This is a genomic window from Stenotrophomonas sp. 610A2 (assembly GCF_030549615.1).
Classification (GTDB): domain Bacteria; phylum Pseudomonadota; class Gammaproteobacteria; order Xanthomonadales; family Xanthomonadaceae; genus Stenotrophomonas; species Stenotrophomonas pigmentata.
On the sequence record NZ_CP130832.1, the window covers coordinates 2,902,735 to 2,959,887 of the forward strand.

General features: G+C 62.4%; 49 protein-coding genes and 6 tRNA genes (2 of these 55 cut by a window edge). 14 read left to right on the forward strand and 41 right to left on the reverse strand.

Features of this window, described 5'->3' with window-relative positions; genetic code table 11:
• Positions 1 to 312, forward strand: partial view of an exodeoxyribonuclease VII large subunit gene (gene xseA, locus Q5Z11_RS13035; RefSeq protein ID WP_405051598.1) — the 3' end only. 1,056 nt of this gene lie to the left of the window's left edge; 312 of the gene's 1,368 nt are visible here — the last part of the coding sequence; the start codon falls outside the window, past its left edge; the stop codon is at positions 310 to 312.
• Here the strand turns inward: xseA and Q5Z11_RS13040 are convergent.
• The 3 genes from Q5Z11_RS13040 to Q5Z11_RS13050 form a co-directional block, all read right to left on the reverse strand.
• Positions 303 to 1,517: an AcvB/VirJ family lysyl-phosphatidylglycerol hydrolase gene (locus Q5Z11_RS13040; protein WP_303746813.1), complete on the reverse strand. Its 1,215-nt coding sequence runs from the start codon at positions 1,515 to 1,517 to the stop codon at positions 303 to 305. The two genes, xseA and Q5Z11_RS13040, sit on opposite strands and share 10 nt — an antisense overlap.
• Before the next feature lie 85 nt (positions 1,518 to 1,602).
• A complete protein-coding gene (locus Q5Z11_RS13045; protein ID WP_303746814.1) occupies positions 1,603 to 2,517 on the reverse strand; it encodes a M48 family metallopeptidase in 915 nt (304 codons plus the stop codon).
• Between the two features lie 66 nt (positions 2,518 to 2,583).
• A complete protein-coding gene (locus Q5Z11_RS13050) occupies positions 2,584 to 4,398 on the reverse strand; it encodes a formylglycine-generating enzyme family protein (protein WP_405051697.1) in 1,815 nt (604 codons plus the stop codon).
• Positions 4,399 to 4,617: 219 nt separating this feature from the next.
• On the opposite strand from Q5Z11_RS13050, the gene rnd reads away from it, so the two are divergent.
• Positions 4,618 to 5,700: a ribonuclease D gene (gene rnd / locus Q5Z11_RS13055; protein ID WP_303746815.1), complete on the forward strand. Its 1,083-nt coding sequence runs from the start codon at positions 4,618 to 4,620 to the stop codon at positions 5,698 to 5,700.
• A gap of 290 nt (positions 5,701 to 5,990) precedes the next feature.
• On the opposite strand, the gene Q5Z11_RS13060 is transcribed toward rnd, so the two are convergent.
• Positions 5,991 to 6,066: transfer RNA gene (locus tag Q5Z11_RS13060), tRNA-Phe, on the reverse strand.
• Between the two features lie 248 nt (positions 6,067 to 6,314).
• Positions 6,315 to 6,390 (reverse strand) — tRNA-Ala (locus Q5Z11_RS13065).
• 1,413 nt (positions 6,391 to 7,803) lie between these two features.
• Here Q5Z11_RS13065 and Q5Z11_RS13070 point away from each other — a divergent pair.
• A complete protein-coding gene (locus tag Q5Z11_RS13070) occupies positions 7,804 to 8,112 on the forward strand; it encodes a hypothetical protein (protein ID WP_303746816.1) in 309 nt (102 codons plus the stop codon).
• Positions 8,113 to 8,386: 274 nt separating this feature from the next.
• Here Q5Z11_RS13070 and Q5Z11_RS13075 read toward each other — a convergent pair whose 3' ends face one another.
• The 5 genes from Q5Z11_RS13075 to Q5Z11_RS13095 are packed head-to-tail and all read right to left on the reverse strand — an operon-like array spanning position 8,387 to position 16,666.
• On the reverse strand, positions 8,387 to 9,829 hold the full coding sequence (locus tag Q5Z11_RS13075; RefSeq protein WP_303746817.1) for an amidohydrolase: 1,443 nt from the start codon (positions 9,827 to 9,829) through the stop codon (positions 8,387 to 8,389).
• 17 nt (positions 9,830 to 9,846) lie between these two features.
• Complete coding sequence (locus tag Q5Z11_RS13080; protein WP_303746818.1) at positions 9,847 to 11,658, reverse strand: amidohydrolase family protein; 1,812 nt, start codon at positions 11,656 to 11,658, stop codon at positions 9,847 to 9,849.
• A gap of 14 nt (positions 11,659 to 11,672) precedes the next feature.
• Positions 11,673 to 12,677 (reverse strand): FecR family protein, encoded by a 1,005-nt coding sequence (locus Q5Z11_RS13085; protein WP_303746819.1) that lies wholly within the window; start codon positions 12,675 to 12,677, stop codon positions 11,673 to 11,675.
• Positions 12,661 to 13,248 (reverse strand): RNA polymerase sigma factor, encoded by a 588-nt coding sequence (locus Q5Z11_RS13090; RefSeq protein WP_296253322.1) that lies wholly within the window; start codon positions 13,246 to 13,248, stop codon positions 12,661 to 12,663. Before Q5Z11_RS13090 ends, Q5Z11_RS13085 begins: the two co-directional genes overlap by 17 nt.
• Before the next feature lie 52 nt (positions 13,249 to 13,300).
• Positions 13,301 to 16,666 carry a TonB-dependent receptor gene (locus Q5Z11_RS13095; protein WP_303746820.1) on the reverse strand — a complete coding sequence of 1,122 codons (3,366 nt, stop codon included), beginning with the start codon at positions 16,664 to 16,666 and terminating at the stop codon, positions 13,301 to 13,303.
• A gap of 185 nt (positions 16,667 to 16,851) precedes the next feature.
• Here Q5Z11_RS13095 and Q5Z11_RS13100 point away from each other — a divergent pair, with 185 nt between their 5' ends.
• From Q5Z11_RS13100 to dxs, 4 genes are all read left to right on the forward strand, one after another.
• Positions 16,852 to 17,328, forward strand: coding sequence for an NDR1/HIN1-like protein (locus Q5Z11_RS13100; RefSeq protein ID WP_303746821.1), 477 nt, complete (start codon positions 16,852 to 16,854; stop codon positions 17,326 to 17,328).
• 37 nt (positions 17,329 to 17,365) lie between these two features.
• Positions 17,366 to 19,156, forward strand: a complete 1,791-nt coding sequence (locus Q5Z11_RS13105; RefSeq protein ID WP_303746822.1) for an acyl-CoA dehydrogenase C-terminal domain-containing protein — start codon at positions 17,366 to 17,368, stop codon at positions 19,154 to 19,156.
• 229 nt (positions 19,157 to 19,385) lie between these two features.
• Positions 19,386 to 20,051: an HNH endonuclease gene (locus Q5Z11_RS13110; protein ID WP_303746823.1), complete on the forward strand. Its 666-nt coding sequence runs from the start codon at positions 19,386 to 19,388 to the stop codon at positions 20,049 to 20,051.
• 166 nt (positions 20,052 to 20,217) lie between these two features.
• Positions 20,218 to 22,128: a 1-deoxy-D-xylulose-5-phosphate synthase gene (gene dxs, locus Q5Z11_RS13115; RefSeq protein WP_303746824.1), complete on the forward strand. Its 1,911-nt coding sequence runs from the start codon at positions 20,218 to 20,220 to the stop codon at positions 22,126 to 22,128.
• A gap of 226 nt (positions 22,129 to 22,354) precedes the next feature.
• On the opposite strand, the gene Q5Z11_RS13120 is transcribed toward dxs, so the two are convergent.
• The 3 genes from Q5Z11_RS13120 to Q5Z11_RS13130 all read right to left on the reverse strand — a co-directional run bounded on the left by Q5Z11_RS13120 (position 22,355) and on the right by Q5Z11_RS13130 (position 24,134).
• Positions 22,355 to 23,338: a TraB/GumN family protein gene (locus Q5Z11_RS13120; protein WP_303750037.1), complete on the reverse strand. Its 984-nt coding sequence runs from the start codon at positions 23,336 to 23,338 to the stop codon at positions 22,355 to 22,357.
• A gap of 248 nt (positions 23,339 to 23,586) precedes the next feature.
• Entirely contained in the window at positions 23,587 to 23,934 is a 348-nt protein-coding gene (locus tag Q5Z11_RS13125; RefSeq protein ID WP_303746825.1) for a low molecular weight protein tyrosine phosphatase family protein, read from the reverse strand.
• On the reverse strand, positions 23,931 to 24,134 hold the full coding sequence (locus Q5Z11_RS13130) for a hypothetical protein (RefSeq protein ID WP_303746826.1): 204 nt from the start codon (positions 24,132 to 24,134) through the stop codon (positions 23,931 to 23,933). The genes Q5Z11_RS13125 and Q5Z11_RS13130 overlap by 4 nt, the downstream gene beginning before the upstream one ends.
• Positions 24,135 to 24,409: 275 nt before the next feature.
• Here Q5Z11_RS13130 and Q5Z11_RS13135 point away from each other — a divergent pair, with 275 nt between their 5' ends.
• Positions 24,410 to 24,925: a lipocalin family protein gene (locus tag Q5Z11_RS13135; protein ID WP_303746827.1), complete on the forward strand. Its 516-nt coding sequence runs from the start codon at positions 24,410 to 24,412 to the stop codon at positions 24,923 to 24,925.
• Positions 24,926 to 25,003: 78 nt separating this feature from the next.
• Here Q5Z11_RS13135 and Q5Z11_RS13140 read toward each other — a convergent pair whose 3' ends face one another.
• Positions 25,004 to 25,273 carry a putative hemolysin gene (locus Q5Z11_RS13140; protein ID WP_303746828.1) on the reverse strand — a complete coding sequence of 90 codons (270 nt, stop codon included), beginning with the start codon at positions 25,271 to 25,273 and terminating at the stop codon, positions 25,004 to 25,006.
• A gap of 293 nt (positions 25,274 to 25,566) precedes the next feature.
• Here Q5Z11_RS13140 and Q5Z11_RS13145 point away from each other — a divergent pair, with 293 nt between their 5' ends.
• On the forward strand, positions 25,567 to 25,875 hold the full coding sequence (locus tag Q5Z11_RS13145; RefSeq protein WP_303746829.1) for a hypothetical protein: 309 nt from the start codon (positions 25,567 to 25,569) through the stop codon (positions 25,873 to 25,875).
• Between the two features lie 243 nt (positions 25,876 to 26,118).
• The gene (locus Q5Z11_RS13150) at positions 26,119 to 26,349 is read left to right on the forward strand and encodes a DUF1653 domain-containing protein (protein WP_303746830.1); all 231 of its coding nucleotides are present in this window, start codon (positions 26,119 to 26,121) and stop codon (positions 26,347 to 26,349) included.
• 655 nt (positions 26,350 to 27,004) lie between these two features.
• On the opposite strand, the gene Q5Z11_RS13155 is transcribed toward Q5Z11_RS13150, so the two are convergent.
• The 14 genes from Q5Z11_RS13155 to uvrB all read right to left on the reverse strand — a co-directional run bounded on the left by Q5Z11_RS13155 (position 27,005) and on the right by uvrB (position 40,115).
• Positions 27,005 to 27,553, reverse strand: coding sequence for a DUF805 domain-containing protein (locus tag Q5Z11_RS13155; RefSeq protein WP_303746831.1), 549 nt, complete (start codon positions 27,551 to 27,553; stop codon positions 27,005 to 27,007).
• Positions 27,554 to 27,898: 345 nt separating this feature from the next.
• Positions 27,899 to 27,975, reverse strand: a tRNA-Pro gene (locus tag Q5Z11_RS13160).
• Positions 27,976 to 28,036: 61 nt separating this feature from the next.
• Positions 28,037 to 28,393 carry a MerR family transcriptional regulator gene (locus tag Q5Z11_RS13165; RefSeq protein WP_303746832.1) on the reverse strand — a complete coding sequence of 119 codons (357 nt, stop codon included), beginning with the start codon at positions 28,391 to 28,393 and terminating at the stop codon, positions 28,037 to 28,039.
• On the reverse strand, positions 28,374 to 28,673 hold the full coding sequence (locus Q5Z11_RS13170; RefSeq protein ID WP_054657702.1) for an integration host factor subunit alpha: 300 nt from the start codon (positions 28,671 to 28,673) through the stop codon (positions 28,374 to 28,376). The genes Q5Z11_RS13165 and Q5Z11_RS13170 overlap by 20 nt, the downstream gene beginning before the upstream one ends.
• 21 nt (positions 28,674 to 28,694) lie before the next feature.
• On the reverse strand, positions 28,695 to 31,076 hold the full coding sequence (gene pheT / locus Q5Z11_RS13175; RefSeq protein ID WP_303746833.1) for a phenylalanine--tRNA ligase subunit beta: 2,382 nt from the start codon (positions 31,074 to 31,076) through the stop codon (positions 28,695 to 28,697).
• A gap of 125 nt (positions 31,077 to 31,201) precedes the next feature.
• Complete coding sequence (gene pheS, locus Q5Z11_RS13180) at positions 31,202 to 32,197, reverse strand: phenylalanine--tRNA ligase subunit alpha (RefSeq protein WP_296253773.1); 996 nt, start codon at positions 32,195 to 32,197, stop codon at positions 31,202 to 31,204.
• 200 nt (positions 32,198 to 32,397) lie between these two features.
• On the reverse strand, positions 32,398 to 32,757 hold the full coding sequence (gene rplT, locus Q5Z11_RS13185; protein WP_054657697.1) for a 50S ribosomal protein L20: 360 nt from the start codon (positions 32,755 to 32,757) through the stop codon (positions 32,398 to 32,400).
• A 10-nt stretch (positions 32,758 to 32,767) separates the two neighbouring features.
• Entirely contained in the window at positions 32,768 to 32,965 is a 198-nt protein-coding gene (gene rpmI, locus Q5Z11_RS13190) for a 50S ribosomal protein L35 (RefSeq protein ID WP_002811096.1), read from the reverse strand.
• Between the two features lie 286 nt (positions 32,966 to 33,251).
• Positions 33,252 to 33,776, reverse strand: coding sequence for a translation initiation factor IF-3 (gene infC, locus Q5Z11_RS13195; protein ID WP_282265677.1), 525 nt, complete (start codon positions 33,774 to 33,776; stop codon positions 33,252 to 33,254).
• 74 nt (positions 33,777 to 33,850) lie between these two features.
• On the reverse strand, positions 33,851 to 35,755 hold the full coding sequence (gene thrS / locus Q5Z11_RS13200) for a threonine--tRNA ligase (RefSeq protein WP_282265644.1): 1,905 nt from the start codon (positions 35,753 to 35,755) through the stop codon (positions 33,851 to 33,853).
• Between the two features lie 528 nt (positions 35,756 to 36,283).
• Complete coding sequence (locus Q5Z11_RS13205) at positions 36,284 to 37,411, reverse strand: agmatine deiminase family protein (protein ID WP_303746834.1); 1,128 nt, start codon at positions 37,409 to 37,411, stop codon at positions 36,284 to 36,286.
• Between the two features lie 326 nt (positions 37,412 to 37,737).
• Positions 37,738 to 37,812, reverse strand: a tRNA-Val gene (locus tag Q5Z11_RS13210).
• A 116-nt stretch (positions 37,813 to 37,928) separates the two neighbouring features.
• Positions 37,929 to 38,003, reverse strand: a tRNA-Val gene (locus tag Q5Z11_RS13215).
• Between the two features lie 96 nt (positions 38,004 to 38,099).
• On the reverse strand, positions 38,100 to 40,115 hold the full coding sequence (gene uvrB / locus Q5Z11_RS13220) for an excinuclease ABC subunit UvrB (RefSeq protein ID WP_303746835.1): 2,016 nt from the start codon (positions 40,113 to 40,115) through the stop codon (positions 38,100 to 38,102).
• A 208-nt stretch (positions 40,116 to 40,323) separates the two neighbouring features.
• Between uvrB and Q5Z11_RS13225 the strand changes: the two genes are divergently transcribed.
• Positions 40,324 to 40,845, forward strand: coding sequence for a GspH/FimT family pseudopilin (locus Q5Z11_RS13225; protein WP_303746836.1), 522 nt, complete (start codon positions 40,324 to 40,326; stop codon positions 40,843 to 40,845).
• Between the two features lie 61 nt (positions 40,846 to 40,906).
• Positions 40,907 to 40,983: transfer RNA gene (locus Q5Z11_RS13230), tRNA-Asn, on the forward strand.
• A gap of 339 nt (positions 40,984 to 41,322) precedes the next feature.
• Here the strand turns inward: Q5Z11_RS13230 and Q5Z11_RS13235 are convergent.
• Genes Q5Z11_RS13235 through Q5Z11_RS13260 form a run of 6 tightly spaced genes read right to left on the reverse strand, consistent with a single transcriptional unit; the run spans position 41,323 to position 47,866 of the window.
• Complete coding sequence (locus Q5Z11_RS13235; protein WP_303746837.1) at positions 41,323 to 41,727, reverse strand: type IV pilin protein; 405 nt, start codon at positions 41,725 to 41,727, stop codon at positions 41,323 to 41,325.
• A gap of 4 nt (positions 41,728 to 41,731) precedes the next feature.
• On the reverse strand, positions 41,732 to 45,448 hold the full coding sequence (locus Q5Z11_RS13240; protein WP_303746838.1) for a PilC/PilY family type IV pilus protein: 3,717 nt from the start codon (positions 45,446 to 45,448) through the stop codon (positions 41,732 to 41,734).
• Between the two features lie 3 nt (positions 45,449 to 45,451).
• Positions 45,452 to 46,000 carry a pilus assembly PilX family protein gene (locus Q5Z11_RS13245; protein ID WP_303746839.1) on the reverse strand — a complete coding sequence of 183 codons (549 nt, stop codon included), beginning with the start codon at positions 45,998 to 46,000 and terminating at the stop codon, positions 45,452 to 45,454.
• Positions 45,997 to 46,863, reverse strand: coding sequence for a PilW family protein (locus Q5Z11_RS13250; RefSeq protein WP_303746840.1), 867 nt, complete (start codon positions 46,861 to 46,863; stop codon positions 45,997 to 45,999). Before Q5Z11_RS13250 ends, Q5Z11_RS13245 begins: the two co-directional genes overlap by 4 nt.
• Entirely contained in the window at positions 46,860 to 47,339 is a 480-nt protein-coding gene (gene pilV, locus Q5Z11_RS13255) for a type IV pilus modification protein PilV (protein ID WP_303746841.1), read from the reverse strand. Before pilV ends, Q5Z11_RS13250 begins: the two co-directional genes overlap by 4 nt.
• Positions 47,336 to 47,866: a GspH/FimT family pseudopilin gene (locus Q5Z11_RS13260; RefSeq protein WP_303746842.1), complete on the reverse strand. Its 531-nt coding sequence runs from the start codon at positions 47,864 to 47,866 to the stop codon at positions 47,336 to 47,338. The genes pilV and Q5Z11_RS13260 overlap by 4 nt, the downstream gene beginning before the upstream one ends.
• Before the next feature lie 107 nt (positions 47,867 to 47,973).
• Here Q5Z11_RS13260 and Q5Z11_RS13265 point away from each other — a divergent pair, with 107 nt between their 5' ends.
• Positions 47,974 to 48,984, forward strand: a complete 1,011-nt coding sequence (locus Q5Z11_RS13265) for a sensor histidine kinase (RefSeq protein WP_303746843.1) — start codon at positions 47,974 to 47,976, stop codon at positions 48,982 to 48,984.
• Positions 48,985 to 48,993: 9 nt separating this feature from the next.
• Here the strand turns inward: Q5Z11_RS13265 and ppnN are convergent, their stop codons facing one another.
• The 5 genes from ppnN to grxD all read right to left on the reverse strand — a co-directional run bounded on the left by ppnN (position 48,994) and on the right by grxD (position 55,670).
• A complete protein-coding gene (gene ppnN, locus Q5Z11_RS13270; RefSeq protein ID WP_303746844.1) occupies positions 48,994 to 50,382 on the reverse strand; it encodes a nucleotide 5'-monophosphate nucleosidase PpnN in 1,389 nt (462 codons plus the stop codon).
• Between the two features lie 112 nt (positions 50,383 to 50,494).
• On the reverse strand, positions 50,495 to 53,800 hold the full coding sequence (locus Q5Z11_RS13275) for a TonB-dependent receptor (RefSeq protein WP_303746845.1): 3,306 nt from the start codon (positions 53,798 to 53,800) through the stop codon (positions 50,495 to 50,497).
• Between the two features lie 219 nt (positions 53,801 to 54,019).
• Positions 54,020 to 54,613, reverse strand: a complete 594-nt coding sequence (locus tag Q5Z11_RS13280) for a YhgN family NAAT transporter (RefSeq protein ID WP_303746846.1) — start codon at positions 54,611 to 54,613, stop codon at positions 54,020 to 54,022.
• Positions 54,610 to 55,353, reverse strand: a complete 744-nt coding sequence (locus tag Q5Z11_RS13285; RefSeq protein WP_303746847.1) for an SDR family NAD(P)-dependent oxidoreductase — start codon at positions 55,351 to 55,353, stop codon at positions 54,610 to 54,612. Before Q5Z11_RS13285 ends, Q5Z11_RS13280 begins: the two co-directional genes overlap by 4 nt.
• A complete protein-coding gene (grxD, locus tag Q5Z11_RS13290; protein WP_303750038.1) occupies positions 55,350 to 55,670 on the reverse strand; it encodes a Grx4 family monothiol glutaredoxin in 321 nt (106 codons plus the stop codon). Before grxD ends, Q5Z11_RS13285 begins: the two co-directional genes overlap by 4 nt.
• 117 nt (positions 55,671 to 55,787) lie before the next feature.
• On the opposite strand from grxD, the gene Q5Z11_RS13295 reads away from it, so the two are divergent.
• The gene (locus Q5Z11_RS13295) at positions 55,788 to 56,366 is read left to right on the forward strand and encodes a superoxide dismutase (RefSeq protein ID WP_303746848.1); all 579 of its coding nucleotides are present in this window, start codon (positions 55,788 to 55,790) and stop codon (positions 56,364 to 56,366) included.
• A gap of 138 nt (positions 56,367 to 56,504) precedes the next feature.
• On the opposite strand, the gene Q5Z11_RS13300 is transcribed toward Q5Z11_RS13295, so the two are convergent.
• Entirely contained in the window at positions 56,505 to 56,840 is a 336-nt protein-coding gene (locus tag Q5Z11_RS13300) for a carboxymuconolactone decarboxylase family protein (protein WP_303746849.1), read from the reverse strand.
• Positions 56,841 to 56,885: 45 nt separating this feature from the next.
• Positions 56,886 to 57,153: the 3' portion of a 5-(carboxyamino)imidazole ribonucleotide synthase gene (locus tag Q5Z11_RS13305; protein ID WP_303746850.1), read on the reverse strand. 890 nt of this gene lie beyond the right edge of the window; the window shows 268 of its 1,158 coding nt (coding positions 891-1,158); its start codon lies beyond the right edge, outside the window — the gene reads right to left on this strand; the stop codon is at positions 56,886 to 56,888.

The window sequence follows — 57,153 nt, forward strand, 5'->3', positions numbered from 1 at the left end:
CGCCGCCTGGATGCCTTGGCGGCGAAGCTGGCAGCGCTGGCCCCGCGTGCAAACGTGGCGATGGGACGGCAACTGCAGCGCGACACCCTGCGCCTGCAAGGCCTGGCCCGCTCACTGGAAGCGGTCAGCCCACTGGCGACGGTGGCACGCGGCTATTCGATCCTTACCCGCGCGGAGGATGGCGCGCTGGTGCGATCAGCCGATCAGGTCCAGCCCGGCGAACCGCTGCGCGCACGTTTGGCCGAAGGCGAACTGGAAGTGCGGGTCGAACGGATCAACCGCGCCACGACAGGCGACGCCACTCAGGGCTGAGCCTGCGCCGCATCCCAGCGTTCCACGATGATCTGCGCCAACATGGCCGGATCACGATCGAAGTGATGCCCACCGGGACGCGCAACCACCTGCATGTGTGCATCGCCCTGCAGGTCACGGCACAGGCTGTCTTTCTCGTCGACGCCGTAGATGCATTGATGCGCGACTGTCTGCAGCCCTGCCAACGCAGGTTGCACCGGGACTTCCTGCGCCCGGAACCAACCCAGCCAACCGCCCACCCGCACTTCGAAGTCCGCACCATGTGCCAGCCCCAACAGCGACACCAGTCGCACCGGGCGGCGCTGCTCTTCGCTGAGCAGTGGATAGGCGAATGGCAGCACGTCCGCACCAAACGAGTAACCGACCAAGGCCACGTCATCTGCCTGCCATCGCTGCCGATAGCTGTGCAATACGCCATCCAGGTCGCCCGCCACCTGCGCCGCGGTCCGCTGCTTCCAGAAGTAACGCAGGCTGTTCCAGCCAACGACTGAAATACCCCGCTGGTTGAGCGCATGCGCCATGCCCTTGTCCAGATCGCGCCAGCCGCCATCACCCGACATCAGCACCACCAGCCGCTTGCTGCCCGCAACCGGCATCTCGACCAACGGCAGCGTGGCCACGCCTTGCACAGGCGTCGCACTCAAGGCCGCCTGCACGGTAGCGGGCAATGCCGAATCCGCGACATCCACGACCTGCACGGCCGTCGAGCCTCCACTGCAGAGGCTGGCAGCAGCGGGCACATCAATACCCGTTACCAGCGCTGCAGCAAACTCGCCCGGCGCAGCGCCTGCAGCACTGTCGCGAACCAGACCCGCGCTACTCCCCTGCCCGAGCAATACCGGCAGGAAGAACTGCTCGGCGTGTGCACGTTTGAGCAGTTTCTGCGCAAGCAAGGCAGCGTCATCGGCCATCGCCCGGCAGCTGCCATTGCCGTTCTGCAGTTGCTGCCGGTAGCGCGCAGCGTCCACCACCGCCACCCAAGCACCGGCCTGCGCCAACTGCGCGGCCAGCTGCTTACGCTCTGCCTGCGGTACCGCTGGGTCCGCAAAATAGATCACCAGCCCGCGCGCCTCGGCAGGCGGCTGAACCACCTGCACGCGGCCATAGCGGCCAGCAGACAGGTGCTTGGCTTGTGCCGTCCAGGCACAAGCGGCCAGCACCACGATCAGCAGCGCGCCTAATCCAAATCCTGTACCACGTCGCATCAGTTACCTCTGAACCACCACGGAAAACGCCGGCGAGCATCCGCCGGCGTTGGTTATGTCCATGTGCATGCCGTTGCCGCGCAGGTCAGCGCGCTGCCGCGCCCGCCGTGCAATAGCGCTGCCGGTACTCCATCGCCTTCGGCATCAGCGCCTGCAGGTTCTGGATGCGGGTACCTGGATTGGGGTGGGTGGAGGAGAACTCCGGCGGCGCTTGCCCACCGCTGGCCTCGCTCATGCGCTGCCACAGCGGCACTGCCTCTTCCGGGTTGAAACAGGCTGCGGCAGCCAGCATCAGCCCGACTTCGTCCGCCTGGGTTTCGTGCGAGCGCGCGTAGGGCAGCAGATAGCCGTAGCCCATCGCCGACATCATCATCTGTTGCTGCTGCACATCCATGCCACTGGCGGCGCCGGCCATCTGCCCGATCTGGGTCAGCTTCTGCTGGGCCATGCGCTGGGCACCGTGGCGAAGCAAAGCGTGGGCGATTTCGTGCCCCATCACCACTGCCAGCGCATCGGCGTTCTGTGCGACCGGAATCAAACCGGTATACACCGCCATCTTGCCGCCGGGCAGGCAGAACGCATTGGCCTCATCGGACTGCAGCACGTTCACGTCCCACTCGAAATCCTTGGCGAAGTGCTGTGGCTGCAGACCATGTTCCTGCGCCAAGGAGGTCTCCACCACGTCGACCTTGGCGATCAGGCGGCTGGCGATCTCGCGCACCTGGCGGGCAATCTGCGAATTGGGGTCGACCGGCCGCTCCTGCGCCAGGATCTCCTGGTAAGCCTGCAGGCCCATCGCCTTCTCTTCACTGGCATTGAGCGAGCTGTCGATCAGCACCTTCTCGCCGGTATACGGGTCCACCGAGCGGTTGCCGAAGTAATAGCAGCCGCCATAGACCGCAAAGCCCAGCAGGATCACCCAGCGGATATTGCCAAACAGGCCACCACCACGCCGACGTTGACCGCCATTGCCCTGGTTACCGAAAGGATCTTGTCGCATGGTTGGATTCCGTCTGGGCCGGGCTGGCCCTCGCCGATGGTACCGCCAGCGCACGCCGCTGCAACGTCAAATTCCGCGCACCAGGCGGAAGCCGATGCGTGCCGAGGTCACGTCCGAGTCCTGTGACTGCCGCCAGGCCGCGCGGGTCTGCTCCGGCGCGTTGGCCCAGTTGCCGCCACGGATCACCCGCTGCCGGCAACCCGGGTTGTACCAGGCTGCGCCATCGCCCGGCGCACGCCGGTAACTTGCATGCCAGCAATCGGCCACCCACTCGCTGACGTTGCCGCTGATGTCGTGCAGGCCCCAGGCATTGGCGCGGAACATGGCCACCGGCGCCGTGCCCCAGAAGCCATCGCCATAGCCGATGAAGGCGTTGTTCCAATGCCGGCCGCTGGGCGACACATCCAGGCTGCCGGTGAAGTTGCCGGCGTTTTCCGGCGGCGTCATCGAGCGCCCCCACGGATAGCGCCCCTCGCTGCCAGCACGTAGCGCATATTCGAACTCGGACTCACTGGGCAGCCGGTAATAGCGCCCGGTCTGCTCGGACAGCCAGGCCGCATAGGCTTCGGCATCACGCACGCTGACATGCATCACCGGGCTGTTGGGCGCGGCCTTCACCCCGTTGTAATCGGACTGCCAGTCCACGCCGCTGCGGCGGATGAAGTTGCCGCTGCGCTCGTCGTAGACGATGGAATGGCCACGACGAGTGGCGCGCGGCCGCGCCTTGGCCGCTTCCACGAAGCGACGGAACTCGGCCACGGTGACCTCGGTGATCGACATCGCAAAGCCGCGCTCGAACCGCACCAGATGCTGCGGACGTTCGGCATCGCTGCTGCCGATCTCGCCTTCAGCGGCCCCCATCTGGAAGCTGCCATACGGCACCACCACCATCTGCGGCCCGCGGCTGCCATCGGCCAGCGCATCACTGAACACCTGGCCCGGGCGGAAGCTGCCGTAGTGGGTAACCAGTTCGATGCGCTCGCGCAGCAACGCCACGGTGCGGTCATCGGGCAAGGCAATCCGCTCTGCCTGTGCCAGTTTCAGGCGCGCATCCTTCAAACCCTTGGAGGACACCAGGTCACGCAGACCGCCTTCACGCAAGGCATCGAGCTGGGCGGTGCGAATGCCTTCGATGCGCGCGCGGGCATCCTTCAAGGTCACCGCCTCGCCACGGATGGTGGTGGCCTTGTCCAGCCAGCGCGCCGCCGCCTCGAAGTCCGAATCCATTGCCGCGGCATGCTCGGCGCGGCGGATCAGGCCACTCTCAACCGCAGCCAGGCCCTGCCGTGCACGGCCGTTGAGCGGATCGGTGGCCAGCACTTCGCGGAACGCCGCCTGCGCGCCACCGCCATCCTCGCCGAACTGGTGCTGGCGCAGCGCCTGCTCACCGGCACGGTTCAGCGCCAACAAGCGCCGGGCGACCGCAATGCGTTGTTGCAGCTCCTGCTCGGCCTTGCCTTCCGGTGCCAGCGCCACCGCCACGCCGGCGATCTCGGCAGCCTGCGCCAGCGCCAGCCGCTGGTTCTCAGGTTGCGCCATCAGGGCCGTGGCCTGCGCACGCAGGCGTTGCCGGGCCTTGTCCAGGCCGCGCTGCGCGGCGCGGTCCCCGGGCTGCCGGGCCAGGATTGCCAGATACAGCGGAATGGCGTCCTCGGCGTCGCGGTACAGCCGGTCTTCGGCCAGCGCCTTGTCGGCCGCCTTGCGCGCATCGGCCAGCTGCTCGGGCTGCAGGCTGACTTCCGGCGCATTCCAGACCGGCAGAGCGGTGCTCTCGACCTCCACCGCAGGATCCGGCGTTGCCGCCTCGGCCTTGGCAGCCGCTGCCGCTTCGGCCTTGGCTTCGGCGCGCGCCTCGGCCCGCGCTTCCAGCCGCTCGACCAGGCTTGGATTCTTCGAAGGCTCGGCGTTTGGCGCAGCCGAAGGCGGCTGCGGCGCACTGCCGCTACACCCCGACAGCGCCAGCAACAGCGCCGTCAAACCCAACAATTGGCCGGTTTTACCCAAAAACACCTCCATTACCTTGCACACTTTCCCGGGAGCGGCCCGACGTTAGGCTATTCTCGCCTGCCTGAGCAAACCCTGCAGTTGACGGAACCCCACGTGGCTTACTGGATCAAACACCCGGCGGAGTTGGAAGAACGCTACCGCCAGCGCCCGAGCCGGATCGGGCTGGACACCGAATTCATCCGTGAACGCACCTATTGGCCGCAGCTGGCCCTGGTGCAGATGGCCGTTGGCGATGAAATCCTGCTGATCGACCCGCTGATACCGGGCATGTGCGAAGCCTTGAAGCCCTGGTTGACCGACACTTCGATCACCAAGGTCATGCACAGCGCCAGCGAAGACCTGGTCGCCTTCAAGTGCGCCTGCGACGCGTTGCCACGCCCACTGTTCGATACCCAGATCGGTGCCGCACTGGCCGGCATTGGCGGCGGCATGGGCTACCAGAAGCTGGTGGCCGAAATTACCGGCGTCACCCTGCCCAAGGGCGAGACCCGCTCGGACTGGCTCAAGCGCCCGCTCAGCGATGCGCAGCTGGAATACGCCGCCGACGATGTCGAATACCTGTTTGCCATGCACGACACCATCAGCGCCAAGCTGCAGGCCGCTGATCGCATGCAATGGCTGCAGGACGATGGCGAGCGCCTGCTGGCCAGCGTCGAGGGTGACCAAGGCGAGCACTGGCCGCACCTGTCCATGCGCTCCTCACAGGTGCTGGAGCGCGACGCCCAGCTGCGCCTGTTGCGCCTGTTGCGCTGGCGCGACCAGCAGGCCCGCAGCAGCGACAAGCCGCGCAGCTGGATCCTGGACAATGAACTTGCCAACGTGCTGGCGCGCACCCCGCCAGCCGACTACGACGCCATGCTGAAGGTATTCGGCCGCTTCCCCAAGGCCCCGCGCAAGTTGGCCCAGCAGGTATGGGAAGCACTTAACACCCCGCTTGCCGACGAAGCCGACGCACCGATGGCTCTGCCGGCCACCGACAGCAACAAGAGCGCACTCAAGCGCCTGCAGGACGCCGTCAGCAAGCGCACCGCCGAGCTGGGACTGCCGGACGGCCTGCTCGCCTCGCGCAAGCATCTGGAGGCCCTGCTGGAAAGCGGCAACTGGCCAACCGCCCTTGCCGGCTGGCGCCGCGAACAGCTGGAACCCGTACTGCGCCCATTGCTCCCAAGCAACTGAGCATCACAGCCTCGACCAAATCGGGGCCGCATCAGCTGTAGTGCCGAGCCATGCTCGGCAGAACCACCAAAGAACCCGCATATCCGCTCTTGTAGGAGCGGCGTAAGCCGCGAAGCAAACGATCCATCAGATCGCAAGCTCGCACTGCAAACTCGGCAACCCCAGCTTCGCGGCTCAAGCCGCTCCCACAAACCGCAAACCCAAAGCACCAACACAACCGCAATCGGTGCAAATCCGGTGCAAAACAAACAACAAAAAAGGGCTCGCATTTCTGCGAACCCTTGAAATTTTGGTGGCCGAGGACGGAATCGAACCGCCGACACGGGGATTTTCAATCCCCTGCTCTACCAACTGAGCTACTCGGCCACTTTGTTTTGTTTTCGTCGGCGTTGCTGCCGTCGAGGAGGCGTATATTACGGAGCTATTTCGGTTTCGGCAAGCCAATTTCACAAAAATTTTCACATCCGCCGAAAATTCCTCGAAATGCCTTGTGCAGCGAGACTTCCGCCGCTGCAGCCATCTCGCCACATGGCGAAAATTTCACCAGAACGCCCACTTCCAGCGCAAAAACGCAAAGAAGCCGCATCATCCGATGCGGCTTCTTTGCTAAGACTTGGTGGAGCGGAGGAGGATCGAACTCCCGACCTTCGCATTGCGAACGCGACGCTCTCCCAGCTGAGCTACCGCCCCACACGGTGAACCGAGCATAGCGCTGTTGCCCGCGTCACGCAAAACGCCCAGCCCGGCCCGAACACGAGGGGCGATAGACCCGCCGCTGCACAGAAGAAGGACCCTGGCCCCAGTGCTTTTGTAGGCTACAAAAATGGACAACACTGAGGAAGTGCTCGATTACACCGGACAACCGCTGAAAGGCTTCCAATGATTCTTGTCCACCACCCCGCGGTAAGAACCAGCCTGGTTCTCCTACTGCTTGCAGGCTGCGGCGATGTAGACCGCAAGTATCAAGTGGGTCAACCTGCCCACGTGTATTGCCCTCCATCCGCTTCCGACATCACTCCAACGCGGCTGGCAGGTGGTGAACTGGAGAATGGCAGCTTCGCCTTCAGGGGCTGCTCGCGTGCAACGTCGGCCTGTGAGAAGCGACTGAAGGATGTGCTGGCCGCCTGGGTCGACACGGCTGATGGTCCAGAGGGCACCCCTCTAGGCGGACATATCCAGGCCTTGGCGAGTTCCGGCCGACGAGAGCCATCGTCGGACCCAGCTCTAAACCGCTTTCTGGTTCGCGACGGGACCAAACAACGCTACATTTTCAACGCTGATGACAACACCTTGATCGCAATTTGCGATGGTCAAGTGTGCACCCGAGATTTTCGCCACGCTGGAATACAGTACGGGTACACATTCCAGACCCCAGAGAAATTTGCTGGAGAGGTAACCCCCTTGGATCACTTGCTCGTGGAGGTTGTTCGTAGCTGGCAGTGCGATGAATCACGCAAAGCTCCCTAGCCAGTTCTGGTCATGCCCGCGTTCAACGAACAACGAACACGAGCGGCGAGCCGATGGAGGAGATCGGATCGCCGCCCGAGGGCGCGTTGGGCTATCCGACAACTTCGCCACGGGCGTAGCACGCCGGTGGGTACATAGATCAGGAACAAGTGCGAGAGGGACCACCGCAGGTCCGTCACCGCTTTACCCTGTGCCAGTGTTCGCAACTGATCCATATCCACTCGCCGCCCACACCAGCAACCTATCGTGTCGGCAAGTCAACTCACGGAAGTCGGTTCTATACATGCCCAACTGACCAAACACTGCAGAACTTGACCGAATCGGATCGACGCAATTCAATAAGAACCTAATTGAGCCAAAGAACCCAGATGGCTCACGCGGAATTCCCTGGAGGAAACTAGAGCCATATCCGTAGGGCGAAAGACCGGGAAAGAGTTCAGCGCGCCAACGCACCAAGGCTGCACAGACACAGAACGAGGAAGAGTGAAATGCGACGGCACTATCTACTGGCTTTATTGGTTGCATTTTCCTGCACAGTGCTTGGCTGCGACGGCGCCGCCCCCCCGCCTTGATCTGAGCTCAGCTTCTACGGCGCCAAAACAGCTCCCAAAAACTGAGCTGGAAGGGAGCGAGAGCGTGGATTTCTATACATTGACCCGCACTGAAGATTACGACTTCGGACCCGCAGAGTTCCGCAAAGAAGCCACCTTCCACATATACGCTTATTGCGGCAAAGGGTGTGCAGAATATTTAAATAGCTTTACTGACCACCTCAACGCAGCGCACCTTAGTAATTGCATGAAGGGGCAGCAGAACCTACTTGTCGAATTCGGCGACAGTGAGATTTTTTACAGTTACTCAGGAAGGCAAGCTCTGTACAAGGGCAATTGCTACTGGAATGACGCAGGCATCCCAAGCCCTCGAGTTGTTCTGGATGAAGAATAGAGTAGATGCCAGAACCAGAACGTTGATGCACATCGTCCAAGGCTGTGCTGGCTCTCAAGTACATATGCAGCCCCACCTGAAAGCTCAAAAGATGATTTCAGAAGGAAAGTCGAGATCCTACTGACTCAAACACGAGCGACGACCCGATGGAGGGGATCGGGCCGCCGCCCGAGGGCGCGATGGGCTACCCAGCAACATCACTCCGGACGCAACAGTGCCCACGCCGCGGTGAAGCCCGCGTAGAACCAAGATTGCAATCGCGCGACAGCGTGCTTCAGTCCTTGGTCTTGCGCCGATAGTCCAGCGGCGGTGCTTCCCGCTGCAGAAGCGGCACGTAGCGGAACCCTGCGCCGCGGCGTTCATCGAACTCCTGCTTGGCCTTGGCCACCAGCTCCGGCGACTGCAGCAGCTGCACGCCGGCCAGGGCCATTACCTTGGCTGCGTTCAACGCACCTTTGTTACCGATCGACATGCCCGATGCGGCAACTGCCTGCCAGCTGTGCGCCGGGGTTCCGGGCACCCAGGTTGCGGTGCTGACGCCAACCGTGGGGACGTTCCAGCTGACGTCGCCAACGTCGGTGGATGCGCTGCCTGCTTGGTCTGCCCGGTAGGGCTGCACCTGTGTTGCCACCTGCAGGTCCGGGCGCTTTTCCAGGCTCTCCTGCAGCTTCTTCGCGAATGCCTGCTCGGCCGGGTCGTATTGCACGCCGCCAACCTGCTGCAGCGCTTTCTGCATCACCTGCCCAAGCGTGTCATTGGGCAACAGCGAGTACACACCACCGGTCGGCTCGAATTCGACCGTGGTACCCGTGCCCATTGCTGCGCCTTCGGCTGCCTTCTGCAGGCGCTCGATTACATCGCGCACCACCGCGGGGTCGGTATGGCGCACGTAGTAGTAGGCCTCAGCGGCATCCGGGACCACGTTGGGAGCGGCGCCGCCGTTGCTGATCACGTAATGGATGCGAGTGCCATCGGGCACGTGCTCGCGCATCAGGTTGGCCATGTAATTGAAGGCTTCCACGCCGTCCAGCGCGGAGCGGCCGCGCTCTGGGGCGATGGCGGCATGGGCGGCGCGCCCGTGGAAACGGAACTTGCCGCTGATGTTGGCCAGTGTCGTGCCTTGTGCAGCGGAATTCTCGGCGGACGGATGCCAATGCAGCACCACATCCACATCATCGAACAGCCCCGCCTTGGCCATGTACACCTTGCCGGAGCCACCCTCCTCCGCCGGCGTTCCGTACAGCCGCACTTCGCCGGGTGTGCCAGTCCGCTGCATCCACTGCGCCAAGGCGCGGGCTGCGCCCACCGATGCCGCACCAAACAGATTGTGGCCGCAGGCCTGGCCGGCATCCTGGCCGGCGATGACGCTGCGCACCGGCTCCGCCGCCTGGGCCATGCCGGGCAGCGCATCCATTTCTGCCAGCAGCCCGATCACCGGCCCCTTGCTGCCATTGCGGAAGCTTGCGACGAAGGCCGTCGGCATGCCGGCAACATTGGCCTGGATATGGAAGCCCGCCTGCTGTAGTTCCTTCTGCAGCAAGGCCGAGGATGCATGTTCCAGATAGCCGAGCTCAGGCTGCTGCCACAACTGCTGCCCAAGCTCAGCCTGCCGCTGCGCATAGCTGTCCAACGTACTGATCACGTCCGCGGCAAGTGTGGTTCCTGCAAGTGGAAGCAACGCTGCCAGCAGAGCGGCACGCAGATAACGGGTCTTCATCCAGCCAGCCTCACGCATCAATAGAAACTGACGTTGTCGATCTCGAACCACAGCTTGCTGCCGGGCTCGCCGCTGCCGGAGACAACCAGTTGCTGCAGGTCATCGCCCTTCCACACCGCTACAGGTGCCTTGGCGCGATACGGCGGCTGGCCCTGCAGTGCGGCGAAGGGAATCTCCACCGTCTGCCATTGCGCGCCGGCCTGCAGAGGCGCAATGAAGCGGCGATTGCCCAAGGCCCGCACTTCCAGCTGCAATTCCGGTGCGCTGCCGCGCAGCTCCAAGCGGATGCCGCGATAGGCACGCGCATCCACCGGCGCCACGGAACCACGGCTCAGCGGCAGGATCGTCGCAGCGAAGGCGGTGTCCTTGCTGGACAGCTTGGCCTGGGTCGCCAGTGCGTTGCCGCCAGTTTCGCGTGCCACGATCTCGGTCACCTGCGCGGTACGATCGTTACCGCCATCGGCCTCGTCCACGCGCAGCGTGTCCAGGGTGGTACGGCCATCGCTACGCTCGAAGTCATCAACCAGGGCCTGCACCGGCTGCGCTGGCAAGGCCAAGGCCTTGTTGCCGGCCGGCAACACCGCGCCCTTGCCTTGCACCTGGCGACCGGCCACGTATACCTGCTGCGTATTGCGAACGTCGCCGATGCGCTCCCACGGGCGACCGCTTACCAGCAACAGATCCGCACGCTTGCCAACTTCGATGCTGCCGCGGTCATTCACGCCCAGCGCCTTGGCGCTGGCCGAGGTACCAGCCAACAGCGCCTCGCTCGGGGTCAGCCCAGCCTGCACCAGCAGCTCCAGTTCGCGCAGGGTCGATGTGCCATGCGGCGTACCGGTCATGCCGGCATCGGTGCCCACCACGACCGGAATACCGGCATCGTGCAGCGTCTTGACGTTATGCAAGGCGTTGGCGAAGTTCTGCTCGCGCTGGGCCAGTACATCCGGCTTGCCGTTGTTGCGTCCGCTGCCATCGACGCGCTCGGGCAGATATACCGCCAACGAAGGTGCATAGGCGGTACCGTGCTCGCGCATCAACGCGATCAGCTCGTCGTCAACCGCACCGTCCTGCACGCTGTGCGCGATCACGTCCACGCCCGCACGTGCGGCGGCCTTGCCGCGCTTGACCATTACAGTATGAGTGAACACCTTGAGGCCGTTCTTGTGCGCCTCGTCGACCAGCGCGGTGAGAGTTTCCTCGTCCATGCTGCTGTTGTCAGCAGCGTTGGAATAGCGCCAGCCATCGGTGAAGGCCTTGATGAAGTCGGGCTTGTAGGCGGCAACCGCACGCACGCCAGCACGCGCGGCCTCGGGTGAGTTCACCCAGCGCGTGGTGTTCTCGTCACCCCAATCCGCGCCATGGCCGAGCGGCGTGCTCATGCGCGCGGCGAACTTGACGTCGGGTGCGGCGATCGAGGCCAGCCATGCGCGGCGTGGCGCGTAGGCTTCCGGCGGCTCGTGGAAATCGCTGACCGTGGTGACGCCGGCCGCCATGTAGAGGTTCGCTACCTGCGGCAGTTCCGACGGTGTGGCGTTCGGCGTCCAGTGCGTGTGGAGATCGAACAGACCCGGCAGCAAGGCCTGGCCACGCGCATTGACCACGCGTGCGCCCTTGGGGGCTGCCAGCTCGGCGCCGATGGCGGCGATACGACCGTCCTCGACCAGCACGCTGCCCGCATAAGGCGCGCGGCCGGTGCCATCGAAGACCATGGCGTCGCGGATCAACACGGCCTTGTCGCCGGCAGTAGCGGCCACACTGGCCTGCCCTGCCCCCAATAATGCAGCGGTAAGCACCGCCAAGGCGAAACCACGCTTGCTGTTGTAGTGCATGTTTTTATCCGGATTCATTGCATGGACCGCGCCGCCTGCGGCGCGGCATCAGGGGAGCTCAGCCGCACCACGTCTCCGCGCTGCTGCACCACCAGGCCAAGGCTCAAGGCGACGCTGTTGGCGAATCCGCGCGGGTCACTGGCCGAATACAGGCCAACGATGCGGCGACTGCCAACCAGCGGGTCATCGATGACGATGCGGGTATCGCTGTAGCGCAGGAACTGCGCCGCCGCCACCGACAAGGTGTCGCCGTTGAAGGACAACATGCCTTCGCGCCAGGCCAGCTGCTGATCCACATCATCCGTAGGCACCGCCTCGATGCGGATGCCATGGCTGCGGTTGGCCAGCGCGCGGTAGTTGGCCACCAGCCGCGCAGGGGCGACCGCGCCCTGGGTATCGGTCACATCGACGATGCCTTCGCGCACCAGCACTTCCACACCGCCGCTGCGGCGCTCGGTGAGGCTGACCGCAAAACTGGTGCCTACCGCGGTGACATCGGTTTCCTCCGCGCGCACCACGAACGGGCGTTGCGGATTCTTGGCTACGTCGAACAAGGCTTCGCCCTGCAGCAGGTGGATATCACGGCGGGTAGCGCTGAACTGCACCCGCACCTGCGAGTCCGAATCCAGTGTGATCGCCGAGCCATCCTGCAGTGGCACGCGCAGGATCTCGCCCTTGCGGGTGGCGAAGTACTCGGCCCCATCGTCCTGGCGTTGCACGCCGATGGCGAGCACGCCAACCACGGCGGCCAGGCCCATTGCCCAGCGCAGCGCACGCCGCGCCCGTCGTGGCGCACGTGCGGTGAATGCACGATCCATTTCGCCGGCCGACAGCGCGCGTGCACGGTCGGTACGTGCCAGCACTGCATGGGCGCGGGCATATGCGCCGAAATGGCGCGTATCGGCTTCCAGCCAGGCATCACGTTGCGCACGTTCCTCCACCGTGAGTTGCGCGCGGTCCTCGCGCGCCACCCAATTGGCGGCTACATCATCAATACTCGCATCAGCGCCGACGCGCATGCCTTGCTCCTTCCGCGGCGAACCGCTCACTACTCTTCTGCATTACGTCGTCATCACGCTTCATCGAATCCATCAATACCCGGATTCCCTTGCAGATGTGCTTCTCCACGGTGTTCTCGCTGATCTGCATGCGTTCGGCTATCTCGCGCTGCGAGTAGCCTTCCACACGCCGCAGCACGAAGGCCTGCCGACACTTGTCCGGCAGGCTCTCGATCAAGGCGCCGATGCGCGCCAGCTCCTGTCGTGACGACGCCATCCGTTCCGGGCTGACTTCGTCGCCAACAATGGCAACGCGGTCGATCTCGGCCACCGCCTCGATCGACACCACCTGCGCGCGCCGCAACTGCTGCAGCACCACCGAGTGGGCAACCGAGTACACATAGGCCTTGGGCTGCAGAATGTGCGATACATCCGCCATCCCGGCGAGGATGGCGTAGGTCTCCTGGATCACGTCATCCACGTCCTGGCGCAGCGACAGGCGCCGCCGCAGCCAGTCCCGCAGCGCGGGCTCGCAAGGCAATATGTGCTCGGCCAACCAGCCGGCACGCTCCCGCGCAAGCGCCGCGTTCATCGCGGCACCTGCCCGGCTCCCGCCACATGGCGGAATGGAACGTTTTTCTGCATCAGAACGCCTTGCTCACGTTGACGTACCAGTAGCGTGGGTTGGCCTGGTAGACACCCGACGGGTAACCGAACACATCGTCGGAGATCGGCGGGCGCTTGTTGGCGATGTTGTTGGCACCAACCTTGACCGCCACGTTGTTGAGCCAGCCTTCGCGCGCGAAGTCGTATTTGACGAAAGCGTTAGCCAGCGTCTGCGACTTCACCGTCCACGGCGTGCCATCGGCCAAGGTCAGGCCGTTCTCGACGTAGGAGCTGGCATAACGCGCGCTCGCGCCCACCGAAAGCTGCTGGTAGCGCCAAGTCAGCGTGCCGGACCACTTCCATTCCGGGTTGCCACCATTGCCGATCAGGTCACCACCACCGGTGATGCGGATCGACGGATCCACCAGCCCAGCGGACTTGGCATCTTCCAGCGCCTGCAGTGCCGGCGAACGCTGGCGGTAGAACTCGATCAGGTGGGTACCGGTGACCGAGAGATCGAAACGACCGATCGCGGTTTCCGGCGAGTTCCAGCTGAAGTTGTAGTCAACGCCACGCAGGGTCTGCGGCTCCAGGTTGACGTACTGGTCGGTGACGTACAGCACCTTGCCGGCAGCAGCCAGACCGGTGCCGGCGAAGCGGGCGATGTCGTCAGCGGTCGCATCTGCACGCACCACCGCCGAGTTGCTGCCGCCCTGCTGGCGCAGCATGTAGTCCAGGATCAGCGCATTGCCTTCGCCGAACAGGCCGATGATGCCCTCCTGCTCGTACTTGTAGTAATCGACGGCGAAGGTGAAGCGACCGTAGTTTTCCGGGATGAAGCGCGGCTGGAAGACCAGGCCGGCGCTGGTATTGGTCGAGGTTTCCGGCTTCAGGTCCGGGTTGCCCGAGCGACGCGCGGTGGTGGAATAGCTGTAGCCGCCGCAGTTGGCGAACGCCGGCTGTGCACCGCTGCGCTTGTCCGCCTCGCACTGGATATAGTCGGTACGGGTGTTGGAACGGCTGACCACCGTGGCGTTGATCTGCTCCAGGTTGGGCGCACGGAAGCCCTTGGCCCAGGACGAACGCAGGGTCAGGCCGTCAAACACCTGCCAGCCCAGCGCCAGCTTCGGCTTGGCGACATTGCCGAAATCGTTGTAGCGCTCGGCGCGGCCGGCCACCTGCAGGTCCAGCGAACGCACCAGCGGGATGTTCATTTCCGGCGACACCAGCGGCACCGAGAACTCGGCGAACAGACCGGCGACAGTGCGCGAGCCATAGGTATCCGGGGTCGGGCTGACGCCGTACATGTCGCTGGGATAGGCAACGCCGGTGATCGCATCGGTGAAGGTCACCGAGCCATCGACGCGTGCATCGCGGTCATCGCGCTGGGTTTCGTGGCGCACTTCCAGGCCCGCGGCCATGCCGACATCGCCGGCCCAGGTCTTGAACAGGTCTGCGCGCGAGGCCTTGAAGTCCCACAGGAACAGCTCGGTCTTGCTCTGGCGCTGCGCCTTGTAGAAGAACTGGTCCAGCTTGTCCCAATCGTTGCAGCCGCCGCAGAACGGGTTGTAGGCAGAGGCGGTGGGGTTGGCCAGGGCCTGCTGGAACAGCGACATGCTCACTGCATCCTGGGTGTCCTTGACCCTGGCCGCCGAGTACAGCGCGGCACTTTCCCAATCGAAACCGTAGTGGAAGCCACGCAGGCCGGCCAATGCACGCACCTGGGTGTTGTTGACCTCGATGCGGGTCGGCCGCTCGAAGCGATAGCTGGTGATGGTCACCGGCACGCCGTTGGCGCCGATGTTCAAACCCTGCAGGCGATTCGGGTTGAGCGTGCCGTCGGGCAGGTACATCGCACCGAACGGGTTCCAGTAATTGCTGGCAGCCACCGTCATCGGCAAGGCGGTGATGGTGTTGACGCCGTTCTGCAGGCTATAGGCGCGCGAGTTGTAGATGCCCGCCTCGCTGAAGAACGACAGGCCGTTGTCGAAATCATGCTTGCCGGTGACGAACAGGTTCAGACGACGCACGTCCGGACTGATCGACAGCGGATATTGGCCCTGCTGGTTGTCGCGCAGATTGGCGTCGGCGCCGGAGGTGGCTTTGCTACCGGACTGCACACACAGGCCATCGGCAATGGTCGCCGCACAGCCGCTGTTGCTGGTCGGCTGCACATGGAAGGCACCGGCGGTGGTGGTCAACCAGGTGCCGTTCTGCGACACGCGCGGGCCAACCACGGTGAAGTTGCCCCACGGGCTGTTGGTATTGCGATTGTCGGTGCCGGCCAGGCCTTCAAACGGGGTGCCGAGGAAGTCGGCCGCACGGTTGCCGTTCTTGGTCCAGTCCTGGTCCAGCGAGTTCAAGCCGGTGGTGTTGTAGTAATTGAAGGCGATGGTGATGTTGGAGCGCAGATCTTCGGAGTTCTTGCCCCACATGCCGTTGACGCCGATATCGCGCAGGTCGGTGCCTTCACCGAAGCCCTTCTGCACGCTGATGGTGCCGCCGTCCATGTCGTCGCGCAGCACGTTGTTGACCACGCCGGCCACCGCGTCGGTGCCGTAGATGGCCGCTGCGCCGTCCAGCAGCACTTCAACGCGACGCAGGTTGGACACCGGCACTGCATTGGCGTTGTAGGTCAGCACCGGCACCAGGTTGCCGTCGGCCTGGCTGGTGGGATGGACCACAGTGCGGCGGCCGTTGATCAGCAGCAAGGTATTGCCGACACCGAGGCCGCGCAGATTGACCGAGGCGATGTCGCCGCGGGCGTAGTTGGAGCTGTTGCCACCATTGGTGCCACTGAACGAGACATCGCCCATCTGCGGGATGGAGCGGTACAACTCGTCGCCGGACACAGCGCCAGTTGCTTCGATCTGCTCGGCCTGCAAGGTCGCGACCGGCAGGATCGCGGCGGTCTTGGCGCCCTTGATCTGGCTGCCGACCACGGTGATCTGGTCCAGCGTGCTGACGCTGGGGCTGGCCGCTGCTGGCGCGGGTTCAGCGGCTTCCTGCGGCGCAGCCGGAGCTGCTGCCTGCCCTGCGGCCAGACCACCCAATCCACCGAGCGAGGCCAACATTGGCGTGGCCGCGCGCAAGGTGATGGTGCGGCCATCGTCCGAGGCCACGCTCAGGCCGGTGCCGGTGAGCAGACGGGCCAGCGCCTGGCGCGGCTCCATCTGCCCCTTCAGCTCGGCCACTTCGATGCGCTGGGCGCCGCCTGAATGCGCCGGGGCGATGATCTGCACGCCGGCCTGGCGGGCAAATTCAGGCAGTACCTCCTCGATGCTGCCTGCTTGAAGATCGAACTGCGGTGGCGCTGCCAGCGCCGGAACGGAGGCGCACAGCGCCACAACTGCCAGACCGCCGCGGATAGCGCTTGCAAGCGGCAACAACTTGAATGAACGCATTGATGAATCCCCAGAAAATGACGCGAATGACGGCAACCTCTGCCCCCTGCATGACTCGATGCATGACCGCGCCGGTTCCGCCATCCCTCCGTCATATTGGCTGATCTGGCAGCCCTGTACCCAACAGGCCGCCATACGCCGTAGTATTCTTGGGAGATAAGCTCAGGACCCGAGGACCACGCCCCATGCGTTTTCGCCCCCAGTACGCCTTGATGGCCGTACTCGCACTTGTACTTACCGCCTGCGGCAATGGCCCGGTGAAGCGCGTCTCCGAACCTGCGGCCAGCATCCAGCAGCTGAGCGTTGGCAACGACGGCAACTGGGAAGTGGAATTGCGCCTGCGCAACTACAGCTCCATGCCGATGCGTTTCGACAACGTGTCGCTGGCGGTGAAGGTTGGCGATGAAGCAGCCGGCACGCTCAGCGCCAACCCGGCGCTGTCGATCGGCCCGGAATCGGCCGACGTCATCAAGGTGCGCCTGCAGCCCTCGTCCTCGGCGCGCATTGTCGTGGCCGATGCCCTGGCCGGTGGCCGCTCGCTGTTCTACGAACTGGAAGGCAGCGTCAGCGCCACCCCGGAAGAAAAGAAGCAACGCAGTTTCGACATCAAATCGCGCAACAGCCTCAACCAGGCCCCCGGCCTGCCCGGCGTGCTGCGCTGATCCCCCATCCGTTCCCGCATCGTTCGAGAGCCGTCTGATGAGCAACTACAAAGCCCCTGTTACCGATCTCCGTTTCGCCCTGCACGACGTATTGAAGGCCGAGTCCCTGTTTGCATCGTTGGGTTTCGAAGACGCCACCGCCGACCTGATCGACGCAGTGCTTGAAGAAGCCGGCCGCTTCAGTACCAGCGTGCTTGCCCCGCTCAATGCGGTGGGCGACCAGACCGGTTGCAAGCTCGACAAGGCCACCAACGAAGTCACCACCGCGCCGGGCTTCAAGGAAGCCTATGCGCAGTTCGTCGAAGGTGGCTGGACCGGACTGACCGCATCGCCGGACTTCGGCGGCCAGGGCATGCCGGAAACCATGGGCATGGCATTGAGCGAAATGGTGTCCTCGGCCAACCTGGCCTGGAGCCTGTTCCCGATGCTTTCGCACGGCGCGGTTGAAGCGCTCAAGCATTACGGCGAAGACTGGCAGAAGGAAGCCTTCCTCAAGCCGCTGGTGGCCGGCAACTGGACCGGCACCATGTGCCTGACCGAGCCGCACGCCGGTACCGACCTCGGCCTGCTCAAGACCCGCGCCGAGCCGAACGCCGACGGCAGCTATTCGATCACCGGCACCAAGATCTTCATCACCGCCGGCGAGCACGACCTCGCCGACAACATCGTGCACCTGGTGCTGGCCAAGCTGCCCGACGCCCCGGCCGGCCCGAAGGGCATCTCGCTGTTCGTCACCCCGAAGTACAAGGTCGACCGCGACGGCAAGCAGGGCGAGCGCAATGAACTGCATTGCGGCGCGCTGGAACACAAGATGGGCATCCACGGTTCGTCCACCTGCGTGATGAACTTCGACGGCGCCCAGGGCTACCTCGTCGGCCAGCCCCACAAGGGCTTGCAGGCGATGTTCGTGATGATGAACTCCGCCCGCCTCGGCGTTGGCGTGCAGGGCCTGGCGCAGTCCGAGCGTGCCTACCAGGGCGCATTGGCCTATGCCCGCGAGCGCCTGCAGTCGCGCGCACCCAAGGGTGCCGTGCAGCCGGACAAGCCGGCCGACCCGATCATCGCCCAGCCCGATGTACGCCGCATGCTGCTGACCACCAAGGCACTGACCGAAGGTGGCCGCCTGCTCGCCGCACACGCTTACACCCAGCTCGATGCCGCACACAGCAGCGCCGATGCACAGGCGCGCGCCGACGCCGACACGCTGGTCAGCTTCCTCACCCCCATCGTCAAGGCCTGCCTGACCGAGTGGAGCATCGAGGCGACTTACAACGGCCAGCAGGTGTTCGGCGGCCACGGCTACATCGCCGAGCACGGCATGGAGCAGTACGCCCGCGATGCCCGTATCACCACCTTGTATGAAGGCACCACCGGCATCCAGGCGCTGGACCTGATCGGTCGCAAGACCGCCGCCTCGCAGGGCGCCGGTTTGAAGCTGTTCCTGGCCGAGATCGAGCAGTTCATCGCCGCCAATGCCAGCAACCCGGCCGTGGCCGAGTTCCTGCCGGTGCTGGGCGGCAAGGCCAAGGAATGGGGCAAGCTGACCATCGACGTGCTGCAGCGTGCCGCCGCCAACCCGGAAGAACTGGGCGCGGCCAGCTGGGACTACCTGTTCTACAGCGGCTACATCGCCGTGGCCTACTGGTGGGCCCGCTCGGTGGTCGCCGCACAGGCTTCCAGCCACCCGGAAGCCTTCAAGCAAGCCAAGCTGGAAACCGCGCGTTTCTACTACGCCCGCATCCTGCCGCGCACCCTGAGCCACGCCGCCGGCATCGCCGCTGGCGCCGACTCGCTGATGGACATGGATTCGGTCCGCTTCGGCGACTGATCCGTCGCCGTAAGCACGGCTTTAGCCCCTCTCCCGCGTGCGGGAGAGGGGTTGGGGTGAGGGCGCTCTTGCTTCCGCTCCTTCCTTTTGGCCGCAGGGCCAAGCTGAGGGCGAGGCTACAGGCTACTGAAACACCCCCAGCTTCGCGGCTTACGCCGCTCCTACAAAACCACAGGCCGCCACCGCCTTTACACAAACTGTCACGCATCGTGTATAAGCTGTTAACCCGATGGAGACAGACACTACACCGCGTAGTCTGATCGATACCGGAGCCGGGACTTCCGCTCCGATAGACGGGTTTTCACTTCCGGCCTCCCTGCACCGCCTCGGCTCCGTGCGACTACTGTCGCTGGATGCGCATGGCCGTGTGCTGGACTGGATCAACTGGCAGGACGCTGCCTGCCTGTATGCACGCGGTGCCGTCGCCTGGACCATGGGCGATCCCTGCCTGCACGTACACGGCGCAATATCGCGACTCACCGGCCTGCGCAGTGGCATGGACCTGCACCCGATCATCGCCTCCCGCGGCCACGCCCGCTCGCGCGCGATCGACCCCACCCCCAACCTCACCAATCCCGCACTGTTCGCGCGCGATGCCCAGCTCTGCCTGTATTGCGGCCAGCACTTCAGCCGCCCGCAGCTGACCCGCGATCACGTCCTGCCGGTGTCCAAAGGTGGCAAGGACATCTGGGAGAACGTGGTCAGCGCCTGCTTCCACTGCAACTCGCGCAAGAGCAACCGCACCCCGGCGCAGGCCAACATGCCGCTGCTGGCAGTCCCTTACCGGCCCAGTTGGATCGAGCACCTGATCCTGTCCAACCGCAACATACTGGCCGACCAGATGGCCTTCCTGAAGTCGCAGTTGCCGCGCAAAGCCTTGCAGCGCGGGCTCTGAGCCCCGCCCCGCCGCCCCGCGTATTCATGCGAAACTGCCATCTACGCTGAACACGGCCTTCAGCTTGGTGCCAAACCACCTCATCCAGCACTCATTGATGGTGTGCTTTGCTTGCCCCACCCTCTCCGGACGGGGAAAATACCGTTTCGAGTGAAACGCGAAGACCATGATCGACTCTGCCAGCTATCCGCGCCTGTCGCGCATCAAGACTCCCGATGACCTGCGTCTGTTCGACGAGAGCGAACTGGGGGCCATCGCCGGCGAGTTGCGCGCCTACCTGATCGAATCGGTGGGCAAGAGCGGCGGTCACTTCGCAGCTGGCCTCGGTGTGATCGAGCTTACTGTCGCCCTGCACTATCTGTATGACACGCCGGTCGACCAGTTGGTGTGGGACGTGGGCCACCAGACCTACCCGCACAAGATCCTCACCGGTCGTCGCGACAGCATCCACACCGTCAAGCAGAAGGACGGTGTTGCGCCGTTCCCCAAGCGCGAGGAAAGCGAGTTCGACACCTTCGGTGTCGGCCATTCCTCGACCTCGATCTCCGCCGCGCTGGGCATGGCCATCGCGCGCCAGCGCCAGGGCGATGAGCGCAAGGTGATCGCGGTTATCGGCGACGGCGCGATGACGGCCGGCATGGCCTTCGAAGCACTGGCCCACGCCGGTGGCATGGACGAAGAGCCGAACGTGCTGGTCATCCTCAACGACAACAACATGTCCATCTCCGAAGCCGTCGGTGGACTGACCAAGATGCTGGGCCGGGCAACCGCCAGCCGCACACTCAACGCGCTGCGCGAGAGCGGCAAGAAGATCCTCGGCGACAAGCGCCACAGTCCGCCTGCGCGCTTCGTCAAGCGCTGGGAGGAACAGTGGAAGGGCATGTTCGTGCCGTCCACCGCCTTCGAGCAGATGGGTTTCCATTACACCGGCCCGATCGACGGCCATGATCTGCCGCTGCTGGTATCGACCCTCAAGCACCTGAAGGATGCCAAGGGTCCGCACCTGCTGCACATCATGACCACCAAGGGCAAAGGCTACGAGCCGGCCGAGGACGACCAGATCGGCTACCACGCCGTCGGCCCGTTCGATCCCAGCAAGGGCCTGCCGGAAAAGGGCGCGCCGAAGAAGCCGACTTATACCGACATCTTTGGCGACTGGCTGTGCGACGCCGCCGCGGCCGACCCGAAGCTGCTGGCGATCACCCCGGCGATGCGCGAAGGCTCCGGGCTGGTGCGTTTCAGCAAGGAATACCCCGACCGCTACTTCGACGTCGCCATCGCCGAGCAGCATGCGGTGACGCTGGCTGCCGGCATGGCCACGCAGGGCGCCAAGCCCGTGGTCGCCATCTACTCCACCTTCCTGCAGCGCGCCTACGACCAACTGGTACATGACGTCGCCACCCAGGACCTGGATGTGCTGTTCGCCATCGACCGTGCCGGTGTTGTCGGCCCGGACGGCGCCACCCACGCCGGCAACCTCGACCTGAGCTACCTGCGCTGCGTGCCGAACATGGTAGTCATGGCCCCGGGCGATGAAGCCGAGTGCAGGCAGATGCTCAGCACCGGCCTGCAGTACAACGGCCCAGCTGCCGTGCGCTATCCGCGCGGCACCGGCCCCGGCGCTGCCGTTGGCACCGATCTGTCCACGCTGGAAATCGGCAAGGCACAGCTGCGCGTGCAAGGCAGCCGCATCGCCATCCTCGCCTTCGGTGCCAGCGTACCGGCAGCCGAACAGGTTGGCCGCGAGCTGGGCCTGAGCGTAGTCAACATGCGTTTCATCAAGCCGCTGGACAAGGCGATGCTGCTGGAACTGGCGCGCACGCACGACGGTTTTGTCACCGTTGAAGACAACGTGGTTGCTGGCGGCGCGGGCTCGGGTGTTTCCGAATTGCTCAACGCCGAAGCCGTGCTGATGCCGATGTTGCACCTGGGCCTGCCCGACAGCTACCAGCACCACGCCAGCCGCGAAGACCTGCTGGCCGAGGCCGGGATTGATGCGGCGGGCATTCGCGCAGCAATCCTGAAGCGCTGGCCAAAGCTGCAGGACAGTGCTGCGCCGTTGAGTGCGGCGAGCTGAGCTGAACTCAAACTTGTGAGCCCATCAGAATCCGATGCCAGCCCCCTGGCATCGGATTTTCTTTTGTAGGAGCGGCGTAAGCCGCGAAGCAAAAGCACTATCAGGCGAGGGGAAAATCGGTTGCTCGAGTATTGTCAGCTTCGCGGCTTACGCCGCTCCCACAAATCAACAACAGCGTAGCTACCCACCCTGCGGGAGCTGCCTGCTCTCACCACGGAACTGCTCTTCAGGGCGACTCAACCTCGTATCCACGCGCCTGCAACGCCGCCAGATAGCCATCGGCTTCCAGCAACCGATCCACCGGCACCATCGCAAACGTCTCTTCGTTGCGCTGCACTGCAGCTTCCGCAATCGACAGCCAATGCTGGCGCACACCCGCCTTCAGATCACCGAAGCCGCGATTGCGCACGAAGCCCGACTGCGTGATCGCCTGCATGCAGGCCGCGCCCGCATCCTCATACGGTGAGCGCCGCAACGCCTCCACATCGCCCATTGCCCAGGCATTCGCCCGCTCGACCAAGGTCGGCAGATCGTTCTCAACCAAGGCCACGGTCCCTTCCAGGCACACCGCATCATCCATGCCGCCCTCGCGAAACTCGCGGACGGCTGCCTTAGGGTCCTCGATCTTGATTTTCCAATTCGTAGAGGTAGGCGTGATACCGGCCGCTTTCGCTGCCGATTCCACCACCGGCCAGACCACCGGCTTCTGACCCAAACCGATGGATTTCATTGCCGCCGCCTGCAACTCAGCAGCGGCGAACATCGGCCGCTTGCGCTCAACCCCGCCGTCGCGCGGCAGGTAACGCTGCTTGACCGCACGCCAGCGCGCATACAGCGGCGGCGCCAGCACATCGACCAGTTCCGCGCCGTCTTCGTTGCGCATCACCTTCCAGACCGATGGCGCCAACGCCAGCTTGCCAAAGAAGCCCACGTCGGCATCGAACACCACACCCGGTGACAGCAATACCTGCCCCGAGCGTGCGATCACCGCACGCACCTCATCGGCCCGCCAATCAATCTGGTTGGGCAAGGGCGATACCGTGCCCAGGATCCAAAGCACATGCCCATCCTTGCTGACCCGCCACAAGCCCGGCCCGGGCTGCACTCCATGGACGACGACCGCCTCCATATCGCGGATCGGTGCAGCTCCCGCCTCCGCAGGCGCCTCCACCACTTCCTGCGCTGACCCCCATCCCGCAAGCAAGCACATCAACAGACAGCAACCACGCAAGCCCTGCACTACCGACATACCTGTCTTCCTTGGGACGATCTGGCTGGCGACATTAGCCATTTCGCTGCGCCAATGCGTTAGAACATCGTTCTTCGGATGCAAAGAATTTCCCGGCCACAGGAGTAGTGCCGAGCCATGCTCGGCAGGACGCCTTACCAGGAATACCCCTGCCGAGCATGGCTCGGCACTACACCGCACTGACTCGGCCCACTGGGCACCGGCCAGCGCTATTCGCTACCGCCAAGAAGCTCCGAAGCCAAGCACGCAACAACGCGCTCATCAAGCAACGCCATCAACGTGGGATCCATGAAGTCGTAATCGTCCGGGATATCCAGGCAATGCATGCGCTTATGCTCAAGCAGACGCGCGAACGCCGCCTGCATTCGGTTACCGTGCTTGGCCTCCATCACGAAGATGACATCAGCCCAACGGATATCCGCCGGGCTGATGGTTCTACGTGCATGTGGGCTGGTGCCTGCAGAGCGAGCTTCAAAGCCTGCCCGCTTGCTCCACATTGCTTCACCCGTCGGGCTGCGCAGCTGGTTGCGGCTGCATACGAACAACAAGCGGCTCATGACTGATCCAAAAGCAATTGCCGTTCAGTGCGGATCGGATACTGGAAACCAAGCTGTTTGGCCCGCATGCATTTCGCACTACGGGTATACATCAGCTTCCAGTTCTTCTCGGGCTTGATTTTCTGCGGTTGAGCGACGCGGTCGCCACCATGATTACGCGACTGAAAACGTCTCCAGCCTCGATTTCTTTCAATGTCCATGACTATCTCTCGTGATTACCGGGTTCAGCAGCCGCGGTAGTACGAGTTGCGCGCATGGTAATGCATGATTCTGACCGTGGCAAAAGCTTCGGGGCCTTCGCCCAACACACACGGGCTCACAAACCATCAAGACTGGGCCTGGAGGCTTGTGTCGCACAGCTTGTCTCCGAGACGTTTTCCCGACGTAGAGCCCCCGTTCGTCACGCGTAATCAGCAGCAACTGGGGCACCCTGCGATGCAATCCATGACAGGCACTCGATATGCGCAGTAATTGCATGCTCCTTGCGGCACTTCTGATCGCCCACCCGCTCGCTCATGGCGCGGAAGTAACGTCCGTCGAGAACATCGACCTGCAACGTTATGCCGGCACCTGGTATGAACAGGCCAACTTCCCGATGTACTTCCAGCGCAACTGCGCACGGAACACAACTGCGAACTATCGGCTGCTGCCCGAAGGCAAGATCGAGGTCATCAACCGCTGCGAAAAAGCCAACGGCGATACCCTTCAGGCCCAAGGCCTCGTCAAGCCATCAGGCAATGGGCCAGCTGAACTCAAGGTACGTTTCGCCCCCTCGTTCCTGTCGTTCATTCCATTCGTTTGGGCCGACTATTGGGTCATCGCCTTGGATACCGACTACCTATGGGCAGTCGTTGGCACACCGAACCGGAAGTACCTTTGGATACTGACCAGGGACAAGGCGATTCCGGACGACCTGCTCGGGCAACTCAGCGAAAAAGCCAAGCTGCAGGGCTTCGATATCTCGAAGCTGAGGGTGACGGAGCAGAGATAAATCAGGTCTTGTTGTGATCGCACCACCGCATGCCACAACTGCCTCCAGGCAAGACTGAAACCTGCCCCCGACCACCTCTTACTTCGTGCCGACCGCGTTTTCGCGCCGGAACAGCTCCCACTCTTCGATCTGGGTGCCATCGGCAAGGTGGCAGATACCGTACTCACCGCCCTCGCTGTTCTTCTTGATCTCGACCTTGCCGCCCTTCTTCACGCAATACTCGGATGCAGGATTGGCCATGCCCACACGCGGCTGGGCAGCCTCTATCTTCGCTTCATCTTTCGGCGCACAACCCGCGACCGCAGCAGACATCAGCAAGGTAGCTACACAAAGTACAAGGGATTTCATGGTTGCTCTCCAGGGCGACTGCCATATTCTCGGCAGCAGACCAGCAAAAGATTGTGATGACGCTGCGGCCTCTCCGCTAACCCGCGAGGGCGCCGCATTCAAGGTCTCGCGCAAAAGCATCGCACGCATTCATCGCCTTTTTGCGAGACCGCCAGAACCCTGGGTTGCCAGACTGGCCTACGCGTCAAACGTCCACTGACACATCAACGCTACCGGCAGCAGCGCACTGTGCCAGCTGGTTTGAATCCCATCTGGCAGCCGGTAAAATTCACCCTCTGGCGAAGGAGAAGAACATGACCAAAGACCCGCTGCTTCACGACATGCTGGCCACCTTGGACAGGCTCATCACCGTCTTCTCCTCAGCCACCCCGGATGAGAAAGCCTGGCGCGAGGCGATCATCGAGATGCGCGAGATCCGCGCCTCATTGCCCGCATCTGCACTATTGGAGAGATTCGTGGGCAAGCGCATCAGACAGTCTCTCGATATTCGCGGCTTGAGCCTCACCAATGGCCCAGCCACGCGAGCGCTCCTCGGCCCCAGCATCGTGGCGAACCTGACGCTGGCCAGGCAAGTCCTGGAAGGTTACCTGGGCAAGCCCTGAGGATAGAAACCAGTTGCCAGCCACTCTTGGCGGCCCCTGACCTGAGCAGAAATCAGCGACGGGTTTACATCAATGCATTGAGGCGACACTTCCACTGTTCTTCGGGATTTGACCGGCACAAGCATGCTTGAGCCAGCATGCGCCTCTCGCCATGGATCGGCGCCGGCCTCGTTTTCAGCACGCAGGACAGCCCTTTCTTTCAGCTACTACGATCCGCCGCCGCCCTCGACAGAGAAATCATCCATGTCCGACCTGCCACCGCTTCCCAGTCTCGCGCTCGGACGCTATCGCCACTTCAAAGGCGGCGAATACGAAGTCATCGGCCTCGCCCGGAGCAGCGAAACATTGGAAGCTCTGGTCCTCTACAAGCCCTTGTACGGCGACCTGGGCGTATGGGCCCGGCCCTATGCGATGTTCATGGAACAGGTGACTGTCGAAGGCGTGTCCCAGCCGAGGTTTGCCTACCAAGGCTGATATCGGCGTGCAGGCGCGACCATTTCACACGCAGTACCGTGCCGGAGCCTAAACGAGTCACAACGAGACGGACCTGCAATGACAAGTTCGGCGGCGGCTGACGCTATCGATGTCCCCACTTCTTGAACGCAATCTCCGCCGTCTCAGCTCGCAATCTGCGCTCATTCCGCCGTGCCCATTCCTCGCATCCCGCCCTGCCGGTCTCGTAGCTCCGGCAGTTGCGCGGCGGATGCAGCACCGCTCCACTAGGTGGGGGCAGGTGGTACGCCAGATTCACGAACCACGATCCGTCCAGCCGCTCGACCAATCGGGATACGGCAATCTCGTTGACGTAGATCGCCGTCAGCTGGCTCTCGAAGTCTGCGACCTTCGCCCATTTGAAGTTGTCTGGAAGCATGGCCCAGCATGGCGCCGTGGCGTCTCAAAGGCTGGGATCTGAGACAGCAATGCCTTCAACCAAGTGTTGCCGCCTTGAATAGCTAATCAGCCCTGAACTCATCCGGCCAGAGTGGCTCTCGCTCGATCGGCTGGCTGATCTGGATGCGGGGTGCCTCGATTCTCGAACCCTGCCCAACTGGAACTGGAACTGGAGTTGGGACTGATCTTTCAATAAGTGTGTACGCCGAAAGAGAGAACTGGCGAAGGACTCCTTTACTCATCCCGTAGCCACCTCGGCCGGCTCCTTCGCCTTGGTGGGATAGGTGAGCAGATACAGCAGCACAAGGATGCCCCCCACCGGCGCCAGACTGACCAGCTGCCACCACGGGTTGAGACCGGCATCGCGCAGCCGCCGGGTGCAGGCCGCGATCCAGGGCAGCAACACCAGCAGCGAGGTGATTTCCAGCGCCCATTGGCCAATGGCCTCAGCAAACAGCTGGGCGAAGGCAAGCACCATCGCCACAGCCAGGGCGAACCACCAGAAGTCCGCCCGCGGGGTTGTGCCGGTGAACTCCAAGCCGCGCAGCACGCCGTCACGCATTGCCTCCAGCGCTGGCTGACTGGGGGACGGATTACCCGTCAGCAGGCTTTCGGCAGGCACCTCGAAGACGGCAGCCAGTGCCCGCAAGGATTCGGTCGAGATCTTCGCGCCCGACTCCAGGCGCTGGATGGTCCTCAGGTTCAAACCGCTCAGATTGGCCAACTGCTCCTGCGACCATTGCCGGCCGGTGCGGAGCTCGCGAAGTCGGGCGCTGTTGATGTGCATGAAAGATTCCTTGAATCAGTTGTTTGGCTCACCAACATCATCCCGACGTTCCCGGTCGCGGGTAACGACATCAGCCCGACACGGGCAGGACACGAACCCGACCTGGCACTGGCGGTCCCATATCTGGCCTGAGCATAGCGCCCTGCGCGCCCAGGATTCATGCATCGGGGGAGTCGTCCTGAGGACAGCCTGGAGGGGATGCCCCGAAACTGGTCGCGGCCAATCACTGCTCCACTGCATCCAGCCAGTGCCTCGCACCTCGTCACCGAAGTAGCGGACAGCTGGCAACCACAACGAAAAAGGGCCTGCGCAATGAAGCGCAAGCCCTTGTTCGTGATGCAGTAGTGGTCGGGACGGCCGGATTTGAACCGACGACCCTCTGCCCCCCAGGCAGATGCGCTACCAGGCTGCGCTACGCCCCGATCGTTACTGCTTTCGCCTTGCGGCGAGCCGGTGATTATACCGGTTTTCACACAAAAAAGTTCAGCGACGGAGCAGTTGCAGTACTTCTTCCAGCTCCATGCGCACCTGCTTGATGATCTGGTTGCTCAGCGCCGATTCTTCGCGGGCGCCCTCGCCTTCCAGTCGCAGGCGGGCGCCACCGATGGTGTAGCCCTGTTCGTATAGCAGGCCGCGGATCTGCCGGACCATCAGCACGTCATGGCGCTGATAGTAACGACGGTTGCCACGGCGCTTGCCTGGCTCAAGGCTGGGGAACTCGGTTTCCCAGTAGCGCAGCACGTGCGGCTTGACGTCGCACAGCTCGCTTACTTCACCAATGGTGAAGTAGCGCTTGGCCGGAATCGGCGGAAGTTCGCGGTTACTGCCCGGATCCAGCATATGCCTCCACCCGCTCCTTGAGCTTCTGGCCCGGACGGAAGGTGACTACCGTACGGGCGGAAATCGGAATTTCCTCGCCGGTCTTGGGGTTGCGACCCGGGCGCTGGTTCTTGCGCCGCAGGTCGAAATTGCCGAAGCCCGACAGCTTCACTTGACGTCCCTGTTCCAATGCATCGCGCAACACATCGAAAAACGCGTCGACAAACTCCTTGGCCTCACGCTTGTTCAGACCGACTTCGTCGAACAAACGATCCGCCATCTCCGCCTTGGTCAATGCCATGCCTGCTCCCTGTATCCCGCCTCAGCCACGGATCTTTGCGCCGTGCCCATGATCAATCGCCGTCACCACGTCGGTGACTACGGCTTCCACGTCACGGTCCGTCAATGTGCGCGACTTGTCCTGCAAAATCAAGCCCATAGCCAAACTCTTGAAACCCGGCTCGACGCCTTGGCCGACATAACGGTCGAACAGCGCCACTTCACGCAGCAGTTCGCCAGCAGCAGCCCGGATGGTCGACGACAGCTCAGCCCAGCTGACTGATTCAGCTACGACCACGGCCAGATCCCGGCGGACCGCCGGGAAGCGCGACAGCTCGCTCGAACGCGGCAGCGAACGCGCAGCCAGCGGTGCCAGGTCCAGCTCGAATGCGTAGACATCTGCATCCACTTCCATCGCCTTGGTCAGGCGCGGGTGCAGCTGGCCGATCCAGCCGATGCATTCGCCGTCGCGCCAGATGTCCGCCGAACGGGCCGGGTGCGCATACGGGCGCTGCGAGGCGCGGAATTCCAGAACTGCGCAGGAAGCGGCAGCCAGCGATTCCAGATCACCCTTCAGATCATGGAAATCGACCTTGCGCGCCTTTTCGCCCCACTGCAGGGTGGCAGCGTCGCCGCACACTGCAGCAGCAACGCGAACGGTTTCCTTCGGTGCGGGCTTGCCCTCGCCGGCCTGCGCGGCGAACACGCGGCCGATTTCGAACAGGCGCACGCGTCCAGCCTGACGGGCGACGTTGCGGCCCAGCGTTGCCACCAGACCCGGCAGCAGCAGCGGGCGCATCACCGCCAGCTCGGCCGACAGCGGGTTGGCCAGCGCAACCAGACCTTCGTCCTGCTGCCACTGCTTCAGCAGCTCGGCATCAACGAAGGCGAAGTTGATGGTTTCCAGCATTTCGCGGGCCACCAGCTGGCGGCGCACGCTGAGGTCATCCAGACGGGTTTCGCTGGGCATGGCGATGCGTGCAGCGCCGCCCGGCAAGGTGGTCGGAATGGATTCGTAGCCGTGGATACGGGCCAGCTCTTCGATCAGGTCTTCTTCGATGGCGATATCGAAGCGACGGCTCGGGCCGGTGACGTTCCAACCATCGGCCACAGCCTCGACCTTCATGCCAAGCGCGCGCAGGATGCGCTCGACTTCGGCGTCTTCAATCTGGATGCCGAGCACGCGCACGATGCGGGCGCGACGCAGCAGTATCTTGGCGGCTACCGGCAGATCGGCTTCGCGCACGGCTTCGGTGACCGGCGCCGGCGTACCGCCAGCCAAGTCCAATACCAGCTTGGTGGCGTATTCGATGGCGGTACGCGGCAGCTGCGGATCGACGCCACGCTCGAAGCGGTGACCGGCATCGGTGTGCAGGCCGAGCTTGCGGCCGCGGCCCATGATCGCCGCCGGGGCGAAATGCGCAGCCTCCAGGAAGACATTGCTGGTCACATCGGTGACGCGGGTATCGAAGCCGCCCATCAGGCCAGCCAGGCCGACCGGACGGTCGGCATCGGTGACCACCAGGAAGCTGTCGTCCAGCGCGGCGTCGCGGCCGTCAAGCAGCTTGAGGCTTTCACCAGCACGCGAGCGGCGCACGGCAATCGGCCCCTTCAGCGTATCCAGGTCGTAGGCATGCATCGGCTGACCGAGTTCCAGCATCACGTACTGGGTGATATCGACCAACAGCGACACCGGCCGCACGCCGCTACGGCGCAGACGCTCGGCCATCCATAACGGCGTGGTCGCGGCGGCATTGACGCCTTCGATCACGCGACCGAGGTAACGCGGTGCTTCGGCACCGGCGTCGAGCTGGATGCTCAGTTCGCGCGCGCCCTGAGCCGGTACGGCGTCGGCGGCGAACGGCTTCACTTCGCTGCGGGTAGCGGCAGCAACGTCGAACGCAATGCCGCGCACGCTGAAGCAGTCAGCGCGGTTCGGGGTCAGTTTGATCTCGATGCTGGAATCCGGCAGACCGAGGTACTCGACCAGCGTGGCGCCGACCGGTGCGTCGTCCGGCAGTTCCAGCAAGCCGGAAGCATCATTGTCCAGACCCAGCTCCTTGGCCGAGCACAGCATGCCGTTGGATTCCACGCCGCGCAGCTTGGCCGGCTTGATCTTCAGCTCGCCGATCTGTGCGCCAACCATGGCCAGCGGTGCGACCAGACCCGGGCGTGCATTCGGCGCGCCACAGACGATCTGCAGCAGTTCGGCCTGGCCGGCATCGACCTTGCAGATCTGCAGGCGGTCGGCTTCCGGATGGCGGATCGCTTCGACGATGCGCGCCACGACCACGTTGTCCAGGCCTGCGCCCAGTGCAGTGACTTCTTCGACTTCCAGACCGATGGCGGTCAGCACGGCGCTGAGTTCGTCGCGCGATGCGGTGGTCGGTACGTGGCTGCGCAGCCAGCTTTCAGAGAATTTCATGTGTTTACCTTGATGGGAGGCAGGCCTCCCGTTGCGGTTTCTTTTGTTGATGCCCAGCGCTTTGCGCCTGGGGCGGGTCAACGTTCAGGAGCTGCCGAGCGTGGCTCGGCACTACACAGCTCGCCTTAGGCGAACTGCTTGAGGAAGCGGACGTCGTTTTCGAAGAAGGCGCGCAGGTCATTGACGCCGTAACGCAGCATCGCGAAACGCTCCACGCCCAGGCCGAAGGCGAAGCCGGTGTAGCGCTCCGGATCAATGCCGACCGACTTCAACACGTTCGGATGGACCATGCCGCAGCCCAGCACTTCCAGCCAGCGGGTACTGCCATCCGGCTGCTGCCAGGCGATGTCCACTTCCGCACCCGGCTCCACGAACGGGAAGTAGCTCGGGCGGAAACGCATTTCGAAATCGCGCTCGAAGAAGGCGCGCACGAACTCGGACAAGGTGCCCTTGAGGTCGGCGAAGTTGGAGTGTTCGTCCACCAGCAGGCCCTCAACCTGATGGAACATCGGCGAATGGGTTTGGTCGCTGTCGCTGCGGTACACCTTGCCGGCCGCGATCATGCGCAGCGGCGGCTTGTGGTCGCCCATATAGCGCACCTGCACACCGGAGGTATGCGTGCGCAGCAGGCGGCCGTCGCCGAAGTAGAAGGTGTCATGCATGGCGCGCGCCGGGTGGTGCGGCGGGAAGTTCAGTGCCTCGAAGTTGTGCCAGTCGTCTTCGATTTCCGGGCCTTCGGACAGTTCGTAACCGAGGCGGGCGAAGATTTCGGTGATGCGCTCCAGGGTGCGCGTTACCGGATGCAGGCCGCCGCGCTCGCCATGGCGGCCCGGCAAGGTGACATCGATGCTTTCAGAGGCCAGGCGTGCATCCAGCGCGGCGTTTTCCAGCAGCGTCTTGCGCTCACCCAACGCAGAGGACACAGCGTCGCGCGCGATGTTGATCGCCTCGCCCGCTGCCTTGCGCTCGTCGGCCGGCAATGCGCCAAGCTGCTTGAGCTGGGCAGTGATGCTGCCGCTCTTGCCCAACAGCGAAACACGCAGGTTTTCCAGCGTTTCCGGGCTCTGCGCCGCGGCCACATCGGCCAGCGCCTGCGCGGTCAAGGATTGGATGTCACTCATGGGATCGACGAAACCTCTGGCCGGCTTGCCTACGCGGTACGCGCCGGGCCGACCCCCGTCGCCACCAGTGGCTGACCGCCGCGCAGCCCTCGGCAGCGGCAACCAGCACAAAAAAGAATGGGGAAGGACTTGCGCCCTTCCCCATGCATTGTCTCACCACAGCCGCTGCGCGTGAACGCTACAACTGCTGCAGGAAGAACTTATGCAGCCAGTGCGCCCTTGGCCTTTTCTGCCAGAGCGGCAAAACCGGCTGCGTCGTGCACGGCGATATCAGCCAGAACCTTACGGTCCAGGGTGATACCGGCCTTCAGCAGGCCGTTCATGAAACGGCTGTAGCTCAGGCCGTTGATGCGGGCAGCCGCGTTGATGCGGGTGATCCACAGCGAACGGAAATTGCGCTTCTTCTGCTTACGGCCAATGTAGGCGTACTGCTGTGCCTTGATGACTGCCTGCTTGGCAACGCGGAAGACCTTGCGACGGGCGTTGTAATAGCCCTTGGCGAGATCCAATACTTTCTTGTGGCGGCGGCGCGCCTGCACACCACGCTTTACTCGTGCCATGGTTCAGTCCTCAGAGGTAGGGAAGCATACGGTCCAGACGGCCTGCGTCTTCTGCGCGGACGTGATTCGTCTGACGCAGGTTACGCTTCCGCTTGGTCGCTTTCTTCGTGAGGATGTGGCTACGGTTGGCGTGACCGCACTTGTACTTGCCGGAGGCGGTCTTGCGGAAACGCTTGGCCGCCGCCCGGTTGGTCTTGATCTTGGGCATTGCTATGTCCTTGATGGTCTCTTTACTGACTGGGCGGTGGGCTGACCCACACTTTCCATCCTTGCCCTTGTCTGTCAAAAGCCCGCGCTCCCACTGGAGGCAGGCAGGTCCTAGGGTGAAGCAAACAACAAACCCGGCGAACCGGGCCGCCCATTATGCCTTGCGCACCAGCCACTTGCAAACTGCAAGCAGGTTGGCACTCAAATTGGCTGAACAGGCATGCAAACAGGGAGGCAGCCGAAGCCCCTCCCTGTTCAGCAAAGCAGCAGGCCCGTGGGCCGACGGCTTACTTCTTCTTCGGCGCGATCATCATGACCATCTGCCGGCCTTCCAGGCGCGGACGGGACTCGATCACGATTTCCTCACCCAGATCAGCCTCGATCCGGTTGGCCATCTCGCGACCCAGTTCCTGATGGCTCATTTCGCGGCCACGGAAGCGGATGTTGACCTTGATCTTGTCGCCGTCCTCGAGGAAACGACGCATGTTGCGCAGCTTGATCTGGTAGTCGCCCTCGTCCGTGACCGGACGGAACTTCACTTCCTTGATCTCGACCTGCTTGGTCTTCTTCTTGGCCTCGTTGGCCTTCTTCTGCATCTCGAACTTGAACTTGCCGAAGTCCATGATCTTGCAGACAGGCGGATCGGCCTGGGGCTGGATTTCAACCAGGTCCAGGCCTTCATCTTCGGCCATGGACAGCGCTTCGTCGCGCGACAACACGCCAATCATTTCACCGTCACTGCCGATCACGCGTACGCGCGGCACCCGGATTTCCTGATTACGGCGGTTCTGTTTGTTGTCAGGGATACTGATATTGCAATCTCCAAGTGGATTAGTACCGGCCCCGCGGAGTGTCCGCCGGGGCCGGGGCCGGGGCCCTACTTACTTCAATGCTTCAATTCTGCCTGCAGCCGTTCGACGAAGGCCTGAACCGACATCGAACCAAGGTCTTCACCGGACCGCGTGCGCACGGCCACGGCCCCGTTCTCCTTCTCGCGGTCGCCCACGACCAGCAGGTACGGTACGCGCTGCAGCGTATGCTCGCGAATCTTATAGCCGATCTTCTCGTTGCGCAAATCGGCGTCAACCCGGAAGCCTTGATTTGCAAGGCTTTTGCGAACTTCGTCGACATAATCGGCCTGGGCGTCGGTGATATTGGCCACCACCACCTGCACCGGCGCCAGCCAGGTCGGGAACGCGCCGGCGTGCTGCTCGATCAGAATGCCCAGGAAACGCTCCATGGAGCCCACGATCGCACGGTGCAGCATCACCGGATGGCGCTTCTGGCTGTTCTCGTCCACGTATTCAGCACCGAGGCGGCCCGGCATCATGAAGTCGACCTGCATGGTGCCAAGCTGCCAGGTACGGCCGATGGCGTCCTTCAGGTGGTACTCGATCTTCGGGCCGTAGAAGGCGCCCTCGCCCGGCAGCTCCTGCCATTCGACGCCGCAGCTGGACAGCGCGGTGCGCAGCGCGCCCTCGGCCTTGTCCCAGGTCTCGTCATCACCCAGGCGCGATTCCGGGCGCAGCGCGATCTTGATCTGGATTTCCTCGAAACCGAACGCCTTGTACACCGCCAGCGCCTGCTGGTGGAAAGCCGTCACTTCGGCTTCGACCTGGCTCTCGGTGCAGAAGATGTGGCCATCGTCCTGGGTGAAACCACGCACGCGCAGGATGCCGTGCAGCGCGCCGGACGGCTCGTTGCGATGGCAGGCGCCGAACTCACCGTAGCGGATCGGCAGGTCGCGGTAGCTGTGCAGACCCTGGTTGAACAGCTGCACGTGGCCCGGGCAGTTCATCGGCTTCAGCGCGTAGGTGCGCTTCTCCGATTCGGTGAAGAACATGTTGTCCTGGTAGTTGTCCCAGTGACCGGACTTCTTCCACAGGCTCACGTCGAGGATCTGCGGGCAACGCACTTCGCCGTAACCACTCTCGCGGTAGACATTGCGCATGTACTGCTCGACGACCTGCCAGATCGACCAGCCCTTCGGGTGCCAGAACACCAGGCCCGGCGCCTCTTCCTGCAGATGGAACAGGTCCTGCTGCTTGCCGATGCGGCGGTGGTCGCGCATTTCAGCTTCTTCGATGCGCTTGATGTAGGCCTCGAGCTGCTTCTTGTCGGCCCAGGCGGTGCCGTAGATGCGCTGCAACTGCTCGTTCTTGGCATCGCCGCGCCAGTACGCACCGGAGATGCGCATCAGCTTGAAGGACTTCAGGAAACGCGTGTTCGGCACGTGCGGGCCGCGGCACATGTCCACGTATTCCTGGTGGTAGTACATGCCCATCGCGGTGATGTCGTCGGACATGTCTTCGATCAGGCGCAGCTTGTAGTCCTCGCCACGCGCCTTGAAGATTTCGACCACTTCCGCGCGCGGCGTGACCTTCTTGATCACGTCGTAATCCTGGGCAATCAACTCGCCCATGCGCTTCTCGATCGCCGCCATGTCTTCCGGCGTGAACGGGCGCTCGTTGTAGATGTCGTAGTAGAAGCCTTCGGCGATGACCGGGCCGATCACCATCTTGGCTTCCGGATACAGCTGCTTCACGGCATGGCCGACCAGGTGGGCGCAGGAGTGGCGGATGATCTCCACGCCCTCCTCGTCCTTGGCGGTGATGATGCGCAGCGAAGCGTCGTGATCGATCACGTCGCTGGCATCGACCTGCACGCCATCCACGGCGCCGGCGATGGTGGCCTTGGCCAGACCCGCACCAATGGACTGGGCAACGTCCATGACGCTGACCGGGTTTTCGAACTGACGGACGCTGCCGTCTGGGAGAGTGATGTTGATCATGGGATTCACCAAGGGTCACGACCCGCCGGGCGGGCTGGAAACAGCGCCAACAGGCGCGATTTCGCGGGATTCACGGAATTCTGGGCAATAAAAAAGCGCCACGACGGCGCCTGCATCAGGGCGGTGGCGGAGTTCAGCAGTGGTTGATGGTAGTGCTCATGTCACACGCTCGGCCGGCGTTTCGCGCGGGCCACCTTGATTGCCGAAGGGGTTGTTATGGAGATATTAAACCAATCGAGGGAAACCTGCTGTGAGGCTGCTCCAGCGAGCAGTTGATCTTCGCGAGCAAACGACAGGACAGCGAGCACGCCGCGTTGACTGCCCGACAACAGCAAGGCGGGGAGCAAGGGCCGCACCCTCGACCTGGTGACTCTGCGCCAGCCAAACCCGACATAAATCCAATGAAATCAATGCCAAAGCAGCGCAGGACGGCTGTCGCCCCAGGAGCTCATTCGTCCGTGCGAATAGTCGGTTCGCCCCCGCAACCGAGTGCAGTCACGGCACCCACCCAGTCGCAGCCACCCCCAGCTAGCGCACGCCCCCACTGAAAACCGGAAGATTCTTGCTCACGCAGTGAATGCCGCCACCACCAGCGGCGATCGGGTCGATATTGATCTGGACGATCTCCCGCCCCGGATAGAGCGACTTCAGCAGATCCCGGCAGCGCGTATCCGCCTCGGCGTCGCCGAACTCGGGAGCGATGACCGCACCATTGATCGGCAGGAAATTGATGTAACCCGCCGCATAGTCGGCTTCGCGCGTGTACACGTTGTCGCGCGGCTCCTGCGGCGGCGACAGCGTGTGCACCTGCAGACGTCGCCCATCAGCGTCGGTCGCCGCCCGGAGTATCTCCAGGTGCCGACGCGTAACCGCGAAATCATAGGACTCCGGATCGTTGTCGAGGTTGGCGATAACGACACCCGGCGACGCGAAGCGCGTATAGAAATCAACGTGAGCATCGGTGATGTCCTGCCCCTTGATTCCCGGCAGCCAGATGATCTTGCGTAGGCTAAGCAGAGACTTCAGCTCTACTTCGATCTGTGCACGACTCATGCCCGGGTTGCGGTTGTCATTGACCCAGCAACTCTCGGTCATGATCGCCGTGCCATCACCGTCCACCTCGATGCCACCACCTTCGCCGGTAAGACGGCTGCGCACATAGCGCGCCCGAAGGTCCGCGCTCAGCGTCTTCGCCACAGCGGTATCGCCAGCGAAGGCCTGTTTGCGCCCCCAACCGTTGAAATTGAAATCAACCAGCCCGAGCTGCGCATCGCGCCCGAGCACAAAACAACCGCCGTAATCGCGCACCCAGATGTCATCGAGCGGCATTGGCATGTAACGGATATTGGCATTGCCGCAGGCACGCCGAGCCTCAGCCTCCTGCGCCTCGCGACACAGAATGGTGACCGGCTGATAGCGGGAAATAGTCTTGGCGAGTAGGGCAACCGTCCTGTTCACAGCAGCTGCCCAATCACGCCAGACGGCCTTGGAAGCTGCATAGGCCAGAAATACACGCTCCTGCGGCACCTCCTCCGCCGGCAAACGGCAGCCCTGCCCCGCTGCCGCATCCAACGGCGCGCCCAGACCACTCTTGATGGATGCCGCGGCGCCAAGGCCAACGGAGAGCTGCGCAAGAAATTGCCTACGGTTCAACATCACATCACCTCAAGGATAGGCGACGATTTCATCAGACAGCCAACAGGCATATGTGAACCGGCAACTACCGATACGGAAGGCGCCAGCAGAGGCCCTGCTCCACAGCACAAGCGGATCATCCCGCCCAGCTGATGAAGGCGCTGTCGCGAGCGAAGGCGGGTGGAACCAACGCAGCACGAAGCAGGCAAGACTGTCCAGCCATGACCATCAGCGAATAAATCAGGATTGCCACGGAAGCCTCCGGGCGGATGAGGCGAAATGCGAAGCCCACAGGCCTGATTCGCTCTTCAAGTGATTCCACCGAAACCGCTGCACCGGGTTTCAAGTGGTGGGCGGTACAGGGTTCGAACCTGTGACCCCTACCATGTCAAGGTAGTGCTCTACCGCTGAGCTAACCGCCCGTTTTGAAGCTTTTCTCCGCTGCGAAGGCTGAACAAACCGAGTCGCAACGCATACCATCACCAGCAAACAAAAAACCCGGCCGGTGCCGGGCTCTTGTGGCCACTTCCCGAAGAAGTGGTGGGCGGTACAGGGTTCGAACCTGTGACCCCTACCATGTCAAGGTAGTGCTCTACCGCTGAGCTAACCGCCCTTCTCAACAACAATTAAGCGTTGCGAGGGCGCGTATCTTAACCCTGCTTTTCACGAAGAACAACCGTTTTCTGGAAATATTTCACACCGGGCCACCTCAGCCCAGATTGGCTTCCTTCAGGCGATGGATCTGGTCGCGTATGCGCGCAGCATCCTCGAACTCAAGGTCGCGGGCGTGCTGGTACATAGTCTGCTCCAGCTCCTTGAGGCGTGCAGCCAGCTTGGCCGGCTCCAGCGGCAGGTAATCTGCCTCGGGCTCGGCCACGCGCCGGCCCTTGCCCTTCGCACTGGACTTGGGCGAGCTTTCCTCATGCGCCCCTTCCAGGATGTCGACGATGGGCCGCATCACCGACTGCGGCACGATGCCGTGCGCCTCGTTGTACTCCACCTGCTTCTGCCGGCGTCGATCCGTCTCATCGATCGCCGCCTGCATCGAGCGGGTGATCTTGTCGGCGTACAGGATGGCCTTGCCGCGCACGTTACGTGCGGCACGGCCGATGGTCTGGATCAGTGAGCCGGTTGAACGCAGGAAGCCTTCCTTGTCGGCATCAAGGATCGCGACCAGCGACACCTCTGGCATGTCCAGGCCTTCGCGCAGCAGGTTGATGCCAACCAGCACGTCGAACTTGCCCAGGCGCAGATCGCGAATGATTTCCACGCGCTCGACCGTATCCACATCCGAGTGCAGGTAGCGCACGCGGATACCATGCTCGCCCAGGTACTCGGTGAGGTTCTCGGCCATGCGCTTGGTCAGCGTGGTGACGAGCACGCGGTCGCCCATCTTGATGCGCTCAGTCGCCTGCGACATCAGGTCATCAACCTGAGTGCCGACTGGACGGATCTCCACCTGCGGATCGATCAGGCCGGTCGGGCGTACCACCAGCTCGGTGATGTCATCGCCGGATTCGCGCAACTCGTAGGGACCGGGCGTTGCCGACACATAGATGGCTCGCGGTGAGCGCGCCTCCCACTCTTCGAAGCGCAGCGGTCGGTTGTCCAGCGCCGACGGCAGGCGGAAGCCGAACTCGACCAGCGTCTCCTTGCGCGAACGGTCGCCCTTGTACATGGCACCGATCTGCGGAATGGTCACGTGCGATTCGTCGATGACCAGCAATGCATCCGGCGGCAGGTAATCGAACAATGTCGGCGGCGGATCGCCGGCGGCCTTGCCGGTCAGGTGCCGCGAGTAGTTCTCGATGCCGTTGCAGTAACCGACCTCGGCCATCATCTCCAGATCGTACTGGGTGCGCTGCGCCAGGCGCTGCGCTTCGACCAGCTTGTTCTGCGCGTACAGCTGCTCCAGCCGCTCCTTCAATTCGACCTTGATGGTCTCCACCGCGGCCAATACGCGCTCACGCGTGGTCGCGTAATGGGTCTTCGGATAGATGGTGTAGCGCTGCATCTTGCGCAGGCTTTCACCGGTAAGCGGATCGAACATGCTCAGCTGTTCGATATCGCCATCGAACAGTTCGATACGCACCGCTTCGCTGTCCAACTCCGCCGGGAACACATCGATCACTTCACCGCGCACACGGAAGGTACCGCGCTGCAACTCGTATTCGTTGCGGGTGTACTGCAGCTGGGTGAGGTGCTTGATCAGATCACGCTGATCAATGCGCTCGCCCTTGGACAGGATCAGACGCAGCGACAGGTAGTCTTCCGGCGCACCAAGGCCATAGATGGCCGACACCGTCGCCACCACGATCGCATCCGGCCGCGACAGCAGGGTCTTGGTCGCGGCCAGTCGCATCTGCTCGATGTGTTCGTTGATCGAACTGTCCTTCTCGATGAAGGTATCCGACGACGGCACATAGGCCTCGGGCTGGTAGTAATCGTAGTAGCTGACGAAGTATTCGACCGCATTGTTCGGGAAGAACGCCTTGAACTCGCCGTACAACTGCGCGGCCAGGGTCTTGTTCGGCGCCATGACCAGCGTCGGCCGCTGCACCTGCTGCACCACATTGGCAATGGTGTAGGTCTTGCCCGAGCCGGTCACACCCAGCAGGGTCTGCTTGGCGATGCCTGCCTCGAAGTTGGCCACCAGCTTTTCAATGGCGGCCGGCTGGTCGCCGGAAGGCGAGTACGGCGATACGAGCTGGAAGCTGTCGGACATGGCAATGACGGACCCAAGTGGACCTCTGAGTATATCCAGCCCAAGCGCCACACCCCATCACGCATCCGCCCGACGTTCAGCCAGCCGTTTCAGCGACTCCGCCCCCTACCTGGCGAGCCCACCATGGATGCCCGCCCCAGCAGGGCTTCGCCTAGTGCTACCAGAGAACCCAACCAGCGGTCGCGCAAGAACGCCCCCATTCACAACCTTGCAGCAAGGCCTGACACTGATCGAACTGACGACCTGTGTCGCACTATGCGTGCTACTGGCCAGCCTGGCGTTGCCCTCGATGCGTGAACTGCTGCAGCAGCACCGGGCCATCAGCGCCGAACACACGCTGATCTCACACCTGCAGTTGGCGCGCTGGACAGCGGTGACGCACAACACCGAATCCATCCTATGTCCGTCCGTTGACGGCACCAGTTGCGCTCGCGACGGCAACTGGAGCAGCACCTGGCTACTGTTCACCGACATTGACGGCAACCGCAAAGCAGACACGCCCGACTCCATCATCCGCGCCACCTCCCCACCAAACCCACAAAGGCTGCGCCTGGTCAGCTCACGCGGTCGCAGCTTCATCCGGTATTTCCCGGATGGCCGTAGCGCGGGTACAAACCTGACGATCTCGATCTGCAGCATGGAAGGCGCACTTCTTGCCCAGGTAGTCGTCAACAACGCAGGGCGCCCACGCGGTCAACGCCCCAAATCCTCACGCCCCTGCCCTTTCTGATCTGGCTATCGGCGATCAAGTGTTGCACTGGCGGTACAACACGCTTAGAATGCGCCTCCCCGCCCGAATAGCTCAGCCGGTTAGAGCACTTGACTGTTAATCAGGGGGTCGTTGGTTCGAGTCCAACTTCGGGCGCCAGAATTTGATTACAAAAAACCTCGCAGAAATGCGGGGTTTTTTGTTGCCAAATCATGCGAGGCGGCGGTACAGCCAGCCCTGCCTCCATCCCCCAAACCTTGATCTGACCGGAAGCACGCGCTCTCTGCAATCAGGAAGAACGCCTGCGACAGAGGTACCGCAGTCATTCCATGCTCTGATGCGGCCCGCACCGAAGAAGCAACAAGGCCAGCCAGCATTAGCGACCAAAACGACGCCCTTCAACACAGAAGGGCGTACAGGTGACGTAGTCAGATCATCCATCCACTACAGAAACACATTGCGAAAACAGCGCCGAACAAGCAGACACTGCCCGGCCACTTACCAGCAGTCACCGGTTGCCGGAGCCTTTACGCCATTTTGCTGCAACGTCAGGTTTCCGCAGGAGTCACCACTGTGCTTTCCCGCAGGTGTAGCAGTGACCGTATAGGTCCTGGCAGCTACTACCCGGCTGATCGCGTAGTACTTCAATGCGTCCGGATCACATGCCGCAGCCAACACCGCAGCCGCAGGTGCTCCGGCATAACTCAGGTCCGTCGTGTAAACGCGCTCCAGTCGCTGCGCAACCGCACTGACACACGCCGCCCCCGCCGCACGCCTGGTTTTACGAACATATGATTCGTAACTGGGCAGCGCGATGGAGGCGAGGATGGCGATGATCGCCACCACCACCATCAACTCGATCAACGTGAAGCCTGACTCTGCTCTGGTTCCAATGGGTTTCATGGACTCATTCCGCCTTTAGCTCTCGCCAGGAAACACGTTCCCAACGGGGTTGTAGTGTCCGCAGCGTACCGACAGCTCCACCGCTGCCTCCCAACAAGGTTACGCCACGCATCAAATTGGGCAGGGTCGGCATGCCAACACCTGCGTCGACCGAACCAATAGGCAGATCACCCGTCTTGTCACTTGTCCCCGGATCATTGTCCAGATCGAAGTACGAGCTGGCCGCACTGGTGCCACTGAATGCATCCAACGCATTGATGTAGCCCCGACCATTTGCATCGCAGGCAGTACCGGTGGGCACCATGCTGGCGGTGATCAGGTATGAGGAAACCACCTGGGCATCCTGCACGATACGCTCACCCGCATCCGGCAGATCGACATACCAGCCGTGCGAATCAGCCGGCAAGGCTGCCGCTTTCTCGAACGCACGCACCGAATACCCACTCGCCGAAGCCGAGGTCACCTCTACTGTGCGCCGCGTCAGATCCGAGCGCGCTACTGCCGCATCATCATCGATGAAGCCATACATGCTCTGCACCGCGGTATTGCTTGAATCCGCATCATCAGTCGTCAGGTAGCGGCCGGTACCAAAGAATACCCAACGCTTGCTGGTACGCGGCTGGATCGCGATCGTGACACCTGCAGTGATCGGCTGCGCCTTGCCTGTCGGGTTGGTAACGCTGTTCAAGGTTGCGGTGAACAGGCGCTTGGCAGTCCATGAAGCCGGGCTCGCATTGGTCAGATCAAACTTCCAGACATTGCCCTGCAGATCCCCTGCATAGACATAAGCCAAGGTCTTGCCATCGCTACCGTAAACACCCGTAGGTGCTGACAGACCATTCGGCAGCAGCGTTGAACCAATGCCGGTGTCTATCTCGCGGATCACCGCGCCCGTATTGGCATCGAGCACGATAAGTACAGCCTTCTCGCCCGAGCTGTTGGGACCATTACCAACAATTGCGGCGGCAGCGCCAGTCTTCACCTTTGCGAGAATCGGACGCCCCAATACAAGCCCCATGTTATTGCCAGGGGTCTCCGAGCGCTCCCACTTGGAGATGCTGGTACCGGTCGCCAACGCAGGCTCGGTTACATCCAAGGCATACAAGCCCTTGCCTCCGCGACCCAAGGAGCCAACCAGAAGATTCTTGCCCGGTGTCAATGAACGACTACTGGTAACCACGGGACCATCGACCAGGAACTTGTGGGCGTAATCACCACGACTGATCGTGGCCAGCTGACTTGTCGCCACGATACCGGGGACGTAGGCGAATATTTCCGCGCCAGTACTGGCATTGAATGCATGCAACATGCCGTCATTGGCACCGACGTACAGCGTGTCTGTCTCCTTTACGTAGGCAGGCGAGGAACCCACGATGTCACCCAGCACGGTGGTTGGGCGATTGCGCAGCAGACCACCATTGCGCTCTTCGAGACTTGGATCACCCTTGATGTAATTGGCATTATCAACGCCGGTTACCGCGTAATCAGCGGGCCCACCAGTCCGCTGCAACGCAGCCAACTGGGTAGTGCTCGGGAACACGCCGCGATAAGTGAATACGTTGCGACTGGTAAACGCTGGAATGGTCGACGTCCATCCGCTACCGATACCGTCCCGGCCGACAGTCTGCCCCATCACCTGACCGGTCCAGGTCCCGGATACATAACTGGCACTGAAAGCCTTTGAACCGGTATTCAGCGAGGTGGAGTTGGTCGCGACGTTGGAGAACGAACCCGTACGCTGCGCAATGGCAGCCAGAGCCTCGCCCAGGCCTGCAGTAAACTCCGCAGGACTTGATGCAGCAACGAACCGCCCATGACCATTGACTGCAGCATGGAGCAGATCGTCTATTCGGCGTGCATTGTCGGTATTGGGATTTGCAGTATCCGGGTCCGGCCAGGTTGGATTGGCCGGCACGTCACTGACACTGCTCCAACCCATCGTGGTCTTCAGACCGATGGAGATACCAAAAGTAACCATGTGCTGCCAGAACGCGGGATTTGCGTCGGAAGTCGGGACATTGTTGTTGTCAGGCTTGACCGAATTGCCCATGTAGTCTTCGGTGCGCAGATCGGTCTTCCAGTAACGCATGGCCACGTCGGCCAAGGTGTTGGAATAGCTATCCCGGAATGGTGCAGCGGAGCTATAGGTATAGCTCGCACCTTTGGGCCCGAGAATTTTGCTGCCACTGCTGCCGTCTGCGTTCCCGCTGCTGGCAACACCGTTGTTCCAGTAACCATCAGTAGTGAGAATCGTAAAGTTCTGACGGCAAGATAGCTGCGCGGCACCAGCCTCAGGCCCATAAGGACCAGCTGCATCAGCCCTGCTGTAGTACTGCCCTGCGCTGTTCAGCGCTGCCTGCAACGGCGTACCGCTGTTGGCACCCGCGGCAAACAGCCGGTTGAACCACGTGCTGCGTGAGGTTGTGTTTGTACTGCCTGGAATGGTCGCATCGCGGACGTTGTTGACGAAACGCCCATCGTTGCCATCACCAACAGGGATGTCGAAATTATTGCGATCCCAGATGGTCCTGAAGCCCACGCGCACTTTACTGTCGAGCGAACCAAAGGCTTCCGCAGCACCGGCCTTCGCCGCCTTGGTGCGCGTCACATGGTAGGAATACCAGGTTGCAAAGTTGGTCTTCTCGTCAGCCTCACTACGGCCGGTTGGAGTAGCAACCTGACAATTGCGCCAGCCGGAGCCCGAAGTGGAGACAGCACAACCCGATGAGCCGTCAATATAGCTGTAGGAAATCGTAATAGGCCCCGTATATGCAGTCTGCGCATACAGACGTACATAATAGGTGCCGGATGGCCCGCCGAACGAAACAGATTCCGCATTACCATTCGACTGGCTTCGGGAGGTGTAATTGGATGTGGTGACGTTGGAGTTGTCCTTCCGCACAAAGAGGTCAGCACCACGATTGCTACCACTGACGGAGCCACCCGAGGTGGAAATCACCAGGTTTTCCGAACCCGCAGGCACATCGATACTGTAGACGAGGCTATAAGTCCCCGCAGCCACACTACCAGCACTGGTAGTCGCAAGCGTACCTTGGGTTACCGGAGTATTCGCCGCTGTATAACCAAGGTATTCCGACCGATAGATCCCCCCGCTACCCGGCAAGATCTGATACCGGTAGTAATTACTGATCGATGACAGATAGGCCGCGCCGGTGTTGGCCGGTTGCTTCGGAACATAGAATGTCGAGGTATTGCTGGACAGGTTGACCGTCCCACTGGTCGTACCGGCGTCGCTGTTCTGTACATTCAGAGGGTCGCTATAGGCCGCCGCATAGCTCTGCCCCCCCGTCATGCGCACGCCGCTTGCCTGCATCCATGGCTGGTAGTTGACCGTCGGGTTGTAATACAGAGAGTTGGTCGCGTAGCTCTGCATGTACATCGCTGCATTGCCGGAGCTTTGAATGGTGTACGACGTTCCGTTGGAAACGCCGTCACGATCCGGGCTACTGGTAAAGCTGGTGCCCGTGATCGTCGACACATCACGATTATTCATGTTGCGCCAGGCCATCGAGCCTGAGTCGTCAAGAATGAACATGATGTTGGGCGCGACACGCGCAGACGTAGTCAACGGATCATCGGGGATCACGATCCCGGCATGCGCTGACATTGTGACGAACGTCACCAGGAAAGCTGCCGGCGCAACCCACCGCTGACCGCGGGAACCCGTGCGCTTATTGGTCTTCATGTCTTTGGCCTTCATCGATTACTGCCCTGGCGTCGGAGTGCGGCTGGACACATTGGCCTGCAACTCCACATTGGCGCGACCTTGCGACTGGCTGCGCGCGGTGATGCGAAACATCGGGCTTTCGCAATCAGGTGACGGCGGCATCGTGTCGCAGCTGCCCCTATATCCCGGCGCAATCCCCAGATACTCGATCCAATACTGTGGCGCCGCCGCCAGCTTCGAGTCGTAACTGCCGGCAGGCACGCTCTTCCAGGTGGCCGTGGAGCCGGTGGGACAGATACCCGACGCAGTGCAATCGGCAGCTACTGGCACCGCACCCGCCCATACATCATTGGCAGCCCCGGCCAGAACCTGGTCCTGCGCATAACGCAAAGCCGTCTCGGCCCCCTGCAACGCGAGACTACGGTCACGCATGTTCGCGCTCATGCGATCCTGCATCGAAGTGCTACGCAGGATGGCGACCCCCAGTATCGAAAGGATCACCAGCAGAATCAGCACGACCATCAAGGTCACACCCTGCTGCCGTGCAGGCACCGCCAACCGGTTGCGATTGAAAGACCGGTTCATAGGGTGCGACTCCTGAGGCTGACAACATTGGAACTGGTTCGGGTCAATGCCTTGCCATCCACATCATCACCATTGAGCACCAGCGTCGTACGCACGGCGATAACGTTGCTCCAGGATGCTGGCGTGGCGCTGTAAGTTGCAGCCCCTTCCGTGAGATAGGTGAACGCAACGGACTGCACGCCATCGGTAACCTCCTGGCCTGCCGCACCGAAGCGCGAGACATACAAAGACCTGCCTCCACGCGGGTTGTCAGCCACATACCAGCGGGTGCTGCGCAGGCGCGCAACCATCACCGATGCCGCCGGAGCGTGCTCGTCAGTGCGTAGATCGTAGGACTCAGGCAAAGCAGGAAAGCTGAGGGTGCTGGTGCCGACGCCGCTCAGGTCGACCAGATAGCTCTTGCGCGCGTTACACAACAAGATTCGGTCCCCGACTGCGAATGCCTTGGTCGCATCGGCCAATTGGGTTGAGTCCAGGGTGACCGAGGTATTGGTCGAGGCGGTAATCTTGTAACTGGAGTCCTCGCCGGACACCAAGGTCAATTCAGTACCACTGCCCAACACCGGCGTTCTGTCATAGGCCAACGACACGCCATCAGTGGTTTCCACACTGGACGCCGACGAACAGCCGCCGCCGCCCACCGAACGGATATCAGCCGACAGCAGCTCAAACGCTACCCGCGCACCTTCCTGGATGCGATTGACGCCCTCCGAAGCACGGAACGAATTGCGATTGGACTGGAACACCACGAACGCCGCGCCGACCACCAGCAGGCCCAACACCAGCGCGATCATCAACTCGATCAGGCTGAAGCCGCCGCTGTAGCGTGTGGCCCGCAAGTTCACCTGGGAACGGCGGCTCATATCCGCACCTCAGTTGCAATCTGCCGCTGCGCAGCGCCACCGGCGCGAGTATCGTCCCACTGCACGGTCACCCGATACCGACTATTGCCGAGTGCTTCAATGCGTCCGCAGGTGCTGGTATCCCCGTCCGCTCCGAGGGTGGTTTTCAGTGATGTGAGCCAGGCTGAGAGGTCATTCTGGGCCAGCGACCCACTGCCGCTGGCCGCACAGGTCATGCCAATGACGTAGTTGGCTGCATTGACCCGATTGGCACGCATCGCTTCGACAATCGAGGTTGTCTGCATCACTGCCTGGGTGCTTTCCAAAGAGCTCTGCCCACCGCGCAAGGCCAAGGCCTGCATCGCAGCGATGCCAAGCAGGCCAATGGCAAGTATTAGCACCGAAATCATCACTTCGAGCAAACTCACGCCCCGATTGGTACGCGGCGATGGTCTGCCGCCCCTGCGGCTGGCACCCCGACCTTTGATCTTGATCATGCGCATGCTCCACCACCATTTGCCTTGGTCGTGACGACACCGCCACTGGCCATCAAAGTTACTGTCCGGGTGTTGTTCGCGGGATTGGTAACGGGAATGCAGACCGACATGACCTCCTGGGCATCGATCAGCCCCGAAGGCCGGAACCGAATGCCGCCAGCCGGCCCGGATACCTGCACCTTGGCGTTGACAGCCGAGTCACGAACTACGTCGTTGGCGCCTGCGACGTTGTCACGCCCCACCACGATCCAACGCGTCCAGGAAGTCTTTGATGCGCACACCAGCCCATCATCACTGGCACACACGGTTACAGCCGCGTTGCGCCGCACAGCTTCACTGCGTGCCAACTGCAATGCCGTGACCAGCTCGGTCGTCGCCGTGCTCAAGCGATTGGCCCCGATCAGGGCCTGCATCGAAGGCGCGGCAATGGACGCGACAATCGCCAGAACAGCGACCGTCACCATCAACTCGATCAATGTGAAACCCGATGCCGGCCAGCGCCCGACACCTCCCCGGTTCCTACGCATACACCCACCTCCCTCTTTCTACATCTATTAATCTAGGTCACGGCCGCACCGTCCTGCCAGCACCGGACGATGGACGGTCCAAAGGCGCCCCTGAACGGAACCCGAGCGTGAGCCCCACCTTCAAACAACCCTTGGACGTGCTGTTCCGGCCGACCACGCTGATCGCGATGATCATGGCGGGCGAGGCGCTGGCCGCGATCCTGGCGCTGTCGCCGGTCGCCATCGAAGACAGGCTGGTCTTGTTTGGACTGGCATCATTGACCACCCAGCTGATACTGCTGAGCACGCTTGGCCTCCTTTACCTGCTGCGACGTTGGCTCAACGCCTCCTCCACGCAGAGCCTGGCCTGGCTGGCCCTGGCCATCCTGCTACTGATGACCTGGCTGGTGATCAAGACGGGCTGGGAGCTTCTGGGCACGCAGCAGCCCGCCATCGAAGGCCAGACGCTGCTGTACCGATCACTAGGCCTGGCGCTCGTCGCCGGCCTGCTTACCCTGCTCAGCTATCAGAACCATTGGCAGGCACGGCAATTGGCCGTGCGCGCCAAACAGGCCGAGCTGGAGGCGCTACGCGCGCGCATCCGCCCGCACTTTCTATTCAACACGCTCAATACCGGCGCCGCCCTTGTTCACAGCCGCCCTGAGGAAGCCGAACGATTGCTACTGGATTTGGCTGACCTGTTCCGTGCGGCACTGGGTGGAGCGCAGGAAATACCGCTGGCGGAAGAAATCGCGCTTACCCGGCGCTACACCGAGATTGAAGCCCTGCGATTTGGCCAGCGCATGCGCATTGACTGGCAGCTACCCGGAATTCTGCCTAACCGCCTGGTACCGACACTGTCGCTACAACCGCTGGTTGAGAACGCGATCCATCATGGAATCGAGCCCTCACCAGAAGGCGGCGAGATCTGCATAGCCGTGGTGGAGGACAGGGATCGGCTCCAGATCATCGTAAAAAACGACATGCCGCCGCCTGGCGCAAGTACCACCCGCACTGGCCACAAGGTCGGGCTCGAATCGTCCCGCGCCCGTATCCTGGCGCTGACGGGAGGACTTGGCGATGTGGCGACACGAATCGAAAACGGTCGCCACATCACCACCATCACCCTACCCGCCTGATCCTGCTGATCAGGCAACCACCTGATAACAAGGACGATACTCACCGGAAATCTTCATCCGGCGCTGCTCGACAAACGCGCGCAGCAACTCGTCCAACGCCTGCATCATCTCGGTATCGCCGTGGATCTTGAAGGGGCCGAATTCCTCGATCCGGGCCATGCTTTCTTCCTTGACGTTGCCGGCGACGATGCCGGAGAACGCGCGGCGCAGATCTGCAGCAAGGTCCGGGGCCGGGCGACCCTTGTGCAGGTCCAGCCCAGCCATGGCTTCATGCGTAGGCACGAACGGCTGCTGGTAGGGCAGCGGGATTTCCACCTGCCAGTTGTAGAAGAACGAATCACGCTGCGCCAGACGGAACTCACGCACGCGCTTGATGCCCTGCGACATCTTGCGGGCCACTCCAACCGGGTCGCCAACGATGATTTCGTAACGCTCCGCCGCCTTGTCACCCAGGGTCAAACGGATGAAACGGTCGATCTGCTGGAAGTAAGGCGCAGCAATGGCCGGGCCACTGAGAATCAGCGGGAACGGCAGGTCCTTGTTCTCCTCGCTCAACAGGATGCCAAGCAGGTACAGGATCTCCTCGGCGGTACCGACGCCGCCCGGGAACACGATGATGCCGTGGCCGAGGCGGACAAACGCCTCAAGGCGCTTCTCGATGTCCGGCATGATCACCAGGTGGTTGACGATCGGGTTCGGCGACTCGGCGGCGATGATGCCCGGCTCGGTGATGCCGATGTAACGGGTATTGGTCTTGCGCTGCTTGGCATGGGCAATGGTGGCGCCCTTCATCGGCCCCTTCATCGCACCCGGGCCGCAGCCGGTGCAGATGTCCAGGCCGCGCAGGCCCAGCTCATAGCCGACCTGCTTGGTGTACAGGTATTCGTCACGCGAAATCGAGTGACCGCCCCAGCACACGACCAGGTTCGGGTCGCTGGGCTGCAGGATGCGCGCATTGCGCAGCACGCCGAACACCGCATTGGTGATGCCGTCGGAGGTCTCCAGATCGGAGGCGTATTCCGGCCCCAGCTCGATCGCCATATAGGCCAGATCGCGCACCACCGAGAACAGCAGCTCAGCGATACCACGGATGATTTCGCCATCAACGAAGGCCACTGCCGGCGCATTGCTCAGGTCGATGCGGACGCCGCGGTCCTGCTGGGTCACCTGCACATCGAAATCCGGATACAGATCGCGCGCAGCGCGCGGGTCATCCGAGGCACTGCCACTGGTCAGCACCGCCAGCGCACAGCGTCGCAGCAGTTCATGCATGCCGCCACCGGAAGCGTCGCGCAACCGCGCCACTTCTGCCCGCGACAACACATCCAGACCACCACGCGGATAAATACGTGCGTCCTGCACCGGCAGCGCCCTCGCTGCCACTTCATTCTTGGTCATTTCCACAACTGCTCCTTCCTCTTTGGCGATCGACTTTAGCGCTCCCCCCATTAAAAAGAAAACGGCCGGGTCGCCCCGGCCGTTTTCGGTTTACATCCGATCAGTCAGATGATCAGAACTTGTAGCGGAAGCCAATCTGCATCGACCAGCGCGATTCCCAATCGGTCAGGTTGACCTTGGTGACCTTGCTTTCGTCGAAGTTGTAGATGTACTTGCCGGTAGCCTGGTCGATACCCGCGAAGGTGGCAGCGCCACGATCGCTGAACGGCGAGGCGTAGCTGACCTGTCCCCAATCCTTGTTGAGCAGGTTGCCGACGTTCATGATGTCCAACCAGATCTCAGCCTTGTGACCCTTGAAGAAGGTCGGCAGTTCCTGGCTGATGCGCACATCGAAGGTGTTGACCCATGCGTTGCGCTGGCTGTTACGCGGCGCTGCCTGACCGCCATAACCGGCAAGACCTTCCTGACGATCCAACCACGCAAAGAACGCATCTTCCATCGCAGCACCGCCGGTGAACTTGACGTCACCACGGCCTGCCGGCACGTAGAACAGGTCGTTGCTGTAACCGTCGCCGTTGGCATCGTTCAGGAAGCGCCAGCTGTACGGCAGACCCGAACGGCCTTCGTAGAACATCGAGAAGGTCGTGTAGTTGTCACCAAAGAACGCCTTGCGGAACTGCAGGCTGCCGGTGAAACGGTTCTTGATCTCGTAGTTGGAGGTCGAAGCGACCACGTCGTTCGGGTTGATACCGGCGACGCTGTTCCAGTTGGAGATAGCGCGCGAGGAGGTCAGCGGGCTGACTTCGGTAGCATCGGTATAGGTGTAACCCAGCGACCAGCCCCAGACGTCCGTCAGCGGCTTGCTCAGGCTGGCAGTGAACTGATAGCTACGGCCCTTGTCGGTGTTCTTCAACAGAATCACACCGTCGTTATGCCAGCCAGTTACGTTCTCGTAGCCCGGGATGGTGTCAGCGATAGCGCCAACGCCGGTATTGCTGCCTGCACGTACAGTGCTGGTGCTGGGGGCATACGGGTTCACCCAATACATGTCACGGCCGTCCTGACCGCGCACGGCATTGACGTTGCCCAGATCCAGGCGCTCGAATGCGATCGCGTCCTTGACCTTGGTGTACAGCAACTCAACCGAGCCAACGACGCCATACCACGGCAGCTCATGATCGAATGCCAGGTTGGCCTTCCACACTGACGGCTGGGCAATGCCCTTTTCCATCAGGTTGACCATCATGGTGTAGCCCGAAGCCGGCGACGGCACGGTCGGGTTGTTCGTATCCAGCGAAACCGGCAGGCTCGCCCAGATCGCTTCGCGCTGCGCCTGGGTCATGCCAGCGGTGATGCGCTGGTTGTAGCCGATCAGGCCGAAACCGCTGTTCTGGTAGGAGTTACCCACCCACACGTTGGCCGCCGCACCCTGGAACAGACCCAGACCGCCACGCAGCTGCGTCGGACGCTCGTTGTCAAAGGTGTAGTTGAAGCCGAAGCGCGGCTGCACCAGTGCCTTGTCCAGGGTCTGACGGTTGTCGTAACCGTAGATCTCCTGCACCAGCAGGTTGTGCACCGGAACGTCATCCAGATCCGGAATATCGACGCGCAGGCCGAACATCAGGTTCAGGTTGTAATTGACCGCCCAGGTGTCCTGCACGAACAAGCCGGTGTTGCGATGCTTGTATTCCATCGCGACCGAATCCATGCCCTTGCCCGGAACCGGCGCATTCAGGTCATACACCCAGTAGTGGCCGTTACGGAAATCATCCAGGTTGGCGAAGCCGTAGGTGCCCCAGATGTTCTGCGCGTACAGGTTGTAGATTTCGTTGGACTCCCAATCGAAACCGAACTTCAGGGTGTGGTCACCAAGGTACCAGTTGGCAGCACCATAGGCATTGGTGGTCTTGGTGCTGATTTCGTTGCCATGACGGAATTCGTCGGCACCGGCGTTGAGGTACGGCGGAGCAACTGCCGAGTTGCCCGGGCCACCACCGATGATGATCTGCGGCAGCTTGGAATAGACGTTGCTCAGCGAGTCATAGGTACGGCGGCCGACCTTGAACTCGGTGGAGAAGTTTTCGTTCCAGTCGCTGAACAACTGGATGACGTTGGTCTTCACTTCCTTGTTGATGTCGTACCAGCGGCTGCTCAGGCCCAGCGCCGGACCGATAGCGGACATACCGTGGCCACCGTAGGAGGTGGAACGGCTGCTGCCGACCAGATTCGGATCAACCTGTTCCAGCTTGGAGAAACGTGCCGAGACGCGGTGGTCGTCGTTGATGTTCCAGTCCAGCTTGACGGCGTACTCTTCCACTTCCTGCTTGGTTTCAGCAGGTGCGTCGAGGGTGCCGATATCGACGCCGTAGACGTCTTTTGCAATCTTCTGTGCTTCAGCGATGAAGGCCGGATCGATGTTTACCACGTTGGTGGCGTTGGAACCAATCGGGCCGTAGGACTGGGCGGCGCGGCTGCGCTCGTACTTCTCGTAGTTGGCGAAGAAGAACAGCTTGTCCTTGATGATCGGGCCGCCGAAGGTAGCGCCCCAGGTCTTCTCGTCTTCAAAACCGGTGAACTTGGCGTCGGTGACCGGGTGATCACCCACCATGTCCTTATCACGGTAGGTGCCGTAGACCGAGCCGTGGAACTCATTGGTACCCGACTTCGTCACTGCATCGACCACTGCGCCGGTAGCGCCGGTGATGGTGGTGTCGTAGTTGGACACGTCGATGTTGATGGCTTCGATGGCATCCATCGAGACCGGCTGACGCATGGTCGGGAAGCCATTGGATTCCAGGCCGAAGGTGTCGCTGGTGTTGATGCCGTCGATGCGGATGGCGTTGAAACGCGGGTTCTGGCCACCAACGGTCAGCTCGCCACGCGACTTGTCGCTCTGGCTGATGCGCGGATCAAGACGCACGTAATCCTGGATGTTGCGGTTGATCGACGGCAGCGCTTCGATCTGCTGCTGCGACACCGAGGTACCGGCACCCATCTTGTTCGCGCTGAACACGTCCGAACCACCGCCGACAGCCATGACCTGCACGGCTTCCAGGTTGGTCGCGGCAAGGTCACCGCCCAAGGTACCGTTGACGGTATTGGTCTGGCTCAGGCTCAGGTAGACGCCCTCTTCGGTCTTGGTGCCCTCACCGGACTTGTTGATGGTGACGGTGTACGGGCCACCCACGCGCAGACCGCGTGCGTTGTAACGACCAGACGCATCGGTGGTCGCACGGCTGACCGTGCCCGACTCGACGTGGGTGATGGTGACTTCAGCACCAGCAACCGGCTGGCCGCCGTTGTTGGTGACCTGGCCGCCGACGCCGGCAGAGGTGTTCTGTGCGAACGCCGGAGCAGCCGCAAGTGCGACGACAAGACCAAGTGCAAGCTTGGACATCTTGATACGCGGATGATTCATGGGTGGGTAGCCTCGAAACGAGTTGGCGATTGAAAAAAAGCGCGATCCATCAGCCCCGGGGTCAACCGGGCGCCTGATCGTCTTGAATCTTGGGGGTCCCTTCCGAGGCGGTTTCAGCCGCAACGGTTAAGATAAGGTTAACACGGTAATGACAATTTATGACCGCAAGAAGACAGCCATGTTGCGTTGCCGCAGTTTCCCCTACGGCAGATCAAGCAGTTAGCGCATTGACGCCAGATAGGTCCCCAGACCATCCAGCAGCATCTGTACCGATATTGCGACCAATAGCATACCCATAAGTCGCTCCAAGGCGGTCAAGGCCCGGGCGCCCAGCAGTTTGTACAGAAGGGTTGCCGACATCAGGATCGCGGCCGTGCCGCCCCAGGCCAGCAGCAGCGCCAGGCTCCAGTCGCCCAGCCGCTCCGGCTCATTGCTGCCCATCAGCATCACCGCGGCCATGCCGGAAGGCCCGGCCACCAGCGGGATCGCCATCGGCACGATGAAAGGCTCCCCATCCGGCACCGCGCCCATCAGGCCTTCCGGCCGCGGGAAGATCATGCGGATGCCGATCAGGAACAGCACGATGCCACCGGCAATGGCGACCGACTCCTGCCGCAGGTGCATCAGCTCCAGTGCGTACTTGCCGCCCCACAGGAAGGCCATCAGCACGGCCAGCGCGATCAGCAGCTCACGCACCAGCACCACCCGCTGACGGCGGGGCGTCAGTGGCTTAAGTAGGCTAAGGAATACGGGAATATTGCCCAGCGGGTCCAGGATCAGAAACAGCAGCAGGGCCGCCGAAAGGATCGTCACGGAGCCAGATCCAGCACCTTTCCACGCCATTGCACGCCACTGGCGGCGAGCACCTGCACGCAGGCGGCGGCGTAACTGGCCGGATCAACCGGCGCGGCATCTTCCTCATGGGTATAGGCGCGTGCCCGCAAACCGGTACGCATCGGCCCCGGCTGCAGCCCCGATACGCGGACCGGGCCATTCTGCAGCTCGTGGTGCAGGCTCTCGATCAGCCCGCGCAGCCCGTACTGGGCCACCCCGTAGCCGCCCCAATACGCCTGGCCAACCCGCCGCGGATCATCCAGTGCAAACACCACGGCAGCATCGCGCTGTTGCCGCAGCAGCGGCAGGCAGGCCTGGGTCAACCAGGCACGCGCGGTCAGGTTGACGTGAATGGCACGGGCGAAGGCCGCAGGATCAGCGCTGACGAACGGGGTCAGCCCGGCAAAGTCGGCCGCACAATGCAGCACGCCATCCAGCCGCCCTACTTCAGATGCCAAGCGCTCAGCCAAGGCTGCGTAGTCATCCGGGCTGGCACCCTCAAGATCCAACGGATACAGCAGTGGCTCGGGGCCCAGCTGTGCCGCGCTGTCGTAGACCCGATTGAGCTTGGCCACCTTGCGGCCCAGCATCACAACCGTCGCCCCGGCTTCGGTGCAGGCCCGGGTCGCCGCTGCGCCCAAACCGCCGGCCGCGCCCGCTATGAGAATTACCCGACCGGCAAGATCGGCGCCCTCGCTCCCCCGAGGTTGGGCACTCACGCTTGCCCGGCCTCGGCAACAATACGCTTCAGCTCACCGGACTCCAGCAGCTCCAGGATGATGTCGCAGCCGCCAATCAGCTCGCCGTGCATGAAAAACTGCGGAAAGGTCGCCAGATTCGAGTAGCGCGCCAGATTGGCCCGCACTTCCGGGAACTCCAGCAGATTGACGGTACGCAGGTTGATCGCACCGGCAGCCAGCAAGGCCTGTACCGCGCGGCTGGAAAAGCCGCACATCGGGTACTGCGGCGTACCCTTCATGAACAGGACGAGGGGGTGTTGCTCCACCTCAGCCTGGATTTGTTCCATCACCGGCATTCGAATTCTCCCTACTGCGAAAGAACGGCCCGTCCTGGTCGGATAGACTTTCCCGTGGTTGACCATTGTAAGCCGAGCCGGCCAACTCCCGGCGCCCTGCCCCGAAAAGAATCTCCGATGCCCGTCCAACTTCCTGAACTGCCCTACGCCCGTACCGCGCTGCAACCGCATATCTCAGCCGAAACCCTGGACCTGCATCACGGCAGGCACCACCGCGGCTACGTGGATACGGTCAACGCACGGATTGCCGGCACCGAGCTGGACGCCTTGCCGCTGGAAGATATCGTGCGCAACAGCCAGGGCAGCCTGTTCCAGGCCGCGGCGCAGGCCTGGAACCACGACTTTTTCTGGCAATGCCTGCACCCACGCGCAGGCGGCGACCCGCACGGAGCGTTGGCCGAGCACATCAATCGCCAGTTTGGCGACGTGCACAGACTGCGCGAGGAGTTCACCCGCGCGGCTTTGAGCATGTTCGGTTCGGGCTGGATCTGGCTGGTACAGCACCCGGACGGGAAGCTGGCCATCGTCAGCACCCGCAACGCCAACACCCCGTTGACCGGCGACAGCACGCCGCTGCTGGTCTGCGATGTATGGGAACACGCGTATTACCTGGACTACCAGAATGACCGCGCGCGTTTTCTGCAGGCGTTCTGGAAACTGGTGAACTGGGATTTTGTCGGGGCGCAGCTGCGCTGAGAGCCAATGCTGGCGCGAACATGTTCGGCCGCAACTGGACACATCCAGTGCTTCGGCTTCGGCTCTAAGCCGTCAATCCCGCGCAGGCGGGAATGACGATCTGGAAGTTTTCCGAGAGAGCCAGAAGCATCACCCACCTCACTCGTGCGCAGCCACCGCATCCAGCACCCGCGCCGAGTACACCAGCGCCGCGCCGGCATTCAGCGCCACAGCCACACCCAGCGCCTCGGCAATCTCCTCGCGGCTGGCGCCCTGTTTCAAGGCAGCGTCCACATGGGTGGTGATGCAACCATCGCAGCGCGTGGTCACTGCCACCGCCAACGCGATGAGCTCGCGGGTCTTGGCGTCCAGGTGGTTGGTCTGCGCACCCGCGCCACTCAAGGTGATATAGCCCTTGAGCGTGTCCGGCGAGAGCTTGCCGAGCTCGCCAATACGGCCCTTCAATTCACGCCGGTAGTCATTCCAGTCGAGCATGGCGGGTTCTCCAGTTGGGATTGGAGAACCCTACTCCGGCAATGATTAGTTCGCCGTCACGCGGCGGCGCAGGGTTTCCACCACCGGTGCCACCTGCTGCTGGCGACCCAAGGCCTCGCCAACGCGCTGCAATGCATCGGCCAGCGCGGCAGGAGCATCGTCGCGCAGGTTGGCGTGACCGACCTTGCGGCCCTCGCGGGCCTGCTTGCCGTAGTCATGCCAATGACCGGCGGGCTCGGCGAGAACCGCTTTGGCGTCGGGCATCTGCCCCAGCCAGTTCAGCATGCAGGCGTGGCCCAGCATGCGGGTATCG

What these genes read in the sequence shown, in the direction of transcription:
- Q5Z11_RS13040 (WP_303746813.1), bottom strand. Translation starts at nt 1,517, where the DNA reads ATGCGACGTGGTACAGGATTTGGATTAGGCGCGCTGCTGATCGTGGTG.
- Q5Z11_RS13045 (WP_303746814.1), bottom strand. Translation starts at nt 2,517, where the DNA reads ATGCGACAAGATCCTTTCGGTAACCAGGGCAATGGCGGTCAACGTCGG.
- Q5Z11_RS13075 (WP_303746817.1), bottom strand. Translation starts at nt 9,829, where the DNA reads ATGAAGACCCGTTATCTGCGTGCCGCTCTGCTGGCAGCGTTGCTTCCA.
- Q5Z11_RS13080 (WP_303746818.1), bottom strand. Translation starts at nt 11,658, where the DNA reads ATGCACTACAACAGCAAGCGTGGTTTCGCCTTGGCGGTGCTTACCGCT.
- Q5Z11_RS13085 (WP_303746819.1), bottom strand. Translation starts at nt 12,677, where the DNA reads ATGCGCGTCGGCGCTGATGCGAGTATTGATGATGTAGCCGCCAATTGG.
- Q5Z11_RS13090 (WP_296253322.1), bottom strand. Translation starts at nt 13,248, where the DNA reads ATGAACGCGGCGCTTGCGCGGGAGCGTGCCGGCTGGTTGGCCGAGCAC.
- Q5Z11_RS13095 (WP_303746820.1), bottom strand. Translation starts at nt 16,666, where the DNA reads ATGCGTTCATTCAAGTTGTTGCCGCTTGCAAGCGCTATCCGCGGCGGT.
- Q5Z11_RS13100 (WP_303746821.1), top strand. Translation starts at nt 16,852, where the DNA reads ATGCGTTTTCGCCCCCAGTACGCCTTGATGGCCGTACTCGCACTTGTA.
- Q5Z11_RS13105 (WP_303746822.1), top strand. Translation starts at nt 17,366, where the DNA reads ATGAGCAACTACAAAGCCCCTGTTACCGATCTCCGTTTCGCCCTGCAC.
- Q5Z11_RS13110 (WP_303746823.1), top strand. Translation starts at nt 19,386, where the DNA reads ATGGAGACAGACACTACACCGCGTAGTCTGATCGATACCGGAGCCGGG.
- dxs (WP_303746824.1), top strand. Translation starts at nt 20,218, where the DNA reads ATGATCGACTCTGCCAGCTATCCGCGCCTGTCGCGCATCAAGACTCCC.
- Q5Z11_RS13120 (WP_303750037.1), bottom strand. Translation starts at nt 23,338, where the DNA reads ATGTGCTTGCTTGCGGGATGGGGGTCAGCGCAGGAAGTGGTGGAGGCG.
- Q5Z11_RS13125 (WP_303746825.1), bottom strand. Translation starts at nt 23,934, where the DNA reads ATGAGCCGCTTGTTGTTCGTATGCAGCCGCAACCAGCTGCGCAGCCCG.
- Q5Z11_RS13130 (WP_303746826.1), bottom strand. Translation starts at nt 24,134, where the DNA reads ATGGACATTGAAAGAAATCGAGGCTGGAGACGTTTTCAGTCGCGTAAT.
- Q5Z11_RS13135 (WP_303746827.1), top strand. Translation starts at nt 24,410, where the DNA reads ATGCTCCTTGCGGCACTTCTGATCGCCCACCCGCTCGCTCATGGCGCG.
- Q5Z11_RS13140 (WP_303746828.1), bottom strand. Translation starts at nt 25,273, where the DNA reads ATGAAATCCCTTGTACTTTGTGTAGCTACCTTGCTGATGTCTGCTGCG.
- Q5Z11_RS13145 (WP_303746829.1), top strand. Translation starts at nt 25,567, where the DNA reads ATGACCAAAGACCCGCTGCTTCACGACATGCTGGCCACCTTGGACAGG.
- Q5Z11_RS13150 (WP_303746830.1), top strand. Translation starts at nt 26,119, where the DNA reads ATGTCCGACCTGCCACCGCTTCCCAGTCTCGCGCTCGGACGCTATCGC.
- Q5Z11_RS13155 (WP_303746831.1), bottom strand. Translation starts at nt 27,553, where the DNA reads ATGCACATCAACAGCGCCCGACTTCGCGAGCTCCGCACCGGCCGGCAA.
- Q5Z11_RS13165 (WP_303746832.1), bottom strand. Translation starts at nt 28,393, where the DNA reads ATGCTGGATCCGGGCAGTAACCGCGAACTTCCGCCGATTCCGGCCAAG.
- Q5Z11_RS13170 (WP_054657702.1), bottom strand. Translation starts at nt 28,673, where the DNA reads ATGGCATTGACCAAGGCGGAGATGGCGGATCGTTTGTTCGACGAAGTC.
- pheT (WP_303746833.1), bottom strand. Translation starts at nt 31,076, where the DNA reads ATGAAATTCTCTGAAAGCTGGCTGCGCAGCCACGTACCGACCACCGCA.
- pheS (WP_296253773.1), bottom strand. Translation starts at nt 32,197, where the DNA reads ATGAGTGACATCCAATCCTTGACCGCGCAGGCGCTGGCCGATGTGGCC.
- rplT (WP_054657697.1), bottom strand. Translation starts at nt 32,757, where the DNA reads ATGGCACGAGTAAAGCGTGGTGTGCAGGCGCGCCGCCGCCACAAGAAA.
- rpmI (WP_002811096.1), bottom strand. Translation starts at nt 32,965, where the DNA reads ATGCCCAAGATCAAGACCAACCGGGCGGCGGCCAAGCGTTTCCGCAAG.
- thrS (WP_282265644.1), bottom strand. Translation starts at nt 35,755, where the DNA reads ATGATCAACATCACTCTCCCAGACGGCAGCGTCCGTCAGTTCGAAAAC.
- Q5Z11_RS13205 (WP_303746834.1), bottom strand. Translation starts at nt 37,411, where the DNA reads ATGTTGAACCGTAGGCAATTTCTTGCGCAGCTCTCCGTTGGCCTTGGC.
- uvrB (WP_303746835.1), bottom strand. Translation starts at nt 40,115, where the DNA reads ATGTCCGACAGCTTCCAGCTCGTATCGCCGTACTCGCCTTCCGGCGAC.
- Q5Z11_RS13235 (WP_303746837.1), bottom strand. Translation starts at nt 41,727, where the DNA reads ATGAAACCCATTGGAACCAGAGCAGAGTCAGGCTTCACGTTGATCGAG.
- Q5Z11_RS13240 (WP_303746838.1), bottom strand. Translation starts at nt 45,448, where the DNA reads ATGAAGGCCAAAGACATGAAGACCAATAAGCGCACGGGTTCCCGCGGT.
- Q5Z11_RS13245 (WP_303746839.1), bottom strand. Translation starts at nt 46,000, where the DNA reads ATGAACCGGTCTTTCAATCGCAACCGGTTGGCGGTGCCTGCACGGCAG.
- Q5Z11_RS13250 (WP_303746840.1), bottom strand. Translation starts at nt 46,863, where the DNA reads ATGAGCCGCCGTTCCCAGGTGAACTTGCGGGCCACACGCTACAGCGGC.
- pilV (WP_303746841.1), bottom strand. Translation starts at nt 47,339, where the DNA reads ATGATCAAGATCAAAGGTCGGGGTGCCAGCCGCAGGGGCGGCAGACCA.
- Q5Z11_RS13260 (WP_303746842.1), bottom strand. Translation starts at nt 47,866, where the DNA reads ATGCGTAGGAACCGGGGAGGTGTCGGGCGCTGGCCGGCATCGGGTTTC.
- ppnN (WP_303746844.1), bottom strand. Translation starts at nt 50,382, where the DNA reads ATGACCAAGAATGAAGTGGCAGCGAGGGCGCTGCCGGTGCAGGACGCA.
- Q5Z11_RS13275 (WP_303746845.1), bottom strand. Translation starts at nt 53,800, where the DNA reads ATGAATCATCCGCGTATCAAGATGTCCAAGCTTGCACTTGGTCTTGTC.
- grxD (WP_303750038.1), bottom strand. Translation starts at nt 55,670, where the DNA reads ATGCCGGTGATGGAACAAATCCAGGCTGAGGTGGAGCAACACCCCCTC.
- Q5Z11_RS13295 (WP_303746848.1), top strand. Translation starts at nt 55,788, where the DNA reads ATGCCCGTCCAACTTCCTGAACTGCCCTACGCCCGTACCGCGCTGCAA.
- Q5Z11_RS13300 (WP_303746849.1), bottom strand. Translation starts at nt 56,840, where the DNA reads ATGCTCGACTGGAATGACTACCGGCGTGAATTGAAGGGCCGTATTGGC.